Consider the following 56,444-nt stretch of genomic DNA (forward strand, 5'->3'; position numbering starts at 1 on the left):
ACGTGCAGGCCATCACGGCTGCGCAGGGTCATCGGCGTATGCACCAGCGGCACTTCGCGCAGCGGCGTGCGCTGGTACAGGTATTCGTAATGGATCGGCTCGCCGGCCGGAATCCACCAGGCCGTCGATTCCGGCGCAATGGCGAACTCGGTCAGCTCGTCGTCGATGATCGCCTCGCGCAGGTTGGGCTGCTCGGGAAACGCATAGCGGAAGCCGAGTCCGTCGTCGTAGACACGGAACACCACATCCAGACGGCGCTTGCTGCCGGTGGATTCGGCAAGCTGCACGGTCAGCTCGTTGAAGTGGTTGCGGGTGATCCGGCGTTCGCCCCAGGGTTGCTCCCAGGTGTCATCGACGCTGCGTTGCTGCTGGCCGATCACCGCGAAATCACGATCCAGCCGGCCATCGCGCAGGGCGAAGCCCAGCTTCGAATCCTCCACCACCGGCTCGCCGAAGCGCTCGACGCGGTAGCGGGCGGTGCCGCCGTCCAGCACCAGGCTGGCCTTGAGCACCTTGCCCGGTGATTCGATGCTGATCACCTGCGGCGCCGCCCTGGCGAGCGTGGCAAGGCCCAGCAGGGCCGTGCCGAAAAGCAGTGCAAGCGTCACGCGTACAACACTGGGTGACATCGGCATTTCCCCTCCCAAGGCGCCGTTGGCAGACCCGGACCATAAGCCAGCGCGGCAAGCCCACTACCGTGCGACGCCATGAATACGTATGCAGCTGGACGCAGCCGGCAGCCCCGCGTCTACCATGGGCCCAAGGCACCTTGAGGGAGGGGCCGCGCCCGCCCGCCGGCAACGACGGTGCGGACCTACAACGCGTGCAGAGAGGGAGGGAGGCCGACGGGCGCAAGCCGGTCCGCCGCTTCGATGCTGAAGATCATTTGCCTGACCGCTGCCCTCGGGGCAGCGCTGGGATCGACCGCGCAGGCGGCCGACCTGCAATTCGACGGCCGCCACGCGCGTGCCGAAGCCGCAGCCAACGGCAGCTTCGTGCTGCATGCGCCGAAGGGGACAGTACAGATCGCAGCCGCACCAATGCGCAGCCGGACCGGCAGCGTGATGTTCGATGCGCTGTTTGCGCTGGCCCAGCAGGACATGGACCAGGACCGGGTGGAGGCGATCCGCGACCCTGCCTTCGATGAAGGCCGCCCGGTGCCCTGCGACTGCTTCCAGACCGGCGCTCGCTGGCCCTATGTCTGGACCCGTGATGTCAGCTTCGCCGCCGATCTGGCGTTGGCGCGGCTGGACCCGCAGCGCACCCGTCAGTCGTTGCAGTTCAAGCTGTCGGCGGCGCGCGCTGGCCATACCCCCGGCCTGTTCGTGGCCCAGGACACCGGCTCCGGCGGCAGTTGGCCCATCAGCAGCGATCGCGTGGTGTGGTTCCTGGCCGCGCGCCATCTGCTGGATGATGCGGCCTTCGCCGACCAGGTCTGGCAGGCGCTGCAGGGAACCCTGGCGCAGGACCGAAGCATGGTATTCGACCCGCAGATGGGCCTGTATCGCGGCGAGACCTCGTTCCTGGACTGGCGCGAGCAGACCTACCCGGACTGGACGCGCGAGAACGTGCGCTTCATCGGCGATTCCTACGCGCTGTCCACCAACGTGCTGCATTACCAGGCCCTGCGCCTGGGCCAGCAGATGGCCGCGCAGCTGGGCGACGAGCGCGCCGAGCAGTACAAGGCCTGGGCCGATGCGTTGGCGGTGCAGATCGATGCGCGCTTCTGGCGCCAGGACATGGGCCAGTACATGAGCTACATCGGCGAAGCGGCGCACCCGGTGCCGTACGCCAAGGTCGACCTGCTGGGCCTGTCGCTGGGCATCCTGGCCGAGGTGCTGCCGGCCGAGCGTGCGCGCCGTGCGCTGGCCGCTTATCCGATGGGGCCGGCCGGCAGCCCGGTGGTGTGGCCGCAGGAAGCGCAGCAGCCGATCTATCACAACCGCGCCATCTGGCCGTTCGTCAGCGCCTATTCGCTGCGCGCGGCGCGCCAGCTGGACGACGCGCCGCGCATCGCCGCCGAGATCCGCTCGCTGATGCAGGGCGCGGCGCTGGCCGGTTCCAACATGGAAAACTACGAACTGGTCAGCCAGGCCGTGCATGTGGACGAAGGCGCGCTGAGTGGGCCGGTGGTCAATTCCGAGCGCCAGCTGTGGTCGGTGGCCGGCTACCTGGCCATGGTCACCGAGGGGGTGTTTGGCGTGCAGGACGATGGCAGCGTGCAGCCCAAGCTGCCGGCTGCGCTGGTGCCAGAACTGTTCGGCAAGCAGCGCCGCATCACGCTGGATGCCAATGGCAAGCGCTACGTGCTGGAGCGGCCGAAGCAGGTGGGCGATGGACTGCTGGTGGCCGGCAAGGCAATGACGCGCGGCGGCACCACCACGGTGCAGCTGGTGGCCGCGCCGTCGCGCGCGTTGCCCGCCAGCACCGCCGATGCCAATGCGCGCGCGCCGACAACCCCGGCCGCACCGCAGGCGCAGCGCAGCGGCAAGGGCTGGACCGTGCCGGTGGCCGAAGGCCAGGTGCTGTGGCAGGACGGCCGCGCGGTGACGGCGATCAGCAAGGGCGTGGCACGCCTGGGCGATGACGGCCTGCAGCACTGCCTGAGCCTGACCCGGCGCGAGGGTGCGCTGGAATCGCTGCACAGCCCGATGCTGTGTGTCGGCCCGCAGCAGGTGCTGCGCGGCGCGCGCCAGTGGCAGTTCACTGCGGCCAAGGCCGGGCCGGTGCGGCTGCGGCTGCAGTACAACAACCCCAATGGCCCGATCAACACCGGGGTGACCGCCGCGGTGAAGCAGCTGGCGGTGCAGTGCGCCGGCCAGTCCGTGCAGCGCCTGACGGTGACGCTGCCGCACAGCGTGGCCGCGCAGGACTCCACCGCCGCGACCTTCAGCGTGCCCAAGGGGCGCTGCAGCGTGAAGCTGGAAGAGGGCTTCAACATGAGCGCGCTGCAGCACTTCGCGCACTACACCGGCGGCAAGGGCGGGCACGACGGCGTGCTCAACCAGGCCCAGGTGCAGGCGCTGAAGGTGGCGCCGGTGGCCGCAGTCGAGGGTAGCCGATGAGCCGTCCTGCCAAACCGCAGTTGTCGTTCTGGCAGATCTGGAACATGTGCTTCGGCTTCCTTGGCATCCAGTTTGGTTTCGCCCTGCAGAATGCCAATGCCAGCCGCATCTTCGAAACGCTGGGCGCGGACATGGAGTCGGTGCCGGGGTTGTGGATCGCCGCACCGCTGACCGGTCTGCTGGTGCAGCCGGTGATCGGCTACCTGTCCGACCGCACCTGGACGCGCTGGGGGCGACGCCGGCCGTTCTTCATGATCGGCGCGGTGCTGACCACGCTTGCCCTGCTGGTGATGCCCAATTCGCCCACGCTGTGGATCGCCGCCGGCACGCTGTGGGTGCTCGATGCCTCCATCAACGTATCGATGGAACCGTTCCGCGCGTTCGTGGGCGACCAGTTGGCACCGCGCCAGCGGCCCACCGGCTATGCCATGCAGAGTTTCTTCATCGGCGTGGGCGCGATCGTGGCCAGCTTCCTGCCGTTCATCCTGACCCACTTCGGCGTGGCCAACACGGCGGCGGCTGGCGAAGTGCCGGACACGGTTCGCTATGCGTTCTACTTCGGTGCGGTGGTGCTGCTGGCCGCGATCACCTGGACCGTGGTCAGCACGCGTGAGTATTCGCCCACCGAGCTGGCCGGCTTCGATGACGCCGAACCACCGGCACACCACGCCGCGGCCGCAGTGAACGGCCCCGCGCCGTGGTCGCAGGTGGCGCTGTGGCTGGGCGTGGGCCTGCTGCTGGCGGTGCTGATCGCCTGGCGCCAGGGCGACAGGATGCTGTACGTGCTGGCCGGCCTGTGCGCGGGCTACGGCCTGTTGTTGGCGGTGGCCCGCTCGCTGCCGGGCACCCACATGCTGGCGGCGATCGTCGACGATCTGCGGGCGATGCCCATCACCATGCGGCGCTTGGCCTGGGTGCAGTTCTTCTCGTGGTTCGCCTTGTTTGCCATGTGGATCTACACCACCGCTGCGGTGGCCGGCACCCACTTCGGTTCCACCGATCCGCAGTCGGCCGCCTACAACGAAGGTGCCAACTGGGTGGGTGTGCTGTTCGGCGCGTACAACGGCTTTGCCGCGCTGGCCGCGCTGGTCATCCCGTTGATGGTGCGTGCCGTGGGCCTGCGCTGGAGCCACCTGGTGAACCTGTGGCTGGGCGGTACCGGCTTGATCTCGCTGATGTTCATCCGCGATCCGCACTGGCTGCTGCTGTCGATGGTGGGCGTGGGGTTTGCCTGGGCGTCGATCCTGTCGCTGCCGTATGCCCTGCTGTCTGACAGCGTGCCGGCCAGGAAGATGGGCGTGTACATGGGCATCTTCAATTTCTTCATTGTAATCCCGCAGTTGGTCGCGGCCAGTGCGCTGGGCTTTGCCCTGCGCGCATGGCTGGGTGGCCAGCCGATGCATGTGCTGGTGCTGGGCGGCTGCAGCCTGCTGCTGGCCGGTGTGTGCGTGCTGCGGGTTCCGTCGCGTTCGGAGGTGGTGTGATGCGTGCTGTGTTGCCTGTTGCTGTCTGTGTAGCCCTGTTTGCCGGCCAGGCCCTGGCCGCGCCGCGCCCGGCGTATGTCGGCACGACCGAACCGTTCGCCAGCGATGCGGTGTACTTCGTGGTGACCGATCGCTTCGTCAATGGCGATCCGTCCAACGACCACCGCGACCAGGGCGGCAAGCACCGCACGTTCGATATTCCGGTGCCGTGCCCGGACAAGGTGGATGGCAACATCGGCTACCTGGGCGGCGACTTCCGTGGCGTGCTGGACAACGCGCAGTACATCCGCAACCTGGGCTTCGGCGCGGTGTGGATCACCCCCATCGTCGACAACCCCGACGAAGCCTTCACCGGCAGCAAGGCGATCAGCTGTACCAGCACGCTGACCGACCGCGGCAAGACCGGCTACCACGGCTACTGGGGCATCAACTTCTACAAGCTCGACGAGCACCTGCCCAGCAAGGATCTGGACTTCGCCGGTCTCAACAAGGGCCTGCACGATGCCGGCCTGAAGGTGGTGCTGGATATCGTCGGCAACCATGGTTCGCCGGCTTGGACCATGCCCAAGCGGCAGCCGCAGTTCGGCCAGATCTTCGACAAGGATGCGAAGCTGATTGCCGACCACCAGAACCTGCCGCCGCAGAAGCTGGACCCGCAGCACAACCCGCTGCACGCCTTCTACAACAACATCGGCCCAGTGGACAGCAAGGACGGTTCGATCTTCGATGGCAACCTGGCCGAGCTGTCCGACTTCAACCAGAACAACCCGGCGGTGATGGACTATCTGGTCGGGGCGTATCTGCAGTGGACCGCACAGGGCGTGGATGCGCTGCGCATCGACACCATCGGCTGGCTGCCGCACCCGTGGTGGCATGAATTCGTCAGCCGCATCCGTGCGCAGCACCCGGGCATGTTCATGTTCGGCGAAGCGTTCGACTACAACGCGGCCAGCATTGCCGAGCACACCTGGCCGGTCAATGCCAACGTCAGCGTGCTGGATTTCCCGCTGCGTGGCGCGCTGGAACAGACCTTCGGCACCGCCGGCAAGGGCTTTGAAACGCTGGCCGAACCTCTGCACCTGAGCGGTGGGCCGTATGCCAACCCGTACGAGCTGATGAGCTTCTACGACAACCACGACATGCCGCGGCTGCAGGCCAGCGACAGCGGCTTCATCGACGCACATAACTGGCTGTTCACCGCACGCGGCATTCCGGTGGTCTATTACGGTTCTGAAACCGGCTTCATGCGTGGCCGCGCCGAACATGCGGGCAACCGCGCCTACTTCGGCCAGCCGCGCGTGGACGCCGCGCCGCAGAGCCCGATCTTCGCTCCGCTGCAGCGCATCGCCAAGCTGCGCGAAGCCACCCCGGCCCTGCAGCGCGGGCTGCAGGTGAACGAGCGCCTGCAGGGCGATGAAGCGGTGTTCCTGCGCGTGCTGCAGCACGGCGATGTGGCGCAGACCGCGCTGGTGCTGCTGAACAAGGGCGATACGGCGCGCACCTTCGAAGTGGAGCGCTACCTGCAGGCCGGCACCTGGCGTGACGCACTGGGCGGCGGCGAACTGAAGGTGAAGGGCCGCCTGCGGACTGAAGTGCCCGCCCACGGGGTGAAGGTCTACGTGCTGGATGCGCCGGTGCAGCAACCGGCATTGCAGGCCGAACTGGACAAGGCCATGGCCGACCAGCAGGCGCGGGACCAGCGTCTGCGGCGCTGACACCCCATCGGTAGTGCCGGCCGCWGGCTGGCAACCCCAAATTCATGGACCCTGCAGATGCCGGCCAGCGGCCGGCACTACCGGGTTTGACCGCATCCGGCACAATGGACACCCCTCACGCCCCGCCGTACCGCCATGACCGACCTCGCCCCGCAGCCCCCGATTGAAACCCTGCTGAAGGCGGCCATGGACGGTGCCGTGCCGATCCGCGCGTTCATGGAGGCCTTCGTCGCCTCCGAGGTGGTGCTGCTGACCGGCAGCCTGATCACCCCCGACGGCAGCGGCTTCGATCCGCTGCTGTTCGACAAGCAGGGCACCCTGCATGTGGCCGTGTTCACCGACCCATCGCGGGTCGGCATCTACAGCCAGCAGGTTCCGCACCAGATCCGCTGGCTGATGCTGGACGTGCTGCGCCGCGTACCGGGCGGCTACGGTGTCGTGATCAATCCGGGTACACCGCTGGGCTTCGAGATCTCGCCCGGCGGCATCAGCGAAATCCTGAAGGATTTCGCCCAGGGCTGAATGTCCTGTAGAGCCGAGCCCATGCTCGGCTGCTTTGGCAGCGGACCCGCTACCCGATCTCCACCCGCGTCGCCGCGCATGCGCCGCGTGAGCCCTCATTCCGGACGATATTGTCCGCGCCGGATGCTTGCCAGGCAAGGGCACCCTGCTAGAGTCCGCAGACCGAAGGATCGCAGGGGGCGTCATGAGGGAGTCGCAGGAGAAGCTGCAGCGCATTGTCGATCTGCACACACACGTATTCAACGCGCGTCATCTTCCGCTTGAGAGCATCATCAGGAATGCTCTCGGAAACTGGTCCAGTCTGCTTGCGGTCGGCATTGCCAAGCTGCTCTATGAACTGACCGGAAGTGATGGAGAGAAGGCGGAGTTTGCAAGGCTCAAGGCAGAGCACGCCAACGCCCTGATCGCCCATGAGGGCGTTGGCGAGCCGGACTACATCGATTCGATCTGCAACATCACAGAGCATCAGGTGCGGCACGGCGTCACTCAGAAGGGTGTGCTCGAGGCCGGTCTCGCTGCTGCTCTGCGCGAGCTCGATGGGATCGACTACGCCCTGGACGGTTGGAGTGGTGAACCTGACCCGGATGAGCTCGAGCGAATCGATTCCCTGGCGCCTGAGGCGATGCCGGCCTGGGCAAGGAGGGTGGTGAAGCGCGCCCTGCGAAGAATGACCGACCTGATCCGGCCCAATGAGAACAGCATCATCGACAACTACGCGGAGTTCTTCTTCACCTTGTTGGCGAGTGAGGAGGTGATCCTGCAAAGGCTGCGCGATGCCTACGGCGAAACGCCCGCGCCGATGGAGTTCGTGCACTACATGATGGATATGGAGCTTGCATATCCCGGGCGCAGGCCTCCCAGGTATGAGCTTGACGTGCGCAGGGCGAGGATGCTGGAGCTGGCGCGGAACAACCAGGACCTGCACGGATTCTTCGCTTTCGATCCGCGGCGTGAAGACTGCGTTGGTCTGGCGAAAAAAGCACTGGAGGAAGGGTTCCTTGGCTTCAAGTTCTACCCTGCGATGGGCTACCGCCCGCATGCCGATGAACACTATTCGGACCGGATCGAAGCGTTCTACGATCTTTGCCTGGAAGAGGATGCGCCGATCTTCGCCCATTGCACCCCCGTGGGCTTTGAGAGCAGCCATCTCAGTGGGCGTTTGGCTGATCCGGTGCACTGGCTTGAAGTGCTGAAGGAGCGCAGTACGCTGCGCCTGTGTCTGGGTCATGCCGGTGGCATGAGTGCGCCGAAGCGCAACCCGATTTCTGCGGGATGGGCCGCTTCCAGCGAGTCGGAGTGGACGAAGGGCAACTATGCATGGCAGGTGGTTGACCTGTGTGTCCGATACCCCAATGTCTATTGCGAGGTTGGCCATCTGGAGGATCTACTGAAGGACGATGGCATGATCTGCTTCGAGCAGAACCTCAGGCGCGCGCGTGAGGCAGGTGGCGACTTTGGATTCATGGATAAAATCGCCTACGGGTCAGACTGGCACATGCAGGCGATGGTCAACTCGGCCCGTCCCTACCTGGGTCTTTTCATGGAGCTGTTTGAAAAGGAGGAGTGGCGGGACTACAGGGAATGCTTCTTCTGGCGCAACGCCTATGCCTACCTGCGGCTGCCGCGATAAGGTGGTTGCACACTGCAGTGATCCGCACTGAAGCAGAGGGCATGGATGGAGTTCAACGTACTCACCGGCGATGCGCCGGAACGGCAGCAGTTGGCGCAGTGGTATCACACGCAGTGGGGTGCCAGCGCCGGTTTGTCGCTGGAGCAGGAGCTGCAGCGGCTCAACCAGGCGCAGGATGCGGACGGTTTCCCGCACCTGATCGCCGCTTTCGACGGCGGGCAGGTGGTCGGCGCCGTGCAGTTGAAGCGGCGTGAGATGACGGCCTTTCCGCAGTACGAGTACTGGCTGGGAAGCGTGTTCGTTGCCGACAGCCATCGCGGTCGCGGCCTGGCCGGCGAGTTGGTCGAGCGGGCCGCAGCGCAGGCCGCGCGGATGGGCGTTACCGATCTGTACCTGCAGACCGAGGCGTTGGATGGAGGCCTGTATGCGCGGCTCGGGTGGGTACCGTTGCAGGAAGCTGACAACCGCAGCTATCGGGTGCTGGTGATGGTCCGCCGGTTGGTCGCATGAGCACTCCAACAGCCCGGCACTCCCGATCCGCGCTGTTGTTCCTGATTGGCGCCATCGTCGCCGCGCTGATATCCATGCCCCTGCTGCGCGCAGTGGGCATGGTGCTGTGGCCGGTGTTCGCCATTGCCTGGCTGATCAACCTGGGCGCAGCCTGGTATCTGGGGCAATGGGCGCGACAGCAGGGGCGTTCAGCGTGGGCATTCGGGTTGCCGGCGGCGCTCGGCACCGTCGCCTCGATCGTGGTTTTCGTGCTGCTGGCGTTGTTGGGGCCGAAGTCCCCAGTGCGCTGATCCTTCGCGGCTATCGTGGACAATGTGCCAAGCATGGCTCGGCACTACAGCAGGGCGATCCAAGCCAAGCCTGAACGCGTTGCGTGGAGCGCCGGCGCATGGGCCGGCGCCCCGTGGCCTCACATCGTCACCTTGCGCCGGTTGTCGTCGCTCACCCGGTCGATCAGTTTGTTGTACGGGTCGAAGCCCGCCTCGTCCGGTTTTTCATCCACGGTTACCGTGATCTTCGGCGCGGCGCTGGTGATGTGATGGCGCTGCAGGTACAGCACCTTCTGGTCGCGCTCCTTGCCTGACGGCCCATTGGCAAACACGCCGATCTCGATCCAGTCATCCATCTTCCCGTCGCTTTCCTTGCCCTTGCCGTCGGCGTACTGCTTGGCGGCGTGCAGGTCCAGGGTTACCTCAAAGCGTCCGTCATCGCGCTTGCGGGCGCTGGCGGCCATCACCCGGTTGTCGTAGAAGCTGATCTTCTCGAACAGGTCGGTGACCAGCTGCTGGCGGTCGGCCGGGGTCTCGGCGCGGATGTAGGCCAGCAGTTCGCGTGAGGTGGTGTAGGGCGGTTGCTGGTAGCCCTTGTCCTGCAGGAAGCGCTTCAAGGCACGGTTCAAGGCCTGCTCGCCAATCTCCTCGCGCAGCCGGTAGAACACCAGCGAACCCTTCTGGTAGTGGATGTACTGCTGGTTCTCCACGCGTTCCAAGGGTTGCTCCTCGATGGCCTCGCCACCACGTCCGGAGAGGTAGCCATCCAGCTCGCGCTTGAGGAACTGGCGCATGTGCTGGCGGCCGTATTCCTGCTCCATCACCATCAGGGCCGAGTACTGCGACAGCGATTCGGACAGCACCGTTGCACCCTGCACGTTGGCACCGATTACCTGGTGCGCCCACCACTGGTGTGCGATCTCGTGCGCGGTCACGTAGAACACGTAGTCCACCTTGTCCGGGTCACGCAGGTCGGCGATGAAGCCGATCGCCTCGGAATACGGGATGGTGTTTGCGAACGACTGCGCGAAGCGGGCATAGCCCGGGAACTCGATGATGCGTACCTGGCGGTGCTGGTACGGCGTGAAGTTTGCTTCGTAATAGGCCAGCGATTTCTGCACCGCCTCGATCATCCGGTCCACGTTGTAGCCGTGCGCCGGGTCGAAGTAGACCTCGATCGGAATGTTCCTGTACTTGGCCTTGCGCACTTCCCAGCGTGCGGACAGATAGGCGTAGAAGTTCAGCATCGGCCGGTCCATGGCGTAGCTGAAGCAGCGCCGGCCGTTCACCGTGGTCTCGTGCCGCAGGTAGCCCGGGGCCAGCGCCACCTGGTCTGGCGCGGTGCAGACCGTGGTGCGGAAATCGAGCCAGTCGGCATCGTTGGAAATGTAGGTGTTGGCGCGTGCGGCTTCGTCTTCCAGCTTGGGCATGCGCCGCGGTTCGCCGAGATCACGCTTGCGCCGCTCGTTGCGATCGGTGATCTCGGCGCCTTCGTTGTAGCCGAACGAAGGCAGCACGCGGCTGTTGAAGAACGTGCCGTTGTCGACGATGTTGCTTGGGGCCTGGCCGGCGGTGATGCCGTTGGGCGCTTGAGCCACCCGGAAATGGACGCTGCGGCTTTCGCCCGGTTGCAGCGGCGTGTCCAGCCGGTAGATGCGGTAGCCCAGATTCTTGTCATGGAAAGTCAGCTTCTGTCCGCCAAGATCGGCCGCCAGCAGTTGCTTGTCGTCGCCCATCGTTACATGAAGATCCTGGATGGGCTGCGCGTGCAGGTTGCGGATCGTCCAGTTCGCATCGATCACCATCGACTGCGATTCAGGGAACAGATCCACACGGTTGTCTACGGCGACGATGCGCGGCTGCGGCAGGTTGCGGTACTTCGACAGCTCGCGCTCGTAGCGGGCCTGCAGGTCCAGCTGCTGGTCCGGAGAAAGGAACTCGTTGCGGATGTTGGTGCTCCAGTACAACCAGCCCCCCACGCCGACGAAGGCCAGCGCCGCCACCGCGGCGAAGGCGCCGGTCGGCCCGCGCAGGCGGCGCCCGGCCAGCGCCAGGCGCTGGCGCAGGCCCTGGCTGACGCCGCGTACCCAGAACGCGGACGCCAGGCACATCAACGCCAGCAGGAACAATGCCCAGTAGCCCTGGAACGCCAGCTGCCCGGTCAGGAAGTGGCCGTAGCCGTTCATGTCCGAGTAGGGCGCGATCGGCCAGCTGCCGAAGTTATAGATGTTCTGCGTGTAGTCCAGCAGGCCCAGCACGCCCTGGCCGATCATCACCACGATGAGCAGCGCGTAGCCGAGGAATTTGTTGTTGGTCAGCACCTGCAGCACCAGCGCCAAGCCGCCCATCAGCACGTACACCACCGAATCCAGCGCCAGGCTGCGCAGGTACAGCAGCGGCTCCAGATGGGTATAGCCCTTGGCCAGCTGCACGCCCATCGCCGCCAGCGCGCCGGCCGCCTGGAAGCAGGCGATCACCGCCAGCAGCGCTGTGAACTTGGCCAGCAGCGGTACCCAGTTCGGCACCGGCATGGCATCGGTCACTTCATTGATGCGCGCACCGCGTTCCTTCCAGACCAGCTCACCGGCAAAGAACAGCACGATGATCACCAGCAGCCAGCTGAAGGCGCCCTGCAGGGCCATGATCATCTGCGAGGTGACCGGCCAGATCGAGGTGCCGTACAGCGTCTGCCGGAACAGCGCACTGGGCAGGAAGTTGGCCAGGCCCAACACCAGCAGCACGATGAACGGCACGCTGCGCAGCACGCCGCGCGTGTCGAAGCGGACCTGGCGCAGGAACTGCTGCCATGCCGTGGCTGCGGTGAATGCCGGCACCACGCGCGGAAGCGTCGTCCGGCTGGGACGGACGGCACCCGTATCGGCAACCGGCAACGCCTGCCGACGGCCCCAGCGGCGGCGCCCGCTGCCACTGCGCTCGGTACGGAACACAGCGAAGGTGGCGGCGAACAGTATTGCGGCCATGCCCAGCCATAGGGCGCGGTTGGCCAGCAGGTAACCGGTCAGCTCGGGAATGCTGCTGTTGCGTTCAGCGGTGGACCAGTAGCGGATGGTCCTGCCCAGCGCACGCATGCCCAACGGTTCGCTCAGTACCGCAATCCAGGTGTTGTCGATGTCGCGCAGCAGGGCCGCGCTGGCACCGTACAGCACCAGGTAGGCCACCAGACCGATGTAGACCCACAGGATCGAGCGGGTCAGGGCCGCCAGCAGTGACAGCAGCGCGGTGGTGAACAACAGGTTCGGAATGACGATGACCGCGAACGTCCAGGCGTATCCCTGCCAGCTGATCGGGCCCATGCGTTCGGGATCGACCCAGGGCATGAACGGTGCCAGCCAGAGGCCGAACGCGATGAGCACATAGACCAGCAGCCCCGCAGCCAGTGCTGCGGCGATACGCCCGGCCAGGTAGTCGCGGCGCTTCACCGGGCTGGCGAAGATCAGTTCGGCGGTGCCCAGTTCAAAGTCGCGCAGCAGCGCGTTGCTGACGAACAACGCGGCGACCAGCATGCCGAGCAGGGTGAAGATGCCCAGCATCTGTGCGATCACCGTGGGTGCATTGCTGTGCACGTTGCCGGTGCCGCCACCGATCTGCACGGCATCGCTGGAAGCGGCGGCGAAGGCAAGCAGGGCGAACAGCCCGGCCAGCAGCCACAGCAGCGGAGAACGCAGCTGCTCGCGCAGCTCGAAGCGGAAGAAGTTGAGAATCATGGCGTGCTCCGCTCAGGCTGCCGCGCGGGCACGGGCCTGCAGGCGCAGGCGCTGGAAGTACACGTCCTCGAGATCGGGAGCGACGGCCACGAAGCCATCACCGGGGTCGTTGGCGCTGTGCACGTGGATTACCGGGCGGCCCCCCACCAAGCGGGTCGACAGCACCACGTAGCGTGCCTCGTGGTCGGCCAGTTCCGAAGGGTCCACCTGTTTGCGCCAGACCTGTTGCTGCAGCGCATCGATTGCTTCAGCGGGGCGCCCGGTCAACAGCACCTGCCCCTTGTTCATGATCGCCATCGTCGGGCACAGGTCGGTCACGTCCTCGACGATGTGGGTGGACAGGATCACCGCCACGTTCTCGCCGATTGCCGCCAACAGATTGAGGAAGCGGTTGCGTTCCTCCGGGTCGAGGCCGGCGGTGGGTTCATCGACGATCACCAGCCGAGGGTCACCCAGCAGCGCCTGGGCAATGCCGAAGCGCTGCCGCATGCCGCCGGAGAAGGTGCCGAGCTTGCGCTTGCGCGCGTCCCACAGGTTCACCTGCTGCAGCAGGCCATCGACCACCTCGCGGCGCTGCGCGCGCTGGGTCAGGCCCTTGAGCACCGCGAAATGCTCCAGCAGGTCCAGCGCACTGACCTTGGGGTAGACGCCAAAATCCTGCGGCAGGTAGCCCAGCCGGCGGCGCACTGCATCCTTGTCGCGCAGCACATCGATCGATGCCTCGCCTGGAATGGTGAGGGTGACCGTGCCGCTGTCGGCCTCCTGCAGGGTGGACAGGGTGCGCATCAGCGAGGATTTGCCCGCACCGTTCGGCCCGAGCAGGCCGAACATGCCGCGCGGGATGTCCAGACTGACGTTGTTGAGGGCATGCACGCCGTTGGCGTACGTCTTGGACAGCGAATCGATCTTCAGCATGCGACGTACACCTTTCCATGGGAGATGTCTGCGCGTTATCCGCGCATCGGCCTCCCTGCGCATCCGCCGTTGGTCATGGGGGGAGACAGCCGCCGTCGCACGTTGGAGGGGGCAGGTGGTCTGGCGGCGCTTAACCGCGCAGCGACGACTCGCGCACCACCAGCTTCACCGGGATGCTCTGGCTGTCCACCGGCTGCCGGCCGATCAGCGCCAGCAGGCGCTCCACCAGTAGCTGCCCGGCCTGCTTGGTGTCCTGCTGCACGGTGGTCAGCGCAGGGGAAACGGAGGCAGCCAGCGGGATGTCGTCGAATCCGGTCACCGCCACGTCCTGCGGCACCCGCCACCCGGCGTCGCGGAGGGCACGCATCGCACCGATGGCGATCAGGTCGCTGGCGGCGCAGATCGCATCGATCGGCTCGCCACGCGCCAGCAGCAGCTGGCAGGCCTCCTGGCCGGACGCCTCGGTGGTGATGGCATCGTGCTGCAGTGCCGGTTCGGCGGCCAGGCCGTGGTCCTGCAGGGCCGCGACATGGCCGCGGTAGCGCTCCTGGAATTCGGGGTAATGGCTGGAGGCATGGCCGAGGAAGGCGATGCGGCGGCAGCCCTGCTGCAACAGGTGGGTGGTGATGTCATGCCCGCCCTGGAAGTTGTCGCTGCCGATCGACACGCCCGGTTGGCCGGGCAGGGCGGCACCCCAGCGCACGAAATGCGTACCCTGTTCGACCAGTCGCTGCAGGCGGTCGCGTGATTCGTGGTAGTCGCCGTAGCCGAGCAGGATGATGCCGTCGGCCTTGTTGCTGTCCTCGTAATCGGCCTGCCAGTCGGTGGACAGCTGCTGGAACGAGACCAGCAGGTCCTGCCCATGCAGGGCGCAGGCACGGGTGATCGAGCCCAGCATCGAATGGAAGAACGGGTTGATCAGCGAATCGTCGTTGGTCGGGTCTTCGAAGAACAGCAAGGCCAGGGTGCCGGCGTTGCGCAGGCGCAGGCTGGAGGCGTTCTTGTCGACCTTGTAGTTCAGTTCGCGGGCGATGCGCAGGATGCGCTCGCGGGTCTCGGCATTGACCATCGGGCTGCCGCGCAGGGCCCGCGACACGGTCGGCTGGGAGACCCCGGCCAGGTGGGCGATGTCCAGGGAGGTGGCTTTGCCTTTGATGGTCATGTGCGGGTGGGAGGGGCCAGGTGGAAGGTGCCCGGGCATGATGCCATGGGGTGGCTGGCGGCAGTCCGTGCGGGGCCCGGGTTGTGGACAGGCCCCCGGTCATGCGACGGTCGGCGTCCTGCCTTTGGGAGACACCTGGTGACATTTCGCCTGTACCCTGACGTCGCCGACGATTTCCTGGCCCGGATCCGCATCCTGACGCCCGAGGAAGGTGGACGCCGCAGCCCGCCCCGGAATGGCATTCGTTGGGATTTCGCCTACGCCGACGGCGTGCGGGAGCTGGAACTGTTCATGATCTGGCCCGACTTCAGGCAGGCGTCGGGTGACAGCTGGGCGGTGGATCTGCCGTTGCCGGTGGGTGAGCCGCTGCTGGCGGGCCTGACTGTGGTCAATGACGTGCAGCGGGTGAGGCTGCACCGTGAGCGCATCCGGCCTGGCGTCCGCTTCCACTGCCATGAGGGCCCCCGGGTCGTGGCGCGGGGCGAGGTCACCTGTGTCACCGGCCTCCTGCTGGATCGACCAACGCGCCGCTGAGGCAGGTTCCGACCCCGATCGTCCAGATCCCCTACGGGCCCGGGGCTGAGGGAATGGTAAGATGCCTCGTTCCGACATCCCCCATTCGCAACCGTGGGAGACCCGGCGAACCGGCACCCCGTTGGGTGTGCTATCACTGGGCCAGCCCCGGACAACGGAAGAATTCATCTATGGCGCGCGGCATCAACAAAGTCATCCTGGTCGGCAATCTCGGCAACGACCCGGACGTGAAGTACACCCAGAGCGGCATGGCGATCACCCGCATCAGCCTGGCCACCACCAGCGTCCGCAAGGACAAGGATGGCAACCAGCAGGAGCGTACCGAATGGCACCGTGTGGTGTTCTTCGGCAAGCTCGGTGAGATCGCCGGCGAATACCTGCGCAAGGGCAGCTCGGTCTACGTTGAAGGCAGCCTGCGTTACGACAAGTACACCGGCCAGGACGGCGTGGAGAAGTACTCCACCGATATCGTCGCCGACGAAATGCAGATGCTGGGCGGCCGCGGTGAAGGCGGCGGTGGTGGCGGTGGCGGCAACTTCGGCGGCGATCGCCCGCAGCGCCAGCAGGCCCCGCGCCAGGAATACGGCGGCGGTGGCGGCGGCCAGCGTGGCGGCCAGGGCGGTGGCTATGGCAACCAGGGCGGCAACCAGGGCGGCGGCTACGGCAACCAAGGGGGCAACCAGCGCCCGCAGCCGCAGCAGGCGCCGCCGATGGACGACTTCGCTGACGACGATATTCCGTTCTAGAACACTATGTAGTCTCAGTTGTACATTTACCAATGTGGCAGGGAACTTCGGTTTCCTGCCATTTTTTTTTGCCAGAGTTTGCTGGTAGATTTCTATCTAGACCAAGCTGTTCATAAAAGGACCGGCTGTGCGGTTGACTGGCGCGACAGCACCACGTTTCCGAGTGGTCAATGTGACCTTGCCGGCAGCGGGCCCGCAGGAGCAGGAGCTTGTGCCCACGCTGGTGGATGAGCGCACTGGATTACCTCCACGCTTGGCCTTGCGATGGGTGATGCGCTCGCGACGAAATGCGGTCAGTGAAAAGACGTTGGCAGATGGCCTGCGTGCAGCGGCCTTGCTCTACACGTTCTGCGAGGACCGGTTGAATGCATCGTTGGACGACCTGTTCGCTGACGGCCATCGATTGACGGCAAATGATCTTGAGCGGCTGATCGAGTACTTGAGAGTAGGGCAAGGGGATACCCGCGGCGTCCGGGCACTGGCCACGATCGGCCAATGCGTGCCCAACATTGAACGCTTCTTGCGTTGGCTTGCAAAGCCAATGGATCGAGGGGGGAAAGGCTATGTGCCCCCGTCGGAACTGACACTCTACGACGAGCAGCTCCGGCTGACATTCTCGGACTTGCGTGCCTTCAGGTCTCGTGGAAAGCGAATCGAGCCTCTTGCCGCCGGCGATGATGTTGCCCTGTGGGAGCTGATTGGTCCCATCAGGAGCAAGGATGGGCGCTACGAGACGCCGCTGCGCTTTCCCGATCATAACCCTTGGCATCCGAAAACCCGGTTGAGAAACTGGATTGGGGCTCTGCTTGGACGCTACTCAGGGCTTCGGCGGGGCGAAGTCGGGAAACTCCGTACGGACGATGTACGCAACGTAGACGGGCCATGCATCGCAGTGCTTCGGCGACCGCAGGATGTGTTGGATACACGCACCAGCGCTAACCGTCCGAAAGTGAAAACTGTCGAGCGTGAGCTTCCCATCTCCAATGTACTGGCGCTAGCCATTCGCCAGTACAGCCACACGCTGCTCCGTGATGGTGGTCGGCGTGGAGCGCGAACGCCCTATCTGCTCGTGACTGAAGAAGGCACGCCGATTTCCGGTTCGAGCTTGGATGCCATCTGGAAGGCCGTCAATGGACGTCTTTCGCGTCGAATGAGCTGGCACGTGCTGCGACACACCTGGGCCGAAGAAGTTGCGGACGATCTGCTGGAGCAGTATCTGGGCAGTCCGGATTCATCGGAAGTGGTGCTCGGAATGCTGCGCGAGATGGGGGGCTGGGCGCCCACATCGAACACGCCCTTCACTTACATCAAAAATGCGCTGAAGAAGCGCGGCAATGCCTACTTGCGAAAGCGCAATGCACGGTTCGATATGGAGTTAGGGAATGACTCCGACTCCTGACCGCCTTCTCACAGAGCAGCTCAGCGACTTGCCCGAGCTCCCAGAAACAGTGTTGACCAAGGATCGGCAGGAGCTGAGTACGCAAGGTGATATCTGGTCGTTGCGTGCCAATAGTGATGGTGGAGGATTGGTTGAGGTTGACTACCGGCCGCTGCGGAAGCTGTGTAGTGACCGATTCATTCTGATCGTCAAGCTGTTTGTTGCTAAGAAGGCAGCTACTTCGGCTGCGTGGAGCCTCAGAAATATTGTCCAAGCGGCAGCAAGATCTGTTAGATGCTTGCGCACCGGATCGCGAACGGGCAGTGTCAACTGGTCCGAACTGAGAATTTCGGACTTCCAAGCAGTTCTTTCGTCTGGTCTGGAATCACCACAGGGAGTTGGTGGAAATGACTTCGCCCATCTTCGTGCGATCTACGCGTGGGGAGCGCATGTTGCTAGGCTAACTGACTTCGATCCAGCACTCTCGCTGCAGTTGAAGGGCATGAAGGCGCCTGGGAATCTGAAGGGTCGTAAGGTGCTTGGCTCCGATCCTGAAGACGGTAGCTTCACGCCCGAAGAAGTGGAGCTTCTCGACAAAGCACTGAAGCGAGGCTTAGGCAATCCGAAGGGGGTGATCATTGCCCAGCTGTTTCAGGAACTGGGCCTGCGCCCGATCCAAGTGCTGCGAACGCGGTGGTCAGGGTTGCGCCGGTTTGAAGCCAACGTCGTTGAGTCGGGTGAGACAAGAACATTGGTGCGCTATGTGCTGTCAATCCCTCGCGCTAAGGAGCGTGGGGAACACCGGGTTGAGGAAGATCGACCCATCAGTACCTTGCTTGGCGAACGGCTGGACAAGCTCAAGCCGTCGATGCACGACGAAACAACACCGCTTTGTTGGTGGTTGGACCCGGATACGTCGAGCGCGGACCTGCGTCACCTGCTGCAAGGCTGGGTCGATGAGGTTGGTCTCGTCTCGCCTCGAACCGGTGATCTCTTAAAGGCAAATCCTTCCAGATTCCGCTACACGCTGGCAACTGAGGCTGCAAGAGATGGCGCCTCGCGCTTCGATATTGCGCATCTGCTGTTTCACGTAGATCTGCAGAACGTAGAGGTGTACTTCGATGCAGCTGGAACCGTCATGGACCAGATCGAGGAACGCCTGGAAAAGGCATTCGGAAATCACCTGCATCGATTTCATGGAAAGCTTGCTGGCGCCGCGGATGTTTCGCCATATGAGGGGCTGCAGCGAAGAGTGGTCCCTGGTGTGTTTCCTCAGCTTCCTGAAGCGCCCATTCTGCAGATGGGGCTTGGCGCCTGCGGCCATGATGTACAACGGTCCGGGATCTGTAAGTTGGCTCCCCCGATCACTTGCTACCGATGCCCAAAGTTTGCGGCGTTTCGGGAGGTGGATCACAAGGCGGTGGGTGATGCGCTTGAGGCAATGGCGCGCAGCAGGTTCGGTGATCGTGCTGATGACAGGATCGGGGGAGAGTTGGTCTTGACCATCCAAGCCATTCGCGACTTGGAACGGCAGATTGCTGAGGAGCGCGGATCGTGAAGGGTGTTAGGGCAGTTGCGACGCTATTGTCTCCAGCGGAGCGTGCCTACCTCGAACGAGGGAGGGCCGCATTTGCGGTCAGGTTTCCCGGGCAGGACTTCGCCGCTCCCTCATGGAACATTCGACATTTGAAGAAGTCCGGTTCGGGGGACGGCAGTGTCTCGCTGTTGTTCGCGGGCATTGCAAATAGACAGTACAGAAAGAATCTGCCGGATCGATTCGCGGAGGTACTCAAGGCTTACCTGGCCATTTGCGGGAAGGAGCCTGGGACGCTGTACAACAGGTCGACCGCAGCGCGCTGGCTATGGGAGGCACTTGAGGTACGTCTTGGCGGCCATGGTGAGCTGTTCAAATGGGAGAGCTTAGGGAAGGAGGATGCAGAGCGAGCAGAAGACATGATGCTCGAGTCTGGCATGAAGCCAAGCAGTGTCTATCGTCGGTGCGTGGACCTGCAAGTAATGCTGACAGGACTCGCCGAGGCGGGCGTGATCGCGACCGTATCGCCTGATTTCCGCACTCCTCGGCAGGAGAGCGCTGATCGAATGACGCTAGCTGGGCAGGAGGCGAGGTCGTCATTGCTTCCCAGCGAAGAAGCGATCACGGCATTGGCAGACGTTTTTGCTGGGAAATATGCGCTTAGTCCATTTGAGCAACTGGTGTCCTGTATCCCGGCACTGATGTTCGCCACAGGTCTGCGCGTCATTGAACCGCTTCAGCTCGCAACGGATCCCGTTCGAAAAGAGGGAGGGAGAGACTTCCTCTTCTACTTCAAGGCGAAGGGGCATGGGACGATTGAGGAGAAGATCCCTTTAAGCGCCGGGCAAGCAGCTCTGGCGCAGGAAGCAGTACGGCGAGCCTTGGAGCTAACTCGCGATGCGAGGGTTCGCGCAAAGGAGTTGGTCGCATCTCCGCATCAGTTCCCTCTGCCGAACTGGGCGATGGAGAAGGATTGGTTAACTGCTCGCGAGATCGGCGATTTGCTTGGAGCGCAGGGCGCGATGTACCTATCCAAACATGTCGAGACGAGGAAGGATCCGGTCGCTAAGGTCGTCGTGTTCAGTCGGCCATCGCTTCAGAATTATCTGCAAGAACTTCGTGAGAAGAATTTTCAGGAATCTATTCGCGGCGTGACAATGCGCGCGGATGGGACATGGCTTCCTTTAGATGAGGCGCTGTTCATCTGCTTCAAAAATGCCGGGCATAGCGAGAAAGGGACAAGCCCGCTGATGGTCTCCTTGATTCGTCAACAGCAAGTTGGAACTTTCCTAGGTGGGAGTGGGAACGGGCTGAAATCAGTTTTTGAGCGGTTGGGCCTACTGGAGAAGGATGGTCGTGCGATCAATGTCAATTCGCATCAGATCCGTCACTATGTCACCTCCAAAGCATCAGGTGCAGGTATCGCCGACACGTATCTTGTGCGGTGGCAGCGCAGGGCGAATGAGGGGGATCTCCTGGCGTACAAACACCTGACTTCTGAGGAGCGTCTCCGTAGGCTCAGAGAGCATATACGGGCTGGTCGCCTTAAAGGGGACATCGCTGCGATGTACTTTTCTCTTGCGACCGACGAACGCGATATCTTTCTTGAGACGGTGGTCCAGGCTGTTCATGTGACCCACTTGGGCTTCTGTGTCCACGACTTCAATGCTTCGCCGTGCCCCAGTGCTATGAACTGCGTGAAGCGGTGTGGTTCGTACTTGTTCGACACGAGCGATACTTCGCAGCGGCAACGATTGGTTGATCTTCAGCGACGGAACGAAAGAGCGCTCCAGGATGCTGAGGCTGCTCAGGAAGCAGGGGCCGGGTTGCTTGTCGCTGAGTGGGTGGATGAACTTAAGGCGACCGATGAGGGGTTGCGTATTATTCTAGCGACACTGCCAAAAGATGATTCTGCCATTGTTGCCCCGTTCGAGCACGATTCCTCCAAATTTAGGTCTTTGGATTAAACATGGCCAGGCCATCGATAGAAGTAGGAGTGACCGAGAAGGTTGCCAAGTACGTTGCGGATTCTGCATTGCTTCCCTATGGGGAAATGCCCCTTTCCGCGTTGGCGGTTGCGAAGGCTATTGGCCATGACCGCCGTGTCTTGAAGAAGTATGGACTGGATGTCGTCATCGCTGCTGCCGACAAGAGAGCTGCTCGAGACGCAAAGCTCGGTCGGTACACCAAGCGGAGATCTCTTGAAGAACGTGTTGATGCGGAAAAGTTGGAGGTGGATAAGCTGGGAAAGCAGGTGAACTCTCTTCTAGCTCAGCTTGCGTTGATTGAAGCCAACGCGAAACGGATTGGCATTGATCCTGAGGAACTCTATAGGCCGTTAACGCCGCCGGACCGAAGAGTGTCCAGCATCTACGGGAGCAAGAGGGGTCGTGCGCTTGGTGAGCGTTAGGGGCGGATAAGGGGAGAAGTCGCAGGAGCCTCCTTCGGCTTGCCTGACACTCCTCAAATGGAGAGGGTGATGAGCGCGTTTTGACGGGTTACGCTCGGTGCTGGTCCTATCTGGATGTTGGCTGTTGCTGTTCTACTTGCTGGCTGCGCAACCACATCCGAAACTAGGCGTGCCGTTCACACATGAGTCGCCCCTCTGTGGTCTTGAGGGTGCATGCAGCAACATAGTTGCTGCGCAGAATGCAGCCATCCAAGCACAATGTAATGACCCAGCGGTTTCTGCACAGGTCAGGCTGCTAAAGCATATGCCTCAGCAGGGGTCTTCATGCCCAGCGCCTGGTGCGGACGCCGGTGGTTGTAGAACTGGATCCAATCGCCGACCACGCGGGTCGCGTGCTGTTGGCTTTCAAAGCGATGGCGGTGCACCTGAGCGGGAAATCACTGGGTCATTACAAGACCACCCAGGTGGGGTTCGACGGGGCGCTCTACCTGCAGCACCCCGAACCGGGACTGGTGATCGAAGTGACGGGGGTTTGCAAGGCCCAGCTGCGCGCGTGGCTAGGTTGCGCGCCAAGGTCCCGTCCCACATCACCATCGGCATCAGCGGCGATTCGGTGGCGGCGCGCGGGCTGAATGCTGGTTGTGAAGTCTGGTACTCCGTCATTGGCGGCCTGTTCCCCGAGATCGCTCTGCAGATCACACGCTTGTCGGTGGCTGGCCGAGCGCAGGATGCACAGGAATGCTCCGACCGGCTGCAACCGCTGTGGGCGCTTTTTGACAAGCACGGCGGCAGCATCCGCGTGGTGGCAACCGCCGCAGAGCTACTGGGACTTTGCAGCGGCGGCAATCTGCCTCGCCCACTGCAGACACTGACCGGCAACGACAGAGCCGAGCTGGCGGCAGTACTTGCCGCAACGGGTCTGGCCTGAGTCCATGCACGGCAGCGGCACCTCCGACACCCCCGGTCGAACCGGGGGCTGGCCACCTACGTCACAGCGGCGATCCTCGCCCGATCGGCCGACGGTGGCGTGGTCGTGGCTGTCGTCCTGCTGGTCACGCTCTCCGGTGGTAGCGGTACCCTGGCCGGCGCCATGGCAGCGTGCGTGACAGCACCGCACCTGTTCGGGCCCTTCGTCGCTCGCCGTATCGACACCTCCGATGATCCGCGCCACTTCATCGCGGCGGCATGCGGCCTTTTCGCGCTGGTGTTCATGGCGACCGATAGCCGCTTACGGCGGACAGCCTACATGACCATGCTGGTGGCCTTCGGCGTCGCCGCGTTGCCGGTGGTAGCAGTCTACCTTGCGCCCGTGCTTGGCATTTCTGCAGCCAGCGCGGCCCTGCTGACCGCCGTGTACGGAATCGGGAATCTGGCGGGTTCCGCCGGTGTCATGGCACGGCCGATCCGGCTGACGCCCGACCAGGCCATGACGTGGTACGCCGGATTCCTTGGGTTGGCGCTTGTGCTTGTTGCGGCCAGCGGAAGCTTCCAATTCGCCTTGACCACCTACTTCGTCGCCGGGTGCATCGACGCCTACTTCTTTGCCGCTACGCTGGCAGCGCGTACCGAATATGCACCTGCACAGGGCAAGGGCCAGGTGTATCTATGGGTTGGCGCGCTGAAGATCGCAGCGGGGTCTGCCGGCACAGCGGTCGCGGGCATGGTGGTGACAGGCTCGGCGTCGTTGGCGTTGTGGATCGCGATCGCTGCGGTTGTGATCGCGCCTGTGGTGTCGCGGGTTGATCAGCGGGCACCGTAGGCAAGGAGCTGGAAATTGAGCAGCGGTGGGCGTCCGCTGTCGGCCAATAGCGGACCGACCTGGTCGCGGATCTGCACCGCGAAACGCAAGACTTATGGCTGGGACTTACCGGCGAGAGGTGGGCTGCAGGCAGGTGTGCGTTATGATCTGCGGCATTGCGAGCCCCCCCGGCCTGTCAGGCGACGGGTTGAATGAGGTTCTTATCGAATGCGTTCGCGAACTGGGGTGGGGGCGACGCCTTTACCCGCCCATTCGGAATGCTGAATCAGAAGCAGGAAAACTTCCTCACTATGCAGATAGGCCTCGAAAACGACTCCGACGTTGAGCGAACGCTAGCATGGATGCACCATGTGGCGGGTCCTGATCTTGTCCGAAGGATTGAAGCAGCCAAGGAACATTTTTCCAGCGCTTGTTTGCCAACGGCAGGGTCGATGCTCTGGCCTGACCCCATGGACCTCCTGCCACCTGGTGACTTGCCTGCGGGAATGCTACTCCAAGCGCATGCGCTGATCCGCGATCGGCGCTTCTTCGACGCGCGCCTCGCTTCGCGGACAATCCCGTTTTTGAAGCTCATCGGTGGCACCCTTCCCCAACTGCATCGGGTTGAAGGCGCCGAGGCCCGTGCAAGGGAGTTCCTGAACCCTCGAAATGACCATCCCGAAGGCGGCCTGCTTGAACTGACCACCGCCGCTCGTTATTTGCTGGAGGGGTACCGTCTGAGGTTCATCCCCGAATCGGACCGAAGGACTCCGGATATCGAGCTGCTCTCTGATCGAGGTAATGCCAAAATCGAGTGCAAACGTCTACGTCCCGGCCAGTACGAACTTTCAGAAACCACGAAAGTCCGAGGCATGTTCGCACTGGTGTGCGACCTAGTCGCAGCTAGAAATTCCTTTGTGCACCTGGATGTCACGTTCCTCGCGCCACTGGATTCTGTTCCTGCTAGCTACCTTATGGAGCACATGGAGTGTGCCTTGGGTGAAAATCCGATCGACTACGCGTGGGAAGATTCATTTGCCCGCGGAAGAATCGTGCAGGGCGACCACCAGGCTTTAAGTGAAGACACGGCTGATTCCTCGCTACTGGTCGGTCCCAAGCTCTTCCGTCTGTTCACTCAGACAGTCGTTCCATCGCAGCGGGTCCTGATGGGCGTCCGAGGAACTTCCCATGACCTGGACCCGCGCTACTTGGACAGATTCGAAGCAGTAGCGCTTTGCAGCTGGGACACGGAAAGCCCCGAATCAATTGAGGCCCGCGCCCGCCATGTTCGATCCAAGCTTGCGGAGATCGACCGGCAGCTTGAGGGCTGTGCACTCGGTGCAGCGCACATCGTGGCTGATGCCGAACGCGACGCAAACGCCGCCGACTTGCGCAGGAAGCGGATCCAAGAACAAATCACTGGCTTCCGCTTTGATTCCAACATTGGAGCCATAACCACGCACTATCTATTGACGCACACTGCCGAAACCAAGGCGTGGACCATGGATGAGACCGCCGACTACGCTTCGAGAATGCCTTTGCCTTTGCTGGGTGACCCCAGGCTCTTCATGAAAGGCGAGGAGCTAGGGACCGAGCCAGCTTGGCGATATCCCGCTCCGAACTGAGGACATTTGAACGGGCGTCCAGTGTCCACTTTGGGTCGATTGCAGCCGACGCGACGTCCCCCCGGTTTTGAGTAGCACAGCGATTTGGAGTCCAATCCCCAACAGCTGCATCGGAATTGGCGCGATGCCCTTATGGGCAGAAAAACCAAGCTGATCGCTACAGCTGCCGCTACCGCGATGGCAAGTCGTCCTATGAACGTGAACGACGCGGACTTGGCCTCAATTTACTTTGCTCAAGTGATCTCTGGTCGGCACTTTAAGCTCTGAGGCTCATGCTCAAACTAGCCAGCCGCAGTCAGACTGCAGCAATATCGACGGCTGAGCAACCAGTACCTCGTGACTTGGAGCCGGCGAGCATCAGTTTGCAGTAGGTCGCGAGAAAGCAATTGCACGCTAGGGCTCGACCAATACCTCAGCTTCCAGGTATTGTCGCACCGTCGCGAGGTCACTGAGCCGACCACTGCACATAAGCGCTAGCGCATTATCTCCACTGAACGGAGCAGCCGTATTGGGGCGGCGGACCCAGCCGTCAGCTTGCTGCTGATTGGGAAAGATGGTGCGTAGCGCGCGGTATATGCCAATCAGGTAGCTCACCCGTTCAAGGGTCTCGGGCCAAATATCATCCACAACGCCCGTCTTCAATACAGCGAAGGCGGCCTCCACAGGTTGCCCCAGAATCGCCGATTGCTCCAGTTCTGTCAGGGACCAAGCGTTGACAATTTGAACGAATGCCTGCAAGGCTGGCCCTGCAAGACCAGGGGCGTTCCTCACGAACGGCTGGCTCATGATATCGGGCTAGCCACGTGGGTTATCGGTTGTCGTCATGTGCATATCAGGATTGGCCTCGACCATTCGGCGGTTTCGTCGGCGCTGACATTGCTCTCAAAACTATTTCGTGTCTACATCGTGAGCCTACTGGTACGCGCGGCCAGATGCGCAGGCGTGAGCCTACTGGTACGCAGCTAATCTCAAGTGTTTGATTCTTCGGGAGGCGCCTCGCTTGCGCGCTTCATCAATTCCCATGAGCGCTGGCATCCACAGCAAAACCTCGTCGAGAGTGGGGTTCATTCCTACTAAACTTGCTCCCACTCTGGACGCAGGAGACCCGTGTGGTCAGGACAAGTGTTTCGGACCCCATCCGCATTGCGGAGCTGGCCGTAGGTACGCAAGGCGGTGCGATAGGAGTCACCTTTGCGCCGGGAAAATTCCAGGAATCGGCGATGACCGGCGCCTGGGCCAGGGATATCGACATAGACCTTGCCGCGATCCGCACCTGGGGAGCGGACCACCTCATCACGTTGATCGAGCCCTGGGAGTTCGAGGAGCTTCGGATCACGTCGCTGCCTGAACGCGCCGCTGCCCATGGACTCATCTGGCATGGCTTGCCAATCACCGATGGGGCTGCGCCGGACGCACGCTTGCTGGACCGATGGAAGGCGCTAGGACCCTTGTTGTCGCGGGAGCTACGTGCTGGTCGGAAGGTCGTCGTCCATTGCAAAGGTGGACTAGGTCGCGCTGGTACCGTCGCCTCAATGTTGCTCTTGGACACCGGAACCACCCAAGATGGCGAAGACGCTATACGAATGATCCGACTGGCGCGCCCAGGTGCCGTAGAGACACGGGAACAGGAAGCCTTCATTCGTGGGTGGACGTCGGGATGACCGAAACCAGCGTTCCGGCGTGGTGGCAAAATGGTTCAGCCACGCACTCTTCGACATCGGTACTCCAGAAGCCATTGAGGCGCTAAAGGCACTCTCAGCTCACTCGGAGACTGAGGTTCGTGACGAGATGGCCTGCCGCCTGACCAAACTAGAGGGCTCAAATTGAGACCCAACAAGTGGTTCCAGTAGGACTTCCCCGCCTATGGCTGGGACACTCCTGAACCCGGGCGTTGAACGTCCGCTACTGGCCGAAAGGGGGCATCGGTGCCATGTCAGGTGTCCAACTGGCTGGCGGCGGTGTCGAGTTCGTTTGGCGGCGCTGTCGGGGGGCGTTGATCTGATCAAAGTTCTCGGCGACCTATGGGAATGATGGTTCTGATCGAGCAACGATGCTGGTCACCAGGCTCGGTCGCGTGATCATCTTCTGCTGGTCCAGGCGATCAATCTCATCGGTACCCGCAGGTGCCTAACAAGCTGGTGGCGGTGTCCAGTTCACTTGGTGTCGCTGCCCAGTTCATTTGGTGGCAATGCCCAACTGGCTGGCTGTTTGTAAATGCCCTGACTCGAGGTATTCGCACTCGGATGAATGCCTTCAGCTTGGCGTCCGCATGCGGACCGCTGCCTTCACTATGGGGAGGGGTTGGTAGGCCAGTGGTTGGGCAGGGATACTGCGCCTGAAGCAAATGGTGATAGCCAGCATTTGACCACCTCCTGCCACAAGGACTGACAAGGACTGACCAGGACTGGCAGGACCGTGAGAGTAACGAAGCCCGCGACGTCTGCATGGGCCATTCATCGGAGAACGATGATCTGGGGTTCCGGTCGGGGTTGATCGCCAGGCAAGACCAGAAGTTCTCAACCCTTTTGCAACCGTCCGTGATTTCGGGTTAGAACCCTGGATCGCGTGGACGCCTAGAAGGCTGAGTGACTTCGGTCTACCACCAAGTGCCGGTATCATGTTGGAAAATGCGCAGCCGGCGCCCGGGCCGCACTAGTGCGATGTCTGAACCCATGCCTGCGGCGGTGAATCGCCCAGGATTTCGTAGACACCTCGCAGCCATAAACTATGGCTTAGGCGGAGGTGGTTATGAGCACGAAGCGTTACACGGATGAGTTCAAGATCGAGGCGGTACGGCAGATTGTCGAGTACGGCCGACCGGTAGCTGAGGTGGCTGAGCGACCAGGTGTGTCGATCCGCTGCTGTCCGATGTAGATCCCTCGTCGGTGTAGCCCACGCACTTCCGCCAGATGATGGCGCCGCCGGTCTAAATGTTCGGATCGGGGCCGGCAGGCCGGCCCCATTACTGCTCAGCCCATCGGATCCGAATCAGCAAGTTCAGATCGGCCAATCACAGCCCGCTGGGAGTTCACCGGCTCAGGGTCGGACAGGCCACGGAACGACTCGCCAAGGTCCAGCTCCCCCAGGTTGTACGTGCGCTTGTTTCGCAGCATGCCCAGGCCATCCTGCCACGCCAGGAGCATCCTCTTGCCGATTTCGCGGAAGCCCGGATGCTCATTGACTGCTTCACGCACCGCCGGTGCGACCTCGGAGATTGCCTGGCCAATCTGCTCCACGATCAGGGTTTGATCGCGCGCGGGCACCCCGAATACCGACACGATCGACTGCTGCAGGGTCCGGCCCGGATCCCAAGTCTTTCGACCACCCAAGCTGATGCCTGGCGGGTTCTTGGCGTATTGGCCATAGGCTGCCGTGGTGAGCATGTCGTAGACAGGCGTAGCCTCAACGTCGCGGCGGGATGTGTACCGAAGCGCCACGTTCTTCGCATGGCAGTCGGCATTCCTGAGCGCATAAGTCAACAGAACAACCGTGGCGAGATGTCGGTACGCCCTCATCCTGCGATCGGCAGGAACATGATCGCGAACAGCCCTGGCGATCCGCTCCCACGTGGTTTCGTACTTGTTCGCCGGCCGCATGCCGAGCAGCGCGCAGAAGTCCTCCATGCCCCATAGGGGCTGGCCGTCGTCATCCACGTCGAAGCGATCCACGACCAGCGCCTGTCCATCTCGCGAGATTTCAGTCTTGGCCGTGGGCAGCACCTTCGCCGCCACCTGCATCGACAGGTGCTCGTTGAGGGACACGAACGGCAGGTGCGGGGATGAGCCCTTGATGATGTGCCGGTGGGTGAACAGCGTTCCCTTCTTGTGGTTGCCCAGGCCGGTCAGCTTCTCCGTGTCCAGGAACTTGGGGACGACGCCAGAAACGCCGCTGGTGGCATGCTCGCGCACCAGTTCTGCGAAGGCTTCGGCGGAGTTGTCGCCCTGCAGGAGCGCGGCCACGTCAACCGGTTTGGCCGGCTCATTGAGCGCGGCGCCAGGGGGCGCGATCTGGATGCGCCCGATCATGTTCCTGCCGACCACCGACAGCAGGTTCATTGGGCTGCCGCCGATGTGGGGGCCGAACTGCTCCTGCAGCACCTGCAGCAAGTAGCCCTCGGGCAGGTTCATCTGGAAGATCGGGTGCAGCTGGTCGTCCCAGTCCCACGGCTCCCGCCGCACCGGCATGGTGAGCGACACGAAGTCGTCTTGCTCCACGTCATCGTGGTAACTGAGCCGGCTCGTGAAACTGTTCAGATCCTCCAGCGAGGCGACCTCACGCCCGTGCACATAGACGGACAGTTTCATCGGCGCGGCGCCATGTGCTCTTTCCGGAGCTCATCGAGGTTGCCGGCGGCCCCCTCTTCCTTGAACTCCAGCTCCATGCCCAGGGCGGACAGGACAGCAAGCAGCTTTCGGGATCCGAACTCGGAGACCCTCCCCAGCTCGAACCGAGACAGCGTGTCCGACGACACACCCGCTTGCGCGGCCACATCGGCCTGGGTCATGCGCAGGGCGCGCCGGCGATTGGCGACGGCCAACCCTAGTTCCGTGAGCGTTTGCATTAGACGTATGCACCTAACGAATGGGCGAACGGCCCGACTATTAGGGATATACGCCTAATTTGCAAGCGGCCAGCGCGGGCTTATGGATTCCGCCTTGCCGAGCACCTTTTGTGCTGATAACGTACGTGCCATATGCACACATAAGAATAACGGCTATGCAGGCACACCCCCGCGTGAACTCGTTCCGCCCCGTCGACGCTGAGTCCTTCCAGGAGAGCTCGCCGCACTTCGGCGACTTCGTGACCTGGAATCAGGGCCGATTGTGGCAGCTGATCAACTCCGAACCGGTGTACCGCCAGATGGCAGCGTTCTCCCTGCGTGGCTTGCCGGCGGTGGCCAGCATCACCCATCTGCTCGCCCCCATCCTGGCGCCGATCGACGAACTGGCCGAGACCGACCCGGAGGCGGGCAAGACGGCCGACCGCGCACGCCGGGCCATCGGGTCGATGGTACGCGCCGTCCTGGAGGCCAATGGCTTCCGGAAGACCGGGACGCAGCGAGCAGTACCACCGGAGCCGCGACGCCTGTTCGTCCGCGCCGAAGTCTACGAGCAGGCCCCGCCGGCACCGCCGGAGGAAGGGGAATCCTTCGACTGGGACAAGTACGCCGTGCAGGCCTCTTTTGCCAATGTGCGCAGCCTGTCACCCGACCTGGGCGGCCGGCCCCTGCCGTCGATGTACAGCCCCGACCGGCGCTGGTTCCTGTTGTCCTCCCTGGACATCGATGTCCCAACCGCTTCCGAGGACCAGCTGCGCATCGCGCTCGACGCGGTGAAGCGCAGCTACCAGGCCGAACGCAGCAAGCCGACGTTGAACTACCGCCGCCTGTGGGTGCACCAGATCGATTTCTACGAGCTGTGCAACCTGCTGTTCGGCCTGGTCAGTGATCCGGATGAATTCGCCGATCCTCAAGAACTACTCGAGTCCTGATGGCTAACTCCGGGGCTATCTCGCCGGGCTAGCAACTTTGTCGCGGTGCTTCCACTGGAACAATGGGTAAATCGCCCATTGCTACAAGGAAGTCCATGGAAGCTGTAAGCCCCGTCCTGGCAGACAACACCGATCACGACGCCCTCTTGGCCAGCTCCGCCAGGAGCTGGCGGAGAATGAGGCAGCCAGCAGGGCCTGGCGCGGACGCACCGAGCGCGCAGAAGCTGAAATCGAGCTTCTCCGTGCCCATGACGCTGCCCAGGAACTCGATGTGACCCAGTGGCGTTATGCGCTTCGCATCCTCCCTGTGCCCGATTGCACCCACTGATCCGCGAAGACCCATATTTGTTTCGCGTATTATCTATGTGTGTTACTGGCTTCTTCGGCTAAAGGCGGAAGTTCGCTTGGTTGATTTCAATGTTCAGGGGGCGGCTATACAGAGTCCTTCAAACAGCGATTTAAATGGCTGATATTAAGCGGCAAGCGAGAACTGAAGTCGGTATTGAGCCTGCAAATATTCGTAGGTGATGCCGTCGAACAATTGGGGGGAAAGCATGTATCTGAAGCACATCCGGGCGCGTAACTATCGCGCGTTTGGGGACGGCACAACTGCGCCTAAACTGGATTGGGAGCTCAATCCCGGGCTCAATATTCTTGTCGGCGAGAACGATGCGGGCAAGACCGGCATCGTAGATGCCATCCGGCAGGTGTTACTGACAACAAGCTATGAGCCCGTCAGGCTCTTCGAGCAGGACTTCCACATCGAAGGCAAGAGCCGTGCTCAAACGCTCAGCATCGAGGCTACGCTGTGTGGATTAAGCCCAGATCAAGAGGCATCGGTCCTCGAATGGCTCACCCTCGGTGTGGACGGAACCTGCTCGCTCATCCTCCATCTCGAGGCGCGCTACCACCCGCCACAAGCGACGAAGCGAGCGCGCGTCGAAACCGTCATTCGAACGGGCGCTGCTGGAACCGGACCGGAGGTCGGCTACGCAGTCAGGGAGCTTGTACGCGCGACCTATCTGAGACCACTGCGTGACGCCGAAGCGGAGCTGCGACCAGGCCGCCAATCACGTCTTTCGCAGATTCTTGGCGCTCACAACGACATCTCAGGCCAAGAGATGAACGACTTCGACAAGGCCTCGCCAAAGGACGTTCCTGAGCGCTTGGTCGGCTTGATGGCGTTTGCGCAGCACCACCTGGGTGAGCATGAGGTCGTCAAGGGCGTAGAGAAGGACATCAACGACAACTACCTCGGCCAGTTCGCGTTCTCGGGTGAGAAGCTTCAGTCGCGCATCCGCATCGCTCCCGACCTGTCGCTGACGCCAATTCTTGAAAGGTTTGAGCTGTCGTTGTTGCCCGGTGCGCACATCCATCCGGACGAACGCTGTGCGCGAGGCCTTGGTTACAACAACGCGCTGTTCATGGCCACCGAGCTGGTACTGCTTCGGGGCGGCGAGGAGCTTGCCCTGCTTCTCGTCGAAGAGCCCGAGGCTCACCTCCATCCACAATTGCAGGAACGCGTGATGGATCTGCTGAAGGAGCATTCCAGTGAGGAGCAGGCGGAGAAGCGCGTGCAGGTCATCATGACGACCCATAGCCCTTCGCTGGTCTCGACCGCACGCATCGAAGACATGACGCTGGTGCACAAGGCTCATACCTTTCCGCTGGCCGCCGGAAAGACAAAGCTCAACCGCACCGATTACTCGTTCCTACGCCGCTTCATCGACGCAACCAAGGCGAACTTATTCTTCGCCCGTGGCGTCATGATGGTTGAGGGGCCCGCCGAAGCCATCTTGGTTCCCGCTATCGCTGAGATGTGCGGGCGGTCATTCTCAAAACATGGTGTGTCGATGGTCAATGTCGGACACACGGGCCTGTATCACTACGCTCGTATCCTTCAGCGCGAGGGAGACGGTCCGGAAATTCCGATCCCTGTGGTCTGCCTGACAGACCGGGACATCGTTCCCGACGTCGCAAAGACATATGTCGCCAAACCCGCCAAGGGGAAGCGCTTCGATTCCGACTACTCGGCACTGGAGATGGCTGCAGCTGTGCAGAGGAAGAAAGAACGAGCTGAAGGCGGCAAGACTATCGTGTGTGTGTCAGACCGCTGGACGCTTGAGTTCGACCTAGCGTTACATGGCTGTGCGAAGCTGATGCACATGGCGATTTCGCTGGCAGCCAAGGCAAAGTCTCGCGATGAACGCCTTACAGAAACCGATGAGACAGCGACGTTGGTTGAAGCTGAGTTGAGCTGGACATCGCTGGAAGGTGCCGGGCACACCGAGGAGGAGCTGGCAGCGATCATTTACAAGCCGCTCCAAGAGAAGGACGCATCGAAGGCCATCGCCGCCCAGTACGCAGCCCAACTAGTCTGCACGGGAAAGTATGGAACAGGCGAAGACCTGTTCAAGGCTTTGCCTCCTTATCTGCAGGCAGCACTCTCCCACTTGACTATCGCTCCAGCCGCGAAGCCTGCAGCGACGGCTGACCCAGGAGCGGCAGTACCAACCGCGCTCACCGTGCCTGGAGCTGCAGCGGCAGTCCCGAGCTCCGCACTGCCCCCGGTGCCCGCAGCATTCCCTTCAGTTCCGTCGGCCATCCCGATCGTGGTGTCCCCAGTCGATCCGCCAAGCGCGTCGCCTGGTAGCACGCAGGAGAATGGAGCGTGAGCGCGGTCAGCCTTGAGTCGGTAGACCTAGCTGACCTCGCGACCTTAGCCAAGGACCTGAACTTCGATGACGTAGAACGCCGGAGCGCGCTACTAGAGAACGGTTCGCGTGACTTCAATGCGGTTCCGGGCAGCGGGAAGACTTCATTGCTCGCGGCCAAGCTGCTTTTGCTGGCCAGAAAGTGGCCACATGCGCGACGCGGCATCTGTGTTCTCAGCCACACCAACGTGGCTCGGGACGAGATTGCGCAGCGCCTGGCGGGGAGCACTGAGGGCGCGCAGCTCCTAAGCTATCCCCATTTCGTTGGCACCATCCATGCCTTTGTCAACCAGTTCTTCGCGATGCCTATGTTGCGAAGCCTGGGCCAGAAGGTCGATGTCATCGACGACGTCGTCTTCGCCGATAAGGCTAAGTCGCTTCTTCAGCTCGGCATGTTCTCGGGCCTTCGCGTGTATCTGGAGAACCAGAACAATGGCGACGGCATCGTCAATTCCTTGTTCTATCGGACGGCGGATCTGCAGGTGCAAGTTGAGAGCGGAACACTGCCCGGCACGCACACGGCATCATACAAGTCGCTAATGGCACTTAAGAAGATGCTGACTAAGGACGGCATCTTTCGGCATCGGGACATGTTCGCGTATGCCGACCGCGCGCTCAAGACCTGTCCGCATCTCGTGGATGTCGTTCACCGGCGGTTCCCGATGGTGTTTATAGACGAGATGCAGGACACGTCCTGGGACCAGGAGTCTTTCCTAAATCGCATCTTCGATGGAAAGTCGGTGATGCAAAGGTTCGGAGATGTAGACCAGAAGATTCTCTCAGACGAGGAGAACGCTGACCTTCTCACGTTCCCGCGGGGCGGTTACGGTTGCATCAGCACCAGTAAGCGGTTTGGTCCGGCCATCGCAAGTGCGGTGGGTAGCGTGCGCCTTAGCGGCAATGCCGTTGTTGGAGAGGGAACTGGCTCCCACGCGCCGGTCCTACTCCTGTACTGCACGGCAGATGTAGCCAAGGTGGTTCCGCACTATGGCCGCCTAGTCATCGAACGCTTGACCGAGGAAGACGCTGCGACACGGGTGGTGAAGGCAATGTGTACTCGAAAGTCGGGAGAAGGCAGGGTTGCGGCTGGACGTCACCTTGTGGATTATTGGCCGGCCTATGGTGAAGGCCAGCAAATCACCAGCATGCGTTCTGAGCGCTTCTGGGGGCTCGTCGGGGATGCAAAGAAGACCCTGCTGGAAGCATCGCTCAACTCGCGTGTTTCCGACGTCCGGAGAGCTCTGCTACTGGTGCTCCGCGCGGCAGGTGCGCCTCTGGTGGAGGGCGTTCGAGATGCACGTGCGCTGCCGCGGGCCGCAAGAGAGTTCGGGGCATCAATGCCGATTGAACGTCTTACCCGTCAACTGGCGATTTCTGGCGAGCAACTCTGTATCGTGGGCCAGCGCGATTCGACCATCCAGTTTGTGTATGAGGGACTCAAGTCGTACCTCCCGGATGGACTCGAGTTTGATGAGTTCTCAGCCCTGAGCGCATTTGATGAGCCAGGGCCGCAAGGAACGACGAGCCCGATCGTCTCTACGAAGTGTCAGGTCTCCCACTTGGGACGGAGTCTTGAATTTGGACTGGGCACGACAGCCGGAATGAAGGGCGAGACGCACTCCGCATCTCTGGTGATGGAGTCCTACGGAGGCACCAGCAGAAAATTTGACGTCGCGCTAGGGCTTGAATACATCGCCGGGATTGCCTCGAAGAAGCTCGACAAGCTCCCAAAGACACAGCAGGCCCAAATGCGGAATCTCTACGTTGCGATGTCCCGTCCAACTACGTTGCTGTGCCTAGCGGCAAACGAAGACCGAGTTCCGCCGGGATTGCGAACAGCGCTCTTGAACAAGGGCTGGCATATCGAGGCGGTGAGGTAAGAAGGAGACTGGGGTTAGCCCATGCACGTCTGCAGGCCAGCTACCTCGATGAGCAATTCGGCCGGAAGGTGGCAGGAGGTCGGTTGCTGGTTGGGTTCCTGCAGAAGGGGCAAGCCGTGCTCAAGGATCTAGGAGAGATTTAGGTTCAATTGCGATAGGGGCCGAATTCTGAGTTCAGCCCTGGCCGTAAGGGAAGAAGACCGCAATAGGCAAAGCTCACCCATGGACTAGGAAGATTCATCAGGGCAGGGTGGATGTCTGCTTCTGGCCGTATGGGGTCGTGCGACCCAAAGCGGCCATGGGTGCCGCCGCCGAGCCTACCGCTGGGTCCGGTTATACGCTGGCTTGTTAGCCGGGCCTCGCCGCCCTAAGATCGAACTGTATCAAGGGGAAAGCCACCATACGGTGCTTTGTGGATAAGCCGTATAGCCGGACCCACAAGTCTGTCTATTAGGTAGTTAGGCTTTTTGAGCATGTTTGTCGACATCAAATGGGGAAGTAATGACTAAGAATTCGTATGCAGCAGCCGGATCAGCTGCCGCAGCAATCGCAGCGGGAGCTGTTGCGTTCACGCCCGTAGGTATGGCGGGTGCGGCCGGCCTTGCTATTGCTGGCATAGTGGCTGCACTCGGAAAATCTCAGGAGGACTTGAAGGAGGCCGAGAATAAAGGAATCACGTCCCTCGAAGATGAGGCAAAGAAACAAAGAATTAATATGGAATTCCAAGCCCATCAGGCCCGGGTCGCGCAAGAGCTCGCCATATCCCAACGAATCTATTTCTCAGAATCAGTCGAGATAGAAGAGTTCTATGATGGGCAAGGAAAGGGATCCCTTGGCGTTAAGGGAGATGAATCTGGAATCACCCTTGGAGCTTCAGGCGAAGGACGTCGCGTTACCAAACGCGTCATCAAGTTCGCTGGGTGGGGCCTTTCGCCTCACCCAAACGAAGAAAAGGCCTAGCAGTTCATTCAAGCCGCCCCCGCTGCGCGGGTCGGCTTAATTCCAGAGTTGAATGTCCGCTCTCCTGGCCGATAGCGGACATAGGCCCCGCGGCGAATGTCAACCTCTTCTTTGGCGATTCGGCCAGAGCTCAATTCAATCTGATCAACTGCCTACCAGCTTGTCGACTTCGCCTGCGAAATGATCTTGGGATCTGGGAAGCTACCCTTGAGAATGCACCGAGGCGACCGCGATGCCGGCCGGATTTCCCCTCAGGCGCTATGCAAGTCTACAATATACCGTCAAATACCCAACGGATCGGCTAGCGATGACTCCACCCTGACGCTTGATTGAAGAAGCGACCCAGACACATAGGTCTGGAAGGGTGCCTGTTTCTTTCGTTTGGCGCGCACGGCTGTGCGCGGAGATCATTTTCTATGTCTGCAATTTATCCCCTGCGCCAGCAATGGCTCGGTAACATCCGTGGTGACCTGCTGTCGGGCATTGTCGTTGCGCTAGCCCTGATTCCTGAGGCAATCGCGTTTTCCATCATCGCCGGCGTCGACCCAAAGGTAGGTTTGTATGCCTCGTTCTGCATCGCCGTCATCACCGCCATCGCCGGTGGCCGCCCTGGCATGATCTCGGCTGCGACCGGCGCCATGGCGTTGGTGATGGTCACGCTGGTGCGCGAGCACGGCATTCAGTATCTGTTTGCCGCCACCATCCTGGCCGGCGTCCTGCAGATGCTGGCCGGCGCCCTGCGGTTGGGCTCGCTGATGCGCTTTGTGTCGCGCTCGGTGGTGACCGGATTTGTGAATGCACTGGCGATTCTCATTTTCATGGCGCAGCTTCCCGAGCTCATCGGCATGCCGTGGATGGTGTATGCGATCTGTGCTGTGGGTCTGGCAATCATCTACCTGCTGCCGCTGCTGACCAAAGCCGTTCCTTCGGCATTGGTGGCGATCGTGGTTCTCACGGCCGCTTCCATGTATTTCGGCTTCCAGGTACGCACCGTAGGCGACATGGGGGCGCTGCCTGACAGCCTGCCGTCGTTCCTGATTCCGGATGTGCCATTCACCTGGGAAACGCTCCAGATCCTGCTGCCGGTTTCGGCGACTTTGGCGGTCGTTGGCTTGTTGGAATCGCTGATGACCGCGCAGATCGTCGAAGACATGACCGTTACCCCGAGCCAGAAGAATCGCGAATGTGCGGGCCAAGGCTTGGCTAACACCGTAACGGGCTTCTTTGGGGGCATGGCAGGCTGTGCAATGATCGGCCAGTCGGTGATCAACTTCACTTCCGGTGGCCGGGGCCGTCTCTCGTGCCTTGTGGCCGGCGTGGTTTTGCTCCTTCTGGTTGTTTATGGGTCAAACCTGGTGAGTCAGATTCCAATGGCCGCACTGGTCGCGGTGATGATCATGGTCAGCATCGGCACCTTCAGCTGGCGCTCGCTGCGCGAGCTGGCCATTCATCCCAAGAGCTCTTCGGTCGTGATGATTGGCACGGTCATCGTGACCGTGGCTACCCACGACCTCGCCAAAGGCGTGTTGACAGGCGTGATCCTGTCGGCGGTGTTCTTCACCCGCAAGGTCGGCAAGATGCTGATCATCGACGACACCCAGGTCGAGACCGACTCGCGCGTCTACGTTGTGAAGGGGCAGGTGTTCTTTGCGTCTTCCGGACAGTTCGTGAGTAGCTTCAACTATCTGGATGTCCCCAAGGAGGTCATCATCGATCTGAAGGACGCACACTTCTGGGACCTGACCGCCGTTGATGCGCTCGACCGGGTAGTGATGAAGCTGCGCGAGCACGGCGCGACCGTTGAGGTGTTCGGTCTCAACGATGCAAGTGAGACCTTGGTAGACCGCTTGGGAAAGCATCGTACGCCAGGCGCCACACGGTCGTCGGGTCATTGAACAGATGAGCAAAGCGGGCACCGAGGGGTGCCCGCTTCCTTTTCGGCAGTCATCGAGTTGACATATGGCAAGGCAATACTTCGATTATTCTAGATAAATGGTTGCGATGACATGCGTCCCCTGAATGTTCTGTTCCTTTGCACAGGCAACTCGGCGCGCAGCATTCTTGCCGAAGCACTGGCCAGCCATTTAGGGCGTGACCGTATCCGCGCTTACAGTGCGGGCAGTCATCCCAAGGGCGTAGTTCATCCGGTGGCCCTGCAGGTGCTCGCCGAGATTGGCTTCGACGTTGCCGGGCTGTCGAGCAAGCCGTGGGATGCATTCGCAGGTCCGGAAGCACCGCAGATGGATCTCATCGTAACGGTGTGCGATCGTGCCGCGGGTGAAGCGTGTCCCGTGTGGCCAGGCCACCCGGCTACCGCCCACTGGGGCATCCCCGACCCGGCCGCAGTGCAGGGCAGTGCTGATCAGGTCCATAAGGCGTTCCTGAGCACGCTTCACCAGCTCCAGCACCGTCTCGGATTGCTGTTGGCGCTTAAGCCTGAAGCGCTGGACCGCATGGCCCTGCAATCGCAGGTGCGGGCGCTGGGCAATGGCGCCGAGGCTCACGCGCCAGATAACACCGGAGAAGCCTCCCCGATGTAGTCGCTGATCTGCCTTACTGCCTCGCGCGCGTATCGGGTCACCCCGATCAGCGTGGCCGATGCTGCGCCATTCCAGTCGCCATAGCCAAGCAGCCAAACCGATGGCGCTGCGACCGACCGAACCTGGGTGTCATCCACGTCGATCCGACCACGAGCGTTGACAATGCCCAGTCCTTCCAGGTGCGACAATGCCGGCCGGAAGCCGGTGCACCAGATCACCGCGTCGAAGTTGCGTTCGCTGCCATCTGCCCACTGCATGCCGGTGGCGGTGAAACGGACGGGTGGCGGCATGGAGACCAGTACACCGCGGCGCCGTGCGTCCACCACCGGCGGCACCATCACGATGTCGCCAAAACCATCCCGCGGAACATCCGGCTCGCGTCCTTCCTGCTGAGCCCTCCAGTTCTCGGTTGCGCGTGCGAACAGAACGCGCCCGTCGACATCGTCGGCCAGGAAGGCTGGCTCCCACTGGGTGATCCACGTGGTCTTGGCCACCTTGGAGACCTCGGCCAGAATCTGTGCGCCTGAGTTGCCGCTGCCGATGATGGCCACGCGCATTCCGGCGAAGGGTTCGGGATGGCTGTAGTGGGCCGAGTGCAGCTGCACGCCGCCGAAAGCGTTCAGACCTTCATATCCGGGCGTGCAGGGATGCCGCCACGTACCCGTGGCGCTGATCACTGCACGTGTCTGCCACTGCCGGCCGTCATCTGCTTCCACCCGCAGCCGGCTCCCCGAGCGGCTGATGCGTTTTACCTGCACGGGACGGATGACAGGCAGCGCATACTTATGCTCGTAGCGCGCGAGGTAGTCGAGCACTTCCGCCTGCGACGGGCACGGTTCCCGGGTAGCAGGCATCGGCCAACCGGGAATCGAGCTCCAGCCTGCCGGCGAGAACAGATGCAGGGATTTCCACGCGTGCTGCCACGCCCCGCCAGGTGACGTTTCGGCATCAAGAATCACATAGGACAGCCCGCTGCGACGCAGGAAGTAGCCAGCCGAAAGACCCGCCTGGCCACCTCCGATCACCACGACATCGACGCTGTCCATCGGGACTTCCTCATGCTGCAGCACCTAGGCGGTTCAGCGGCTCCGTGAATCGGCAGGAAAGTAGCTTTTGCCCAGGCGCAGGGCGACGTGGACCAGCAGAATCAGCACGGGCACTTCCACCAGCGGGCCGATAACAGCCGCGAAGGCTACCGGGGAAGCCAGCCCGAACGCCGCGATCGCCACGGCGATGGCCAGTTCGAAGTTGTTGCCTGCTGCGGTGAACGCGATCGCGGTGGTGCGGGGGTAGTCTTTGGCGATCAGCTTGCCCATGAAGAAGCTGATGACGAACTGGATGATGAAGTACAACGTCAGCGGGATCGCGATGCGTACCGCGTCCATCGGAATCCTCAGCACATCGCCTCCCTTCAGGCTGAACATCGCCACGATGGTAAACAGCAGTGCGGCGAGGGTTACCGGGCTGATGGCGGGCAGGAACGTCTCTTCATACCATTGCACGCCCTTGCGCGCCTTCAACCATCGGCGGGTGAGGAAGCCCGCCAGGAACGGGATACCAAGGTAGATCAGAACAGCCTCGGCGATGGTCCAGAAACTGACATCGATGACGCTGCCCTGCAGACCGAACACCGGCGGCAACCAGGACAGGAAGAACCACGCGTAGACGCTGAACAGCGCAATCTGGAAGATCGAGTTGAATGCCACCAGCCCAGCGACGTACTGGCCGTCACCGCGGGCAAGCTGATTCCAGACCAGCACCATGGCGATGCAGCGTGCCAGCCCGATCAGGATCAGGCCGGTCATGTACTCGGGGTAATCGCGCAGGAACAGCACGGCCAGGCCGAACATCAGGAACGGACCGACGATCCAGTTCTGCAGCAGCGAGAGCATCAGTACCCGTTTGTCGGCGAAGACCCGCGGCAGTTCCTCGTACTTCACTTTGGCCAGCGGCGGATACATCATCAGGATCAGACCAATCGCGATCGGGATGTTGGTCGACCCTATGGAGAGGCTGTTCAACGCGCTGGGCACACCCTCGAACAACGCCCCCATACCAACGCCGAGCGCCATGGCGGCGAAGATCCAGAGCGTGAGATACCGGTCCAGGAAGGACAGGCGGGAGGTATCAGTGGTCATGGGGATTTCCGGAAGGACGGTCAGTTGATCTGTGCGATCGGGTCGAGCCGGGCCTTGAGGGCCTCGCAGTCATCCCAGGCGCTGTCGGAGATCTCCAGGAAGGCCCTCAGGCGCGCCTTGATGATCTGGTGCGCGCGATCGAAGGCTTCGGCTTTCTCTCCGTCCGAGCCTTCAACGCCGGCCGGATCGAACAGGCCCCAGTGCACCCGTACAAAGTCGCCGAACACTACCGGGCATGCCTCGACCGCCGCGCTGTCGCAAACGGTGACGATCAGATCCATCGGCGCGGCATCCGCTTCGGCGAACTCGTCCCACGACTTGCTGCGAAGGCCGTCCACCGGGAAACCCTCGCGCTGCAACTGAGCAATGGCAAACGGGTTGACACGGCCGGCCGGCTGGCTGCCGGCGCTGAAGGACTCGTAGCGGTCTTGGCCCCACTTTTTCAGGGTCGATTCGGCCAACACACTGCGAGCGGAATTACCGGTACACAAGAACAGGACGCGACGGGTCATCTGAGCGATCTCTAAGGTGGGTTGGTCAGCAGCCTGCGGGGCGTTCACAGGCCTGTTCGTCGGCACAGCAGTTTTCAGTGAGGTAGGCCACCAGCTCGTTCATTGCCACGAACTCGGCCCGGTAGCAGATGGTCCGGCCACGTTGCTCGGCGCTGATCAGTCCCGCAGCCAGCAGTTCCTTCAGGTGGAAGGAGAGCGTGGCGCCAGGCAAGCAGAGCGTCTGGGCAATGTCACCGGCCAGCTTGCCGCCGCTGCCGGCCTGTACCAGCAGGCGGAAGATCGACAGGCGGGTGGCGTGGCCCAGGGCAGCAAGAGCGTGGGTTGCAGTGTTATGTTCCATAATTCTAGAATAATGGAATCGATATCGCAGGACAACCCCGTGCAGCAGATCCCCAACGTGGTCCCAGGTGCCTTGGACATCCCGACGGCCACCAAGCTCAACGACCCGGCCGCGCGGCCGCACCGCCCGCGCATCCTGATCCTGTACGGCTCGCTGCGGCCTCAGTCGTTCAGCCGCAAGCTGGCGCTGGAGGCGCAGCGGCTGCTGGAAAAGCTCGGGGCGGAAACCCGCCTGTTCGATCCACACGAGCTGCCGATGCTTGACTCGGTGCCAGCCACCCACCCAAAGGTGCAGGAGCTGCGCCAGGCCTCGCTGTGGTCGGAGGGCCACGTGTGGGTCAGCCCGGAACGCCATGGCACCCTTACCGCGGTATTCAAGAACCAGATCGACTGGCTGCCACTGGAAGAGGGCAGCGTGCGCCCCACCCAAGGCCGCACGCTGGCCGTGATGCAGGTCTGCGGCGGCTCGCAGTCGTTCAACGTCGTCAACGCGCTGCGTGTGCTCGGCCGGTGGATGCGGATGGTGACGATCCCCAACCAGTCCTCGGTCGCCAAGGCCTGGCAGGAGTTCGACGACGAAGGTCGAATGAAGCCTTCGGCGTACTACGATCGCGTGGTGGACGTCATGGAGGAACTGGTCAAGTTCACCCTGCTGGTGCGTGGGCGCAGCGACTACCTGGTGGACCGTTACAGCGAGCGCAAGGGGGCCATCGAGGCGGCGGCGCTGGCGGCCGCTGCAGGGGTGGTGGAAACTGTTTTTAACGAGGAGGAAAGTGCGTGAACGCGGTCATCTACCACAACCCCAAGTGCGGCACCTCGCGCAACACTCTGGCGATGATCCGCTTCGCCGGGATCGAGCCGGAAGTGATCGACTACCTGGCCCACCCGCCCAGCCGCGCGCGCCTGGTCGACCTCATCAGGGCCGCGGGCTTGAGCGTGCGCGACGCCATCCGGCAGAAGGGCACTCCTTATGACGAGCTAGCATTGGGCGATGCGGCACTGAGCGACGACGCGTTGCTTGATGCCATGCTGGCGCACCCAATACTCATCAATCGTCCTTTCGTGCAAACCGATAATGGCACGCGCCTGTGCCGGCCTTCCGAACTGGTGCTGGATATCCTGCCGAAGCTTCCCGGACCATTCCGGAAGGAAGATGGAGAGTTGGTGGCCGAGCACAGGGGAGGCCCGGCGACCTAATCTGGGTGCTGGGCCGGGCTGGCCGCCTTTGAGAACAACCGGAGATCCTGCCCCATGCCGACGCTCCATCCCGCAAAAAGCGAAAGTGCGTGGCGTGTCTTTCTGGTGTTCCTATGACTGGGACTGACCTCGTTCGGTGGCCATCTGAGCTACTTCCGCCTCGAGTTTGTCGAGCGCCGCCGGTGGCTGACGGACCGTAGCTACTCGGATCTGGTGGCCTTGTGCCAGTTGCTGCCAGGCCCAGCCAGCAGCCGGTTGGGATGTTGCTGGGCTTGGCTCGCGCCGGCTGGCCGCCTGGGCAGGTTAATCGCATGGGTCAGGTCGCGTTGGCGCTGCACCAGTTCGGCTACGCGCGCCGCCATGCGGTTGGAATGTTCGATGATGACCTGGATCTGCGAGCGCGGCGAGACCGGGCAGCGTCGAATCCCCGCTAGGAAGCGGATCCTGCCAGATCGGAGGGCAGCTGTCGGCCAGAAGTGGATGCTGCAATCATTGCTGCCTGAGCCCACTCTCCAAAGGCAAGGGGGAGCGCCTGCTGTTCGCCCGCTGTCACATCAACTGCGACTAGCTGAAATCTTTGATCGCCTACCTGGCAGGGCATTCCGCGCACCAGCATCCTGTTCGATCTGATGACTAATGATTCTCAGGACTTGCTGCGGTACCGGTGTGCGGCTACCTCGCTATCACTACTTGATCAGGAAGTCATTCAGTGATTTTCCACTTGCTACCAGCTCGGCTATCCATCGCGGTTGCCGTCCTCGACCGGACCACGTCTGGCCGCGCACTGCAGGATTGCGGTACTTGGGAGCGATCTTGGACACTGTCGATTTGGCAGGCCTCCGATCACCTCGCTTCTTGGCGGTTTCGGAGGGCACGATCACTGAAGCGCCGTAGAGTTCCTCTATCGTGTATCCATGATCCTTGACGTACTTGTTGATCTTGGCGCGCATCGCTGTGGCCTTAGGGCGTGACAGCACCTTGGACTGCTGCTTCTCCGCCTGAGCAATCAGTGAGCGAAGTTCCTTGGCAGAAAGGCCGCTGATATCAATAGTCATGAACTCTTCCCCGATGTCGAGGCCCTAGCCTATTCTCAAATGACATTGCGTGTCACTCCATGTCCACTATGAGTCGCTCAATCTCAGGATCGACTACTAAAAAGTGGATCGTGTTAGCTACTCTCTCACTACACATGATTTTCACGTGGCATATGGACCTGAGGACTAAAGACGCGCCGTGAGTGATTGCTGTGGCGTCGCCAAGAGTTCTTTGAGATCGCCAGTTTGAGGCATTGGATGAATCGACGTTAGACTCAAGCGCTTTCCGTAGCAGATCAGGGAGGCAAGGCGCATAACCGTGAGATCAATTCCCTTCATTGTCGCTGCCGCGTTGGCGGGAACTTCGCTGGCTGCAGATGCTTCTGAGGATAACCTCCATAGAGATCCTTACTTTGATCCAGGAGGCGCCGTCAGGTTCAACTATGGCTGGCTCGACTACGGGCCGACCAGCCGCCTGCAGCTTGAACTGCTGCGTGCAGACCTTGACGCTGGAACCGGACCGTTCTCCTTTTCTGCCCAGTACCGCTGGTATGACGGCTTCGACGCCGTGCATCACGCGTACGCGGGCTGGCAGTTCTCCGATGCTACCCAGCTGAAGGCAGGTATCCAGCAGATCCCGTTCGGGCTGCTCCCTACCGTTTCGCAGAGCTTCTGGTTCGGCTCCGGCTACTACTTGGGCATTGAGGATGATTACGATCCGGGCCTTGTAGTGATTCACCGCACCGGCAGCACGACCTGGCATCTCGGCTGGTTCTCCGGAGACGAATACGGGTCCGGGGCTCGCTATGATCGCTACTCCTTTGATGTCGCGCAGACCGAGGCGTTGCCGTATCGCGAGCGGCAGCGACTGCATGCACGCGTGGAGAGTGCGCGCGCCTGGGGCGGCGGCGAGCTGTTGCTGGGCGCATCAGCGTTTGCTGGCAAGGTGCAGAACACTCAGACACGGCGTCACTACGGTCATCAGGGCGCGGCCCTCCATGCACAGTGGCAGCGCGATGGTTGGACCGCGCAGTTGCAGTGGGCGCGGTACCGGTATGACGTGCCCGGAGATCGCATCGCAATGTCGGCGTTCCAATTCCCCTTCCAGGTTGCAGCGCAGGCGGATGTGCCAAGCGCCAACATCGCCTATTCGTTCGGCCAGAAGGGCTGGCTGGATGACATCACCTGCTATAACAACCTCAGCATGACCCGCCCGGTCGGGCACCGCGCGGGCCTTCGTGATTCGTGGCAGAACGTGACCGGTTGCAGCCTGCAGAAAGGCATCATGCTCACCTATGTCGACTGGATCGCTGGCCGCAACATGTGGTTTGCCGGTGGTGATGGTATCGGCATCGACGAGGGAGGACCTTCCCGCTGGCATTCACGGCTGAACTTCAACATCGGCTTCTACTTCTGATCGGCCTCGCGCAAGCCGGAGGCTTCTTCACCCAACAACACGGAGGTATCCATGCAGAGCACGGCTCCGCAACATCCCCCCGTTCGCCAGCGGATTCTTCCGCAGGTGTTCATTCCCACGGCAGCCATCGTCATCGCGCTGCTGGCGCTTGCTGCCATCGCGCCCGATATAGCCACGCGGTGGTTCACCGCGGCCAAGTCATGGGCTGCCAATGATGCAGGCTGGTTCACCATCCTTGCGGTGGCCGGCTTCCTGGTCTTCGTCGTCGGCGTCGCCATCAGCAGTTACGGTCGCATCAAACTCGGCCCTGACCACAGTACGCCGGACTACAGCTACGGCTCCTGGTTCGCCATGTTGTTCGCTGCCGGCATGGGCATCGGTCTGATGTTCTTCGGCGTTGCCGAGCCCATCATGCACTACGCCACGCCGCCGGTCGGCTCGCCCGAGTCAGCCGCCGCTGCCCGCCAAGCCATGCGCATCACCTTCTTCCACTGGGGCATCCACGCATGGGCGATCTACGCGGTGGTAGCGCTGTCGCTGGCGTACTTTGCGTACCGGCACAATCTCCCGCTGCGTGTCCGTTCCGCGCTGTATCCGCTCATCGGCGACCGTATTCACGGCCCGTTGGGCCATGCCGTAGACACGTTTGCCGCGCTGGGTACCATCTTCGGCCTGGCCACCTCGCTGGGACTGGGCGTCATGCAGATCAACGCCGGTCTGAATTACCTGTTCGGCCTGGAGGTCAGTACGCTCGCCCAGGTTGGCTTGATCACCGTCATCACACTGGTGGCCACCGGCTCCGTCGTGGCTGGCCTGGACAGCGGCGTACGCAGGCTGTCCGAGCTCAACATGATCCTGGCGGCGGCGCTGCTGGCCTTCGTGCTGGTCTGTGGACCCACCGTGCACCTGATGCAGGCACTGGTGCAGAACACCGGCATGTACGTTTCCCAGCTGTTCTCGATGACCTTCAACCTTTATGCCTACGAACCCACGGGTTGGCTGGGTGGCTGGACGCTGTTCTACTGGGGCTGGTGGATTGCCTGGTCGCCCTTCGTTGGCATGTTCATCGCGCGCATCTCACGTGGACGCACCGTCCGTGAGTTCGTGGTGGGGGTGTTGCTTGTGCCGCTTGGCTTCACATTCCTGTGGATGACCATCTACGGCAACACCGCGTTGCACATGGTGCGGGCGGAGGGCATCCAGCAGTTGGTGCAGGCGGTCTCAACCGACAGCTCGATGGCGCTCTTCGAGTTCCTGGAGCACCTGCCGCTGACCATGCTGACCTCTTCGCTGGCGGTCATCCTGGTTGCGCTGTTCTTCGTAACCTCAGCGGACTCCGGTGCCCTGGTAATCGACATGCTCACCTCGAAGGGTGAGGAGGAATCGCCGGTCTGGCAGCGGATCTTCTGGGCGCTGCTGGTCGGCGGCCTGGCGATTGCATTGCTGGTGGCTGGCGGGCTGGAATCGTTGCAGGCGGCCACCATTGCCAGCGCGTTGCCATTTACGATCGTCATGATCCTGATGTGCTGGGGACTGCTGAAGGCCATGCATCTGGATGCCACCAAGCGCTCGATCCTGCGCGAGGCACGTATCCTGCCAGGCACCAGCGAGGATTGGCGGGCGCGCCTGCGCCTGCTGGCGCACAACCCGTTGAAGATCGAGGTGACCGGCTTCATCGAGCAGCGCGTCATTCCTGCATTGGAAGAGGTTGCCGCTGAGCTTCGCAAGCAGGATCTGCCGGTCCAGGTCTCCAAAGGGGAGGACGGTCGTGCGTGGCTGCAGGTTGGCCATGGCGAGGAGATGGACTTCTTCTACTCCGTACGGCCCCAGCCCTATGAGGCGCCGACGTTCGCCCTGCAGGATCCCCGTCGAACGGTCAGCGAGGGTACCCGTCATTACCGTGCGGAGGTCTATCTGCGGGAGGGCGGGCAGGACTACGACGTCATGGGGTGGACCAAGGTTCAGCTCATCCACGATGTGCTCGATCAGTACGAGCGCCACCGTCAGTTCCTGGACAAGGTGCGCTCGTAGAATCCGTACACAGATGCCGCCCGGAGGAGCGGCATCTGCCTTGGGCCGGGCGTGACCCTGCGTTGACGTGTCCTCGGCGCCCGACCGTGTTATTGATGGCGCAATTGCCCAGGAAGTTGCCCGTGCTCACCAGATTGAGGCTTGCAGCCAGCAAAGTTACAAAGCGGATGTGGTTCCGCTCGACCCTGTATGGCGCCCTGGGCATCATCACGGCGTTGGCCGGCGCGTTCCTGAAGTTCCTCATTCCCACCGGCCTTGCCGCACGGATCGGCGCCGATTCCGTCGGTAACATTCTTGGCATACTTGCCGCGTCGATGCTGACGGTCACCACCTTCTCGCTGTCCACCATGGTCTCGGCCTACGGGTCCGCGTCGAGCAGCGCCACCCCGCGCGCGGCCCGCCTGCTGATCGAAGACACCCGGGCCCAAGGTGCGCTGGCCACCTTCATTGGTGCCTTCCTGTTCTCGATCGTGGGCCTCATCGCGCTCAGCACCGGCATCTACGGAGACAGCGGCCGGCTTGTGCTGTTCGGGGCAACCATCGCGGTCATCATCGTCATCACAGTGACGTTGCTCAGGGCTATCGAGCAGTTCTCACGCTTTGGCCGCGTTGGCGAAACCATCGATCTGGTGGAGCGGGCGACCAAAGCGTCAATGAAGCGCCGCTCCGAGGAGCCTCGGCTCGGCGGAGCCAGTGCGGTGCCGGTAGGGGAGGGGGCGGTACTGCTGGTTGGCGATCAGGTGGCCTACGTTGAACATGTGGACGTCGCCCGGATCGACGGCATTGCACAAGAACATGATCTGCGCGTTCATCTGCTCTGCCAGCCGGGTACGTTTGCGACCCCAGTCCGTCCTTTGATAGCCATCGAGGGAAATCCGCTTCCGGACGTGCAGAGTGAAGTGATCTCAGCCATTTCCTTCAGTGACGCGCGCTCCATCGAGAATGACCCACGGTTCGGGCTCGTCGTGCTTGCCGAAATTGCCCAGCGAGCCATGTCACCTGCGGTGAACGACCCTGGCACCTGCATCGACGTCATCGGGACCTGTGTCAGGCTGCTCTGCGCATGGTCCAGCCACACCGGGGACGCTGCGACGTGTGATGTGCTCTATCCGCGTGTGCACGTTCAGTGCCTCGATGTCCGCGACATGTTCGAGGATGCATTCACACCCATCTCCAGGGATGCGGCCGGCTCGCTGGAGGTCAACATCCGGCTGCAGAAGGCCTTCGCAGCGTTGGCAGGGTCCTCGAATGAAGCGACAAGAGTTGCATCACAGACCCATGCCCGCATCGCACTGGAGCGCGGCCTATTGGCCATGGATTTCGAAGCTGATCGCAAGGCGCTTCGAGTCGTCGCATCTTGTTTGACTCTGGAAGATGTGGACCAACGTTCGTAGTATCTTCCTATCAATGCCTTTGAAGCGCTGCGCTGGCTATCAGTGCTCGGCTGTGGTCTAGATCACAGCCGGTCAGCTCACCTTCCACAGCATGTATGCGGCAGTAATGAAGATCAGTATTGCAAATACCGTGTTCAGAGCTCCACGATAGTTGGCGAGCTTCGTCGAAGTTGCTGCACCTGCAACACCGCCAGCCATGCCGGCAACGACGAAAACTGCCGCGAGCTTCCAGTTGATCAGACCTGCATGCGCGTAGTTAAGTGCGGTGGTCATGCCAAATGCGGCGACGGCGACGAGCGAGCTTCCGACGGCGGCGATGATCGGCATTCTCGTCGCGGCCACCAGTGCGGGCACGATGAGGAAACCTCCACCAATGCCAAAGAAGCCGGAAAGCCCGCCGGCGGTGGCGCCCAGTCCAATCAGTGCTGGCGCGTTGCGTCTGCCGAGCCTAGCATCTGCGAGTCCAGGCGAGTTGCGCCTGCGAAGCATGGCGATGCCGACAACAACCATGACCACAGCAAACAGTGCCAGCAGTCTCTTGCCGTCGAACGCCTTGCCCAAGCTGGAACCGAGGTATGCGCCCGCGATCCCCACCAAGGCGAAGACCGAGGCACAGGGCCAACGAACATTCCCTCTACGGGCATGCATCACCAGATTCGACACCGCATTGACCGCCACTGCCAGGGCGCTGGTTCCGATTGCCACATGCGGATTTTCCACTCCGACCACGTAGAGCATCAGTGGTACCGCCAGGATGGATCCGCCTCCACCGACCACCCCCAGGACGAAGCCGACCAGGATGCCAGACAGGCCGCCCAGCACCAACTGCAGCAGAGATAGCGTTTCCATATGTCAGTCGCCGGACGCCGGTCCTTGCTGCAGCCGTGTTGCGATGGAGGAAAGGTCATAGCCCGCGTCCGAAGCAACAGACAGGACGTGGGCAAACGACGCTCCATTGTGAACGACTTCCGACAGCGCCCAAAGCATCGCAGCACGGGTGCCGGTTCTGCAGTACGCGGCAACAGGGCGTGGCAGCGCGTCGATCAAAGTGGCAAAGGTATGCACCTCATCATCGGTAATGACGCCAGGCACTACAGGAAGATAGGCAAACTGCATGCCCGCCTGGTGGCAGGCAGCCTGCAGCGCATGGTGGCTGGGCTGCTCCGGCTGTTCGTCGTCGGGCCGGTTGCAGATCACGCTGGCAAAGCCCAGCTCCTTCAGGGCTTCAATATCCTCCGGCAGGAGCTGACCGGACACCTTGAGGCTGGCAGAGAGTGGCTTGAGATTCATGGTTGTCCCGTAGTTGCAGTGGGGCGATGAATGAGTCCATGCAGGAGCACGCCAGCGATCATTGCCGTGGCGAAGATGATCGCGAAGGGCTGGCCGGTTCCCAGCAACGCGATGGCTGGGCCGGGACACACTCCGGCCAGTCCCCAACCCAGACCGAATATCGCCGCACCAATGACCAGGCGCCGATCGATGATGCGATGGGTGGGAATGTGCAGCGATGCGGCAAGTAGTGGTGTTCTGCGGGCGCGTATCCATAGGTAGGCTGCGCCGAAAGGAATCAGAGCGCCCAGCATGACCAGCGCCAGAGAGGGGTCCCAAGCGTCGCTCACATCAAGGAAAGCAAGCACGCGAGCTGGGTTGACCATATCGGATACGACCAGTCCCAATCCGAAGAGTGCGCCGCACAGGAACGCAGCGAGACGGATCATGCCGGGCCCCCGGCCACAATCTGCAACACGGTTGCCGTGGCCATGCCCATGAGCATGAACACGCAGGTCGCCACCACCGATCGCGGCGATGCCCGGCCCAGGCCGCAGACACCGTGCCCACTGGTACAGCCAGCACCAAGTCGAGTCCCGTAACCCACCAGCAGTCCGGCAATCACCAGTACCACAGCTCCATTTGCGGACAGCGCCGGCAGTGGTATTGGCCTTGCCGCCAATGCCAAGCCTGACGCCAGGCCAAGTCCTGCCAGGAACAGAGCAGCACTGCCGCGTCCGGCGTCACCGGACATGCCCAGTGTCCTGGCAAGCAGGCCCGAGATGCCGGCAACGCGGCCGAGAAGGACTAGATAGGCTCCGGTCGCTGTTCCAATCATGGCGCCGCCAGCGAGCGGCCAATACCAAGCCAGATGAGAGAGCGTCATAGCAGGTCCACCGGCAGCTTGAGGTAGCGCACGCCGTTTTCCTCGGGCTCGGGCAGATGGCCGGCGCACATGTTGACCTGCACGGAAGGCAGGATCAGTCGCGGCATCGGGAGCGTCGCATCACGGGTTTCCCGCATTTCCACGAACATTGCTTCGGTCACGCCCTCGTGCACATGCAGGTTGGTTGTCCTTTCGGCACCGATGGTTGTTTCCCATGCGAAATGGTCCCGGCCGGTGGCTTTGTAGTCATGGCACAGGAATACGCGGGCGGCGTCGGGCAGGGACAGCAGGCGCTGGATCGAGCGATACAACTGGCGCGCCGAGCCACCTGGAAAGTCGCATCGGGCGGTGCCGTAGTCCGGCATGAACAGCGTGTCTCCAGGAAATACGGCGTCGCCGATCACGTACGCCAGACAAGCGGGGGTATGGCCTGGCACGTGCAGCGACATCGCCTGCAGATTACCGATGCGGAAGGAGGCACCGTCGGCGAACAGGCGATCGAACTGGCTGCCATCCCGCTTGAATGCAGTACCGGCATTGAAGACCTTGCCGAAGGTTTCCTGGACTGCGGTGATGTGTTCGCCAATAGCTAGCGCGCCTCCCACCTGCTCCTGCAGCCATGGAGCCGCGGACAGGTGGTCGGCATGTGCGTGGGTTTCCAGCAACCATTGCACCTGCAGGCGCTCGGCACGCACGTAGTCCACCAACGCCGATGCGGAGGAAGTGGACGTGCGGCCTGCGGCCATGTCGAAGTCCAGGACGCTGTCGATGATGGCGCACGCTGAAGAAGTTGGATCGCGCACGACGTGGCTGGCAGTGAACGTAGCAGGATCAAAGAACGTCTTCACGGAAGGCGAGGGAAGCAGGCCGGCACGCGCATCGCGGACCAGGCGCACAGCCTGCTCCAGGGGGGCGTCTACCGCTACGGATGGGATCATGACTGGCTCCAGGAGGCTTCGCGGCCTAACTATTACATCGTTACGTAAGCTATGCAACTATTGAAGCATGCTAGATTGCACGGGTTACCCATGGTGTTCGCATCACATCAGCCGCCCAAGTTGCCATTGCCTGTGACCAGCCCCCCATTCAGCCCGTCAGACCTAGCCACGATGAAGGAGCGCGTGCCCGAAGTCGCCGAGCTGCTGCGCTTCATGGCTACTCCTTCGCGCCTGTTGCTGCTATGCCAGCTCGCGCAAGGTGAAATGACGGTGCGGGGACTGGAGGAAGCCACCGGCATTCGACAGCCGGCGCTCTCCCAGCAACTGGCCGAACTCCGTCAGCGAAAGCTTGTAGCGACCCGACGGGAATCACGGTCGATCATCTACCGCATGGCAGACCCGCGCGTTGCAGCACTGCTGGGCGCGATGCATGGGATCTTCTGTGCGGACGATACATCAACTTGAAGTGGCCTAAGGCGTCTAGATGGGACGGGCTAGACTCACTGACCTAGGGGAATTTAGGCCATCGGCGTAGTCTGCCCCAAAACCAATTGACCGCAGCAGGCTCGAGGTCTGCTGCGGCCTAGGGATGTTTATCAGGGATGGGGTGGATGTCTGCTTATGGCCGCTAGAGGACATTGGCAAGCGAATCGACAGGGATGCTGCCGTCCAACTCTTGGATTAGGAAAATTTATCGGGGTTGGGGAAAGGTGACAGGCCCGGTGGCTTCTCATAGCTAATGTCTGCCGCCAATTTGGAGCCAGCTCGACGGTTGGTTTTATCAGAAGAACTGGAAACTGATCAGTGCTTCCCTAGAGGAGATGGGGGGCAGATGCCCAGTTGTGCAGAAAATCCTCTTGCTCCAATGTCTCAACGGCGCCAGGGCGTACCTCTCTCACGCGCCTGATCGCATCCTCGCTGCTCAGAGAAGTCTTGGTAGCGAGGAGAAGCATGCCGGCGACAGTGCCTGCTCTGCCCAGCCCACACTTGCAGTGGACGACAATCCTTTTTCCGTCAAGTAGCGCGTTGCATATGGGCGTCTCCACTTCCTTCCATAACTGGAGGAACCCGAAGTCGGGTGCAGCGCCATCCACAATCGGCAGTCCGTACCACCGTAGACCATGGGCTGCTGCACGCTCCGGCAGAGCGGCGATCCGAAGATCCCCGAACTCCCAAGGCTCGATTAGACTGATGAGATGACCTGCACCCCATGAGCTTATAGCTTGAAGGTCCATATCCAAGTCTCGTGACCACGATCCGGTCATAGCTACGTCTTGATGCTTGCCTGGGGCGAACGTCACTCCGATGGCCCCGCCGCAATGGCCAACCGGGAGAGTCGCTATCTGAAGAGGGTGGGAATGACTGGTCCTAGTCACGCTGTCTCCGGCTATAGAGTGGGGCGCTCTGTCAGGCAGAGTATCTAGAGTTTGCTTCGCCTGCGGCTCTCGCGCGATGGTTGCGAGCAATGCTTAGTCAGGCGAGCCAGAATGCAGCGACAGTCTCTCCCCTATGCGTCTCTGAGCGACCTGCAAACCACTGTCATTAGTAAGGTACGGTGATGCGAATAGGGGGGCTTCAACCCAGAACTTAAGTTGATCTGGGTGGATGTAGGGGCGATGGTCGTCAAGCAGAAGAGCTTGGCCAAGTAGTGGAGAAACGAATCGAAGGTCCTTGATAGAACCAGTCCATTCGACGTAGCGGACCTCTGTAAACCATCCAGGTACATTGCCTTCCTCAGTCAGAAGTGATGCGATTCTCAGCGCTATATGCCGAGGCACCGTCGTGAACAGCACAAGCTCATCAAAGGAAGTTCCAGCATAGTTCAGGAAATCCCGAAGTCCTGGTCGAGGAATCTGGCTGACTGCATTGGAGATGAGGGTTCCCTCAAGATCGAGGGCGAGGATACTGGGGCGCATGCGATAGGACCTATCTACGTTTGAGTGCGTCGCAGAAGACGCGATCTGAGTTCTGGCCCCTCTTGCTGCGCAACCAAGATGGGAGGGGCGAGCCAGTAGTTGTCGCCAATGGGTAGCAGACTCTCTAATGCAACATCGACCATCAGCGGTCGCCGCCACATAGGGTCTGGCAGGAAGCAGTAGTCAGACTTGCTTAGCGTTCCTGATGCTTGCTTGTGAGAGAGCCAGTTTGCTCGACTGCGTATCTCGCGGCTCAGCACGGTCAATGCTGCGGATTCGTCGCCGCCGGTGCTTAAGAACTCACTGGCAGCTCCTCGGACTGATGACCAGATCACGTATCGCTTGCGTCCCAAGCTCAGGTCACGCCACTCTCTTTCCTGTACACATAGAATCTCCTCGGCGTGTTGAATGCCGATCCGATGCTTGCGTAGCAATGAAACGAGATAGGCAGTAGCTTCGCGGTCGGAAAGCTGACGCCAAAGCCACTGTCGGTCCTGTGCTCCAAGCGAGGGGTGCCAGGCTCTCAGCGCATGGGTCAGTGAAGTGCTCAGATCGCCAGGCAGCTGACTGCTCTCCCGATAACTCCAGCTAATGGGGTCGTAAAGAGATCGCTTTGTAGAGCCATTTGACGAGCCCGTCTTAGCTAGAACCCCTGCTGTCTTAAGGAACAGCAGCAAGTGCTGCACGGTCGCTGTGTCAGCGGCTACAGGTGCGGAAATCGAAGTGGAGCGCTCGAGCGCGCACCACGCGCACGCGTAGAACGGCCCAAGCGATGCGAGCAGCGCATCGAGGTCTGGCCACGGAGGGATGAGGGTCTGTTGGTCACGACCATAGATCACTCGATCCCCGGCAGTTCAACCGGCTCTGATGCTAGCAAGCCACCGGAAGGTCGTCTACACAATTTTCATGTAGGCCCCGGCTCGGCCATAGATTTCGTTCCGCTCCTCTAGGCGGACCCAATGGCTACCAAAACGATCTACCAAAGTGCATACCTTCGGTTGGTCGGCCTTCTCCGCGAGCGACGCGAGTCGTTGGGTATCAGTCAAACCAGGCTAGCCTCTCACTTGGGGTGGCCTCAGCAGAGAATCTCTTCCGTTGAGTCTGGAGCGCGGCGCCTGGACGTGATGGAGTTCTGCCTCATCGCCGCTGCCTTGGGATTCTCTCCCGCCGAGGTCTCTGATCAGGTCTTGAAGATGCTACAGAGCGTGCGCGGCAATCAGATCAAGGACAGGCAGTAGCGAACGATCGCAGCAGTCGCGCTAGGCCTGATGACTGGCGCGGGCTTTTCCGAGGTGCGCGACGTGCCGCTGCCGATGTTTGGCCTTGGGTCAAGCGAAGGCCGTCCTGCTGATCGACTCGCTCGACGCCTTGCGCGATCACTTCCAAGCTGCTTCATGGCGGCTCGGGGCCAGTCCAAAGAGAGCATACGTCCGTGGGTCGAACGATTGAGGTCCTCCTACTGCCTCTTGGTCCATTTCCCGGGGAGATGACCTGTCATGGAGACCGGGGGGGCTACTCCCCGCCATTTATGTACACTCAATTTTTGCTCAGGCCCCTGTATTCTTGCGCGAAATTTGCTATTTCTATCGCTTAGTTTCGTTTATGTACATTCTTCACGATAACTTACTACCGTTCTAGGACACCTATCCTCACGCTTTGTAGCTAATGGATCCAGGAAGCCCCTTCTACTAAGGGGCTTTTCTATTTTTTGCTCACTACTTTTGTAAAATAAAATGGTATAGTCATTCATATGTAGTAAATGTAGAAAAAGACCTTATGTCCTCGCTTGCGATGCGCGTGATGAATCAAGGTGAGCGCGTGCCACTTCTGCTGGACGATCAGGGGCTTCCTGTGTTCTACCCGACGCTCTTTGCGACGGCGCAGTTGCGCAACGCCGGAGCGGCCGTCAATACGATTCGAAACGCTCTCACGCACATCCAGGTGCTCCTTCGATGGGAGATGCAGGAAGGACGCAACCTCGTTGACGAGTTCACGGGTGGGACGTTCCTTTCGTTGCCAGACATCGTGTCGCTGCGCGATTTCGCGAAGCTGGACATGCGATATGTGGGCGCTAGAGAAGACACCGAAGTGCGCTCGGGCAACGTGGTGGCCTTTTCTGATGCACGGGTAGGCCCGACGGTGGCGCGTCCCTCGGTGACCCAGCGAGTGGCCTACAACCGCATGACGACGATCGCGGACTACCTGGAGTTCCTCGGCGGCGTCATCATCCAGCATCGCAACTCTGCGGAGTTTGCGCACGATTTGGCTGAGATGGGCAAGCGCATTCGAAAGCACCGCCCACGAGGGTCCAAGCACGGACTCATTCAGACGCCGGTCGAGAAGTCGCCTGATCCAGGGGTGGTCAAGCGGCTGCGGGAAGTCATCGCCATCGGGAGCGACGAGAACCCGTTCAGCGATCCGACGATCCAGCTGCGGAATGCGATCATCATCGAGTTGTATCGAGTCACCGGCATGCGAACGGGCGAACTGCTCAGCCTTTGGGTGGAGCAGTTTCATCTTGGGCACGAGCCAAGCGTCAGCGTTCGACGCAATCACGATGACGTGCACGATCCTCGCGCTTATCAGCCGACCAGCAAAACGAAAGAGCGCATTCTGCCGATCTCGGACGAGCTCGCAAAGCTGGTCCAGCACTACATCCTTGAAGTGCGTGCACGCATTCCTGGAGCGCGACGACATCCCTACGTTTTCGTATCGCACAAGGCCGGGAAGACCTTTGGGAGGCCGCTGTCGAAGAATGGCCTGTACCGAGTCATCGAGCGAGTCAGCGCGGTCTCGCCAGAACTGGCGGGCATACATCCTCATGCAC

General features: G+C 61.7%; 52 protein-coding genes and 1 pseudogene (2 of these 53 running past the window's edge). 33 read left to right on the forward strand and 20 right to left on the reverse strand.

Features of this window, described 5'->3' with window-relative positions:
• Window positions 1–635, reverse strand: the 5' end (the start) of a protein-coding gene (locus tag D7Y61_RS13550) for a glycoside hydrolase family 97 protein (RefSeq protein ID WP_180866769.1). Its footprint begins 1,420 nt before the window's first position; the window shows 635 of its 2,055 coding nt (coding positions 1–635); it begins with the start codon at window positions 633–635; its stop codon lies beyond the left edge, outside the window.
• Window positions 636–872: 237 nt separating this feature from the next.
• On the opposite strand from D7Y61_RS13550, the gene D7Y61_RS13555 reads away from it, so the two are divergent.
• The 7 genes from D7Y61_RS13555 to D7Y61_RS13585 all read left to right on the forward strand — a co-directional run bounded on the left by D7Y61_RS13555 (window position 873) and on the right by D7Y61_RS13585 (window position 9,216).
• Complete coding sequence (locus tag D7Y61_RS13555; RefSeq protein WP_180866771.1) at window positions 873–3,065, forward strand: Six-hairpin glycosidase-like protein; 2,193 nt, start codon at window positions 873–875, stop codon at window positions 3,063–3,065.
• Window positions 3,062–4,549: an MFS transporter gene (locus D7Y61_RS13560; RefSeq protein WP_180866773.1), complete on the forward strand. Its 1,488-nt coding sequence runs from the start codon at window positions 3,062–3,064 to the stop codon at window positions 4,547–4,549. The genes D7Y61_RS13555 and D7Y61_RS13560 overlap by 4 nt, the downstream gene beginning before the upstream one ends.
• Window positions 4,549–6,264, forward strand: a complete 1,716-nt coding sequence (locus tag D7Y61_RS13565; protein ID WP_180866775.1) for an alpha-amylase family glycosyl hydrolase — start codon at window positions 4,549–4,551, stop codon at window positions 6,262–6,264. Before D7Y61_RS13560 ends, D7Y61_RS13565 begins: the two co-directional genes overlap by 1 nt.
• A gap of 135 nt (window positions 6,265–6,399) precedes the next feature.
• Window positions 6,400–6,786 carry an SseB family protein gene (locus D7Y61_RS13570; RefSeq protein ID WP_180866777.1) on the forward strand — a complete coding sequence of 129 codons (387 nt, stop codon included), beginning with the start codon at window positions 6,400–6,402 and terminating at the stop codon, window positions 6,784–6,786.
• A 184-nt stretch (window positions 6,787–6,970) separates the two neighbouring features.
• Window positions 6,971–8,416, forward strand: a complete 1,446-nt coding sequence (locus tag D7Y61_RS13575; protein ID WP_180866779.1) for an amidohydrolase family protein — start codon at window positions 6,971–6,973, stop codon at window positions 8,414–8,416.
• 45 nt (window positions 8,417–8,461) lie between these two features.
• Window positions 8,462–8,926, forward strand: coding sequence for a GNAT family N-acetyltransferase (locus tag D7Y61_RS13580; RefSeq protein WP_180866781.1), 465 nt, complete (start codon window positions 8,462–8,464; stop codon window positions 8,924–8,926).
• A complete protein-coding gene (locus D7Y61_RS13585) occupies window positions 8,923–9,216 on the forward strand; it encodes a hypothetical protein (RefSeq protein ID WP_180866783.1) in 294 nt (97 codons plus the stop codon). The genes D7Y61_RS13580 and D7Y61_RS13585 overlap by 4 nt, the downstream gene beginning before the upstream one ends.
• A 119-nt stretch (window positions 9,217–9,335) precedes the next feature.
• Here D7Y61_RS13585 and D7Y61_RS13590 read toward each other — a convergent pair whose 3' ends face one another.
• The 3 genes from D7Y61_RS13590 to D7Y61_RS13600 form a co-directional block, all read right to left on the reverse strand.
• Window positions 9,336–12,920, reverse strand: coding sequence for an ABC transporter permease/M1 family aminopeptidase (locus D7Y61_RS13590; RefSeq protein WP_180866784.1), 3,585 nt, complete (start codon window positions 12,918–12,920; stop codon window positions 9,336–9,338).
• 12 nt (window positions 12,921–12,932) lie between these two features.
• Complete coding sequence (locus D7Y61_RS13595; RefSeq protein ID WP_180866785.1) at window positions 12,933–13,835, reverse strand: ABC transporter ATP-binding protein; 903 nt, start codon at window positions 13,833–13,835, stop codon at window positions 12,933–12,935.
• A gap of 130 nt (window positions 13,836–13,965) precedes the next feature.
• Entirely contained in the window at window positions 13,966–14,997 is a 1,032-nt protein-coding gene (locus D7Y61_RS13600) for a LacI family DNA-binding transcriptional regulator (RefSeq protein ID WP_180866786.1), read from the reverse strand.
• A 138-nt stretch (window positions 14,998–15,135) separates the two neighbouring features.
• Here D7Y61_RS13600 and D7Y61_RS13605 point away from each other — a divergent pair, with 138 nt between their 5' ends.
• From D7Y61_RS13605 to D7Y61_RS13630, 6 genes are all read left to right on the forward strand, one after another.
• Entirely contained in the window at window positions 15,136–15,531 is a 396-nt protein-coding gene (locus tag D7Y61_RS13605) for a hypothetical protein (RefSeq protein WP_180866787.1), read from the forward strand.
• Between the two features lie 170 nt (window positions 15,532–15,701).
• A complete protein-coding gene (locus tag D7Y61_RS13610; RefSeq protein ID WP_180866788.1) occupies window positions 15,702–16,277 on the forward strand; it encodes a single-stranded DNA-binding protein in 576 nt (191 codons plus the stop codon).
• Window positions 16,278–16,440: 163 nt separating this feature from the next.
• A complete protein-coding gene (locus D7Y61_RS13615) occupies window positions 16,441–17,676 on the forward strand; it encodes a tyrosine-type recombinase/integrase (protein WP_180866789.1) in 1,236 nt (411 codons plus the stop codon).
• Window positions 17,660–19,213 (forward strand): site-specific integrase, encoded by a 1,554-nt coding sequence (locus D7Y61_RS13620; RefSeq protein WP_180866791.1) that lies wholly within the window; start codon window positions 17,660–17,662, stop codon window positions 19,211–19,213. Before D7Y61_RS13615 ends, D7Y61_RS13620 begins: the two co-directional genes overlap by 17 nt.
• Before the next feature lie 128 nt (window positions 19,214–19,341).
• Window positions 19,342–21,156: a hypothetical protein gene (locus tag D7Y61_RS13625; RefSeq protein WP_180866793.1), complete on the forward strand. Its 1,815-nt coding sequence runs from the start codon at window positions 19,342–19,344 to the stop codon at window positions 21,154–21,156.
• A gap of 29 nt (window positions 21,157–21,185) precedes the next feature.
• On the forward strand, window positions 21,186–21,599 hold the full coding sequence (locus tag D7Y61_RS13630) for a hypothetical protein (RefSeq protein ID WP_180866795.1): 414 nt from the start codon (window positions 21,186–21,188) through the stop codon (window positions 21,597–21,599).
• A 287-nt stretch (window positions 21,600–21,886) separates the two neighbouring features.
• On the opposite strand, the gene D7Y61_RS13635 is transcribed toward D7Y61_RS13630, so the two are convergent.
• The gene (locus tag D7Y61_RS13635; RefSeq protein ID WP_279914261.1) at window positions 21,887–22,024 is read right to left on the reverse strand and encodes an integrase core domain-containing protein; all 138 of its coding nucleotides are present in this window, start codon (window positions 22,022–22,024) and stop codon (window positions 21,887–21,889) included.
• A 137-nt stretch (window positions 22,025–22,161) separates the two neighbouring features.
• On the opposite strand from D7Y61_RS13635, the gene D7Y61_RS13640 reads away from it, so the two are divergent.
• From D7Y61_RS13640 to D7Y61_RS13650, 3 genes are all read left to right on the forward strand, one after another.
• Window positions 22,162–22,527, forward strand: a complete 366-nt coding sequence (locus tag D7Y61_RS13640) for a dihydrodipicolinate synthase family protein (RefSeq protein ID WP_219627931.1) — start codon at window positions 22,162–22,164, stop codon at window positions 22,525–22,527.
• A gap of 105 nt (window positions 22,528–22,632) precedes the next feature.
• On the forward strand, window positions 22,633–23,358 hold the full coding sequence (locus D7Y61_RS13645; RefSeq protein WP_180866797.1) for a hypothetical protein: 726 nt from the start codon (window positions 22,633–22,635) through the stop codon (window positions 23,356–23,358).
• A gap of 191 nt (window positions 23,359–23,549) precedes the next feature.
• Window positions 23,550–24,962, forward strand: a complete 1,413-nt coding sequence (locus D7Y61_RS13650; protein WP_180866799.1) for a hypothetical protein — start codon at window positions 23,550–23,552, stop codon at window positions 24,960–24,962.
• Between the two features lie 393 nt (window positions 24,963–25,355).
• Here the strand turns inward: D7Y61_RS13650 and D7Y61_RS13655 are convergent, their stop codons facing one another.
• A complete protein-coding gene (locus D7Y61_RS13655; protein WP_180866800.1) occupies window positions 25,356–25,748 on the reverse strand; it encodes an antitoxin Xre/MbcA/ParS toxin-binding domain-containing protein in 393 nt (130 codons plus the stop codon).
• Between the two features lie 434 nt (window positions 25,749–26,182).
• Between D7Y61_RS13655 and D7Y61_RS13660 the strand changes: the two genes are divergently transcribed.
• Both D7Y61_RS13660 and D7Y61_RS13665 read left to right on the forward strand, forming a co-directional pair.
• Window positions 26,183–26,623 (forward strand): cyclin-dependent kinase inhibitor 3 family protein, encoded by a 441-nt coding sequence (locus D7Y61_RS13660; RefSeq protein ID WP_258010362.1) that lies wholly within the window; start codon window positions 26,183–26,185, stop codon window positions 26,621–26,623.
• 1,087 nt (window positions 26,624–27,710) lie between these two features.
• Window positions 27,711–27,815 (forward strand): annotated as a pseudogene (locus D7Y61_RS13665) (transposase); the annotation flags it as partial.
• A 116-nt stretch (window positions 27,816–27,931) separates the two neighbouring features.
• Here D7Y61_RS13665 and D7Y61_RS13670 read toward each other — a convergent pair.
• Both D7Y61_RS13670 and D7Y61_RS13675 read right to left on the reverse strand, forming a co-directional pair.
• Window positions 27,932–29,266, reverse strand: coding sequence for a type II toxin-antitoxin system HipA family toxin (locus D7Y61_RS13670; protein ID WP_180866802.1), 1,335 nt, complete (start codon window positions 29,264–29,266; stop codon window positions 27,932–27,934).
• Window positions 29,263–29,523 carry an XRE family transcriptional regulator gene (locus D7Y61_RS13675; RefSeq protein WP_258010363.1) on the reverse strand — a complete coding sequence of 87 codons (261 nt, stop codon included), beginning with the start codon at window positions 29,521–29,523 and terminating at the stop codon, window positions 29,263–29,265. Before D7Y61_RS13675 ends, D7Y61_RS13670 begins: the two co-directional genes overlap by 4 nt.
• 155 nt (window positions 29,524–29,678) lie before the next feature.
• On the opposite strand from D7Y61_RS13675, the gene D7Y61_RS13680 reads away from it, so the two are divergent.
• The 6 genes from D7Y61_RS13680 to D7Y61_RS13705 all read left to right on the forward strand — a co-directional run bounded on the left by D7Y61_RS13680 (window position 29,679) and on the right by D7Y61_RS13705 (window position 38,546).
• Complete coding sequence (locus D7Y61_RS13680; RefSeq protein WP_180866804.1) at window positions 29,679–30,452, forward strand: hypothetical protein; 774 nt, start codon at window positions 29,679–29,681, stop codon at window positions 30,450–30,452.
• Between the two features lie 554 nt (window positions 30,453–31,006).
• Complete coding sequence (locus D7Y61_RS13685) at window positions 31,007–33,127, forward strand: ATP-dependent nuclease (protein WP_219627920.1); 2,121 nt, start codon at window positions 31,007–31,009, stop codon at window positions 33,125–33,127.
• On the forward strand, window positions 33,124–35,046 hold the full coding sequence (locus D7Y61_RS13690; protein ID WP_180866805.1) for a UvrD-helicase domain-containing protein: 1,923 nt from the start codon (window positions 33,124–33,126) through the stop codon (window positions 35,044–35,046). The genes D7Y61_RS13685 and D7Y61_RS13690 overlap by 4 nt, the downstream gene beginning before the upstream one ends.
• A 501-nt stretch (window positions 35,047–35,547) precedes the next feature.
• Window positions 35,548–36,006 carry a hypothetical protein gene (locus D7Y61_RS13695; RefSeq protein ID WP_180866806.1) on the forward strand — a complete coding sequence of 153 codons (459 nt, stop codon included), beginning with the start codon at window positions 35,548–35,550 and terminating at the stop codon, window positions 36,004–36,006.
• Window positions 36,007–36,422: 416 nt separating this feature from the next.
• Window positions 36,423–37,901: a SulP family inorganic anion transporter gene (locus D7Y61_RS13700; protein ID WP_219627921.1), complete on the forward strand. Its 1,479-nt coding sequence runs from the start codon at window positions 36,423–36,425 to the stop codon at window positions 37,899–37,901.
• A 111-nt stretch (window positions 37,902–38,012) separates the two neighbouring features.
• The gene (locus D7Y61_RS13705) at window positions 38,013–38,546 is read left to right on the forward strand and encodes an arsenate reductase ArsC (protein ID WP_180866807.1); all 534 of its coding nucleotides are present in this window, start codon (window positions 38,013–38,015) and stop codon (window positions 38,544–38,546) included.
• Here D7Y61_RS13705 and D7Y61_RS13710 read toward each other — a convergent pair.
• The 4 genes from D7Y61_RS13710 to D7Y61_RS13725 are packed head-to-tail and all read right to left on the reverse strand — an operon-like array spanning window position 38,507 to window position 41,536.
• The gene (locus D7Y61_RS13710; RefSeq protein ID WP_180866809.1) at window positions 38,507–39,592 is read right to left on the reverse strand and encodes an ArsO family NAD(P)H-dependent flavin-containing monooxygenase; all 1,086 of its coding nucleotides are present in this window, start codon (window positions 39,590–39,592) and stop codon (window positions 38,507–38,509) included. The two genes, D7Y61_RS13705 and D7Y61_RS13710, sit on opposite strands and share 40 nt — an antisense overlap.
• Window positions 39,593–39,625: 33 nt before the next feature.
• Window positions 39,626–40,684, reverse strand: coding sequence for an ACR3 family arsenite efflux transporter (gene arsB, locus D7Y61_RS13715; protein WP_180866811.1), 1,059 nt, complete (start codon window positions 40,682–40,684; stop codon window positions 39,626–39,628).
• Between the two features lie 20 nt (window positions 40,685–40,704).
• Window positions 40,705–41,196, reverse strand: a complete 492-nt coding sequence (locus D7Y61_RS13720) for an arsenate reductase ArsC (RefSeq protein WP_032954697.1) — start codon at window positions 41,194–41,196, stop codon at window positions 40,705–40,707.
• A gap of 25 nt (window positions 41,197–41,221) precedes the next feature.
• Window positions 41,222–41,536, reverse strand: a complete 315-nt coding sequence (locus D7Y61_RS13725) for an ArsR/SmtB family transcription factor (protein WP_005420865.1) — start codon at window positions 41,534–41,536, stop codon at window positions 41,222–41,224.
• A 39-nt stretch (window positions 41,537–41,575) separates the two neighbouring features.
• Between D7Y61_RS13725 and arsH the strand changes: the two genes are divergently transcribed.
• From arsH to D7Y61_RS22795, 3 genes are all read left to right on the forward strand, one after another.
• Window positions 41,576–42,316, forward strand: a complete 741-nt coding sequence (arsH, locus tag D7Y61_RS13730) for an arsenical resistance protein ArsH (RefSeq protein WP_031269347.1) — start codon at window positions 41,576–41,578, stop codon at window positions 42,314–42,316.
• Entirely contained in the window at window positions 42,313–42,732 is a 420-nt protein-coding gene (arsC, locus tag D7Y61_RS13735) for an arsenate reductase (glutaredoxin) (protein ID WP_065178723.1), read from the forward strand. Before arsH ends, arsC begins: the two co-directional genes overlap by 4 nt.
• A gap of 144 nt (window positions 42,733–42,876) precedes the next feature.
• Window positions 42,877–43,362, forward strand: coding sequence for a chromate transporter (locus D7Y61_RS22795; protein WP_427916740.1), 486 nt, complete (start codon window positions 42,877–42,879; stop codon window positions 43,360–43,362).
• 56 nt (window positions 43,363–43,418) lie between these two features.
• Here D7Y61_RS22795 and D7Y61_RS13745 read toward each other — a convergent pair whose 3' ends face one another.
• On the reverse strand, window positions 43,419–43,787 hold the full coding sequence (locus D7Y61_RS13745) for an H-NS family nucleoid-associated regulatory protein (protein ID WP_134967888.1): 369 nt from the start codon (window positions 43,785–43,787) through the stop codon (window positions 43,419–43,421).
• A 298-nt stretch (window positions 43,788–44,085) separates the two neighbouring features.
• Between D7Y61_RS13745 and D7Y61_RS13750 the strand changes: the two genes are divergently transcribed.
• From D7Y61_RS13750 to D7Y61_RS13760, 3 genes are all read left to right on the forward strand, one after another.
• A complete protein-coding gene (locus D7Y61_RS13750; protein ID WP_180866813.1) occupies window positions 44,086–45,183 on the forward strand; it encodes a hypothetical protein in 1,098 nt (365 codons plus the stop codon).
• Between the two features lie 51 nt (window positions 45,184–45,234).
• A complete protein-coding gene (locus D7Y61_RS13755) occupies window positions 45,235–47,214 on the forward strand; it encodes a BCCT family transporter (protein ID WP_180866815.1) in 1,980 nt (659 codons plus the stop codon).
• A gap of 122 nt (window positions 47,215–47,336) precedes the next feature.
• On the forward strand, window positions 47,337–48,608 hold the full coding sequence (locus tag D7Y61_RS13760) for a DUF2254 family protein (RefSeq protein ID WP_180866817.1): 1,272 nt from the start codon (window positions 47,337–47,339) through the stop codon (window positions 48,606–48,608).
• Between the two features lie 72 nt (window positions 48,609–48,680).
• On the opposite strand, the gene D7Y61_RS13765 is transcribed toward D7Y61_RS13760, so the two are convergent.
• The 5 genes from D7Y61_RS13765 to D7Y61_RS13785 are packed head-to-tail and all read right to left on the reverse strand — an operon-like array spanning window position 48,681 to window position 51,701.
• Window positions 48,681–49,442 carry a sulfite exporter TauE/SafE family protein gene (locus D7Y61_RS13765; protein ID WP_180866837.1) on the reverse strand — a complete coding sequence of 254 codons (762 nt, stop codon included), beginning with the start codon at window positions 49,440–49,442 and terminating at the stop codon, window positions 48,681–48,683.
• An 18-nt stretch (window positions 49,443–49,460) separates the two neighbouring features.
• Window positions 49,461–49,898, reverse strand: coding sequence for a TIGR01244 family sulfur transferase (locus D7Y61_RS13770; RefSeq protein WP_180866819.1), 438 nt, complete (start codon window positions 49,896–49,898; stop codon window positions 49,461–49,463).
• Window positions 49,895–50,326, reverse strand: a complete 432-nt coding sequence (locus tag D7Y61_RS13775; RefSeq protein ID WP_180866821.1) for a YeeE/YedE family protein — start codon at window positions 50,324–50,326, stop codon at window positions 49,895–49,897. The genes D7Y61_RS13770 and D7Y61_RS13775 overlap by 4 nt, the downstream gene beginning before the upstream one ends.
• Window positions 50,323–50,763: a YeeE/YedE family protein gene (locus tag D7Y61_RS13780; protein ID WP_180866823.1), complete on the reverse strand. Its 441-nt coding sequence runs from the start codon at window positions 50,761–50,763 to the stop codon at window positions 50,323–50,325. The genes D7Y61_RS13775 and D7Y61_RS13780 overlap by 4 nt, the downstream gene beginning before the upstream one ends.
• Entirely contained in the window at window positions 50,760–51,701 is a 942-nt protein-coding gene (locus D7Y61_RS13785; protein WP_258010364.1) for an MBL fold metallo-hydrolase, read from the reverse strand. The genes D7Y61_RS13780 and D7Y61_RS13785 overlap by 4 nt, the downstream gene beginning before the upstream one ends.
• Before the next feature lie 171 nt (window positions 51,702–51,872).
• Here D7Y61_RS13785 and D7Y61_RS13790 point away from each other — a divergent pair, with 171 nt between their 5' ends.
• Window positions 51,873–52,166 (forward strand): ArsR/SmtB family transcription factor, encoded by a 294-nt coding sequence (locus tag D7Y61_RS13790; RefSeq protein WP_180866824.1) that lies wholly within the window; start codon window positions 51,873–51,875, stop codon window positions 52,164–52,166.
• 347 nt (window positions 52,167–52,513) lie between these two features.
• Here the strand turns inward: D7Y61_RS13790 and D7Y61_RS13795 are convergent, their stop codons facing one another.
• Window positions 52,514–53,077, reverse strand: coding sequence for a dual specificity protein phosphatase family protein (locus D7Y61_RS13795; protein ID WP_180866826.1), 564 nt, complete (start codon window positions 53,075–53,077; stop codon window positions 52,514–52,516).
• 93 nt (window positions 53,078–53,170) lie between these two features.
• On the reverse strand, window positions 53,171–53,617 hold the full coding sequence (locus D7Y61_RS13800; protein WP_180866827.1) for an NIF family HAD-type phosphatase: 447 nt from the start codon (window positions 53,615–53,617) through the stop codon (window positions 53,171–53,173).
• A 959-nt stretch (window positions 53,618–54,576) separates the two neighbouring features.
• On the opposite strand from D7Y61_RS13800, the gene D7Y61_RS13805 reads away from it, so the two are divergent.
• Complete coding sequence (locus D7Y61_RS13805) at window positions 54,577–54,855, forward strand: helix-turn-helix domain-containing protein (protein WP_180866829.1); 279 nt, start codon at window positions 54,577–54,579, stop codon at window positions 54,853–54,855.
• 538 nt (window positions 54,856–55,393) lie between these two features.
• Window positions 55,394–56,444, forward strand: partial view of a site-specific integrase gene (locus D7Y61_RS13810; RefSeq protein WP_149500782.1) — the 5' portion only. It continues 263 nt past the right edge of the window; 1,051 of the gene's 1,314 nt are visible here — the first part of the coding sequence; its start codon is at window positions 55,394–55,396; its stop codon lies off the right edge, out of view.

This window comes from Stenotrophomonas maltophilia (genome assembly GCF_013464485.1).
Lineage (GTDB): Bacteria > Pseudomonadota > Gammaproteobacteria > Xanthomonadales > Xanthomonadaceae > Stenotrophomonas > Stenotrophomonas maltophilia_AW.

What these genes read in the sequence shown, in the direction of transcription:
- D7Y61_RS13785 (WP_258010364.1), bottom strand. Translation starts at nt 51,701, where the DNA reads ATGATCCCATCCGTAGCGGTAGACGCCCCCCTGGAGCAGGCTGTGCGC.
- D7Y61_RS13610 (WP_180866788.1), top strand. Translation starts at nt 15,702, where the DNA reads ATGGCGCGCGGCATCAACAAAGTCATCCTGGTCGGCAATCTCGGCAAC.
- D7Y61_RS13780 (WP_180866823.1), bottom strand. Translation starts at nt 50,763, where the DNA reads ATGACGCTCTCTCATCTGGCTTGGTATTGGCCGCTCGCTGGCGGCGCC.
- D7Y61_RS13675 (WP_258010363.1), bottom strand. Translation starts at nt 29,523, where the DNA reads ATGCAAACGCTCACGGAACTAGGGTTGGCCGTCGCCAATCGCCGGCGC.
- D7Y61_RS13660 (WP_258010362.1), top strand. Translation starts at nt 26,183, where the DNA reads ATGACCGGCGCCTGGGCCAGGGATATCGACATAGACCTTGCCGCGATC.
- D7Y61_RS13575 (WP_180866779.1), top strand. Translation starts at nt 6,971, where the DNA reads ATGAGGGAGTCGCAGGAGAAGCTGCAGCGCATTGTCGATCTGCACACA.
- D7Y61_RS13685 (WP_219627920.1), top strand. Translation starts at nt 31,007, where the DNA reads ATGTATCTGAAGCACATCCGGGCGCGTAACTATCGCGCGTTTGGGGAC.
- D7Y61_RS13720 (WP_032954697.1), bottom strand. Translation starts at nt 41,196, where the DNA reads ATGACCCGTCGCGTCCTGTTCTTGTGTACCGGTAATTCCGCTCGCAGT.
- D7Y61_RS13775 (WP_180866821.1), bottom strand. Translation starts at nt 50,326, where the DNA reads ATGATCCGTCTCGCTGCGTTCCTGTGCGGCGCACTCTTCGGATTGGGA.
- D7Y61_RS13600 (WP_180866786.1), bottom strand. Translation starts at nt 14,997, where the DNA reads ATGACCATCAAAGGCAAAGCCACCTCCCTGGACATCGCCCACCTGGCC.
- D7Y61_RS13700 (WP_219627921.1), top strand. Translation starts at nt 36,423, where the DNA reads ATGTCTGCAATTTATCCCCTGCGCCAGCAATGGCTCGGTAACATCCGT.
- D7Y61_RS13695 (WP_180866806.1), top strand. Translation starts at nt 35,548, where the DNA reads ATGACTAAGAATTCGTATGCAGCAGCCGGATCAGCTGCCGCAGCAATC.
- D7Y61_RS13745 (WP_134967888.1), bottom strand. Translation starts at nt 43,787, where the DNA reads ATGACTATTGATATCAGCGGCCTTTCTGCCAAGGAACTTCGCTCACTG.
- D7Y61_RS13655 (WP_180866800.1), bottom strand. Translation starts at nt 25,748, where the DNA reads ATGAGCCAGCCGTTCGTGAGGAACGCCCCTGGTCTTGCAGGGCCAGCC.
- D7Y61_RS13725 (WP_005420865.1), bottom strand. Translation starts at nt 41,536, where the DNA reads ATGGAACATAACACTGCAACCCACGCTCTTGCTGCCCTGGGCCACGCC.
- D7Y61_RS13555 (WP_180866771.1), top strand. Translation starts at nt 873, where the DNA reads ATGCTGAAGATCATTTGCCTGACCGCTGCCCTCGGGGCAGCGCTGGGA.
- D7Y61_RS13680 (WP_180866804.1), top strand. Translation starts at nt 29,679, where the DNA reads ATGCAGGCACACCCCCGCGTGAACTCGTTCCGCCCCGTCGACGCTGAG.
- D7Y61_RS13790 (WP_180866824.1), top strand. Translation starts at nt 51,873, where the DNA reads ATGAAGGAGCGCGTGCCCGAAGTCGCCGAGCTGCTGCGCTTCATGGCT.
- D7Y61_RS13710 (WP_180866809.1), bottom strand. Translation starts at nt 39,592, where the DNA reads ATGGACAGCGTCGATGTCGTGGTGATCGGAGGTGGCCAGGCGGGTCTT.
- D7Y61_RS13590 (WP_180866784.1), bottom strand. Translation starts at nt 12,920, where the DNA reads ATGATTCTCAACTTCTTCCGCTTCGAGCTGCGCGAGCAGCTGCGTTCT.
- D7Y61_RS13805 (WP_180866829.1), top strand. Translation starts at nt 54,577, where the DNA reads ATGGCTACCAAAACGATCTACCAAAGTGCATACCTTCGGTTGGTCGGC.
- D7Y61_RS13595 (WP_180866785.1), bottom strand. Translation starts at nt 13,835, where the DNA reads ATGCTGAAGATCGATTCGCTGTCCAAGACGTACGCCAACGGCGTGCAT.
- arsB (WP_180866811.1), bottom strand. Translation starts at nt 40,684, where the DNA reads ATGACCACTGATACCTCCCGCCTGTCCTTCCTGGACCGGTATCTCACG.
- D7Y61_RS13585 (WP_180866783.1), top strand. Translation starts at nt 8,923, where the DNA reads ATGAGCACTCCAACAGCCCGGCACTCCCGATCCGCGCTGTTGTTCCTG.
- D7Y61_RS13650 (WP_180866799.1), top strand. Translation starts at nt 23,550, where the DNA reads ATGAGGTTCTTATCGAATGCGTTCGCGAACTGGGGTGGGGGCGACGCC.
- D7Y61_RS13800 (WP_180866827.1), bottom strand. Translation starts at nt 53,617, where the DNA reads ATGCGCCCCAGTATCCTCGCCCTCGATCTTGAGGGAACCCTCATCTCC.
- D7Y61_RS13620 (WP_180866791.1), top strand. Translation starts at nt 17,660, where the DNA reads ATGACTCCGACTCCTGACCGCCTTCTCACAGAGCAGCTCAGCGACTTG.
- D7Y61_RS13755 (WP_180866815.1), top strand. Translation starts at nt 45,235, where the DNA reads ATGCAGAGCACGGCTCCGCAACATCCCCCCGTTCGCCAGCGGATTCTT.
- D7Y61_RS13705 (WP_180866807.1), top strand. Translation starts at nt 38,013, where the DNA reads ATGCGTCCCCTGAATGTTCTGTTCCTTTGCACAGGCAACTCGGCGCGC.
- D7Y61_RS13560 (WP_180866773.1), top strand. Translation starts at nt 3,062, where the DNA reads ATGAGCCGTCCTGCCAAACCGCAGTTGTCGTTCTGGCAGATCTGGAAC.
- D7Y61_RS13770 (WP_180866819.1), bottom strand. Translation starts at nt 49,898, where the DNA reads ATGAATCTCAAGCCACTCTCTGCCAGCCTCAAGGTGTCCGGTCAGCTC.
- D7Y61_RS13570 (WP_180866777.1), top strand. Translation starts at nt 6,400, where the DNA reads ATGACCGACCTCGCCCCGCAGCCCCCGATTGAAACCCTGCTGAAGGCG.
- D7Y61_RS13565 (WP_180866775.1), top strand. Translation starts at nt 4,549, where the DNA reads ATGCGTGCTGTGTTGCCTGTTGCTGTCTGTGTAGCCCTGTTTGCCGGC.
- D7Y61_RS13670 (WP_180866802.1), bottom strand. Translation starts at nt 29,266, where the DNA reads ATGAAACTGTCCGTCTATGTGCACGGGCGTGAGGTCGCCTCGCTGGAG.
- D7Y61_RS13580 (WP_180866781.1), top strand. Translation starts at nt 8,462, where the DNA reads ATGGAGTTCAACGTACTCACCGGCGATGCGCCGGAACGGCAGCAGTTG.